This window comes from Vibrio nomapromontoriensis (assembly GCF_050337205.1).
GTDB lineage: Bacteria > Pseudomonadota > Gammaproteobacteria > Enterobacterales > Vibrionaceae > Vibrio > Vibrio nomapromontoriensis.
Genome location: NZ_JAKJSS010000008.1, coordinates 288,357 through 346,027, shown reverse-complemented (window position 1 = coordinate 346,027; position 57,671 = coordinate 288,357). Strand labels below are relative to the sequence as shown.

36 protein-coding genes (2 of these 36 cut by a window edge) are annotated in these 57,671 nt (G+C 44.7%); 21 read left to right on the top strand and 15 right to left on the bottom strand.

All coding sequences use genetic code 11. From position 1 onward, the window contains the following. From L4D05_RS09300 to L4D05_RS09270, 7 genes are all read right to left on the bottom strand, one after another. Positions 1 to 2,590: the 5' portion of an efflux RND transporter permease subunit gene (locus L4D05_RS09300; protein WP_428751384.1), read on the bottom strand. Its footprint begins 536 nt before the window's first position; only the first 2,590 of its 3,126 coding nucleotides appear in the window; it begins with the start codon at positions 2,588 to 2,590; the stop codon falls past the left edge of the window. A 12-nt stretch (positions 2,591 to 2,602) separates the two neighbouring features. Continuing rightward, positions 2,603 to 3,763: an efflux RND transporter periplasmic adaptor subunit gene (locus L4D05_RS09295; protein ID WP_428751383.1), complete on the bottom strand. Its 1,161-nt coding sequence runs from the start codon at positions 3,761 to 3,763 to the stop codon at positions 2,603 to 2,605. A gap of 346 nt (positions 3,764 to 4,109) precedes the next feature. Beyond that, positions 4,110 to 5,069, bottom strand: a complete 960-nt coding sequence (locus tag L4D05_RS09290; protein WP_428793744.1) for a LacI family DNA-binding transcriptional regulator — start codon at positions 5,067 to 5,069, stop codon at positions 4,110 to 4,112. 277 nt (positions 5,070 to 5,346) lie between these two features. After that, positions 5,347 to 5,667, bottom strand: coding sequence for a PTS N,N'-diacetylchitobiose transporter subunit IIA (gene chbA, locus L4D05_RS09285; RefSeq protein ID WP_428793743.1), 321 nt, complete (start codon positions 5,665 to 5,667; stop codon positions 5,347 to 5,349). 92 nt (positions 5,668 to 5,759) lie between these two features. Then, positions 5,760 to 7,139, bottom strand: a complete 1,380-nt coding sequence (locus L4D05_RS09280) for a glycoside hydrolase family 1 protein (RefSeq protein ID WP_428793742.1) — start codon at positions 7,137 to 7,139, stop codon at positions 5,760 to 5,762. A 69-nt stretch (positions 7,140 to 7,208) separates the two neighbouring features. After that, positions 7,209 to 8,537 carry a PTS sugar transporter subunit IIC gene (locus L4D05_RS09275; protein WP_428793741.1) on the bottom strand — a complete coding sequence of 443 codons (1,329 nt, stop codon included), beginning with the start codon at positions 8,535 to 8,537 and terminating at the stop codon, positions 7,209 to 7,211. Between the two features lie 89 nt (positions 8,538 to 8,626). Continuing rightward, positions 8,627 to 8,932: a PTS sugar transporter subunit IIB gene (locus tag L4D05_RS09270; protein ID WP_428751378.1), complete on the bottom strand. Its 306-nt coding sequence runs from the start codon at positions 8,930 to 8,932 to the stop codon at positions 8,627 to 8,629. A gap of 363 nt (positions 8,933 to 9,295) precedes the next feature. Here L4D05_RS09270 and L4D05_RS09265 point away from each other — a divergent pair, with 363 nt between their 5' ends. From L4D05_RS09265 to L4D05_RS09230, 8 genes are all read left to right on the top strand, one after another. After that, positions 9,296 to 10,621, top strand: a complete 1,326-nt coding sequence (locus tag L4D05_RS09265) for a PTS sugar transporter subunit IIC (RefSeq protein ID WP_428793740.1) — start codon at positions 9,296 to 9,298, stop codon at positions 10,619 to 10,621. A 137-nt stretch (positions 10,622 to 10,758) separates the two neighbouring features. Continuing rightward, positions 10,759 to 12,303: an arylsulfatase gene (locus L4D05_RS09260; RefSeq protein WP_428751376.1), complete on the top strand. Its 1,545-nt coding sequence runs from the start codon at positions 10,759 to 10,761 to the stop codon at positions 12,301 to 12,303. Between the two features lie 205 nt (positions 12,304 to 12,508). Then, positions 12,509 to 14,842, top strand: coding sequence for a multiheme c-type cytochrome (locus tag L4D05_RS09255; protein WP_428751375.1), 2,334 nt, complete (start codon positions 12,509 to 12,511; stop codon positions 14,840 to 14,842). Between the two features lie 140 nt (positions 14,843 to 14,982). Continuing rightward, positions 14,983 to 16,251 (top strand): mechanosensitive ion channel family protein, encoded by a 1,269-nt coding sequence (locus tag L4D05_RS09250; protein ID WP_428793997.1) that lies wholly within the window; start codon positions 14,983 to 14,985, stop codon positions 16,249 to 16,251. 533 nt (positions 16,252 to 16,784) lie between these two features. Next, positions 16,785 to 17,318: a TRAP transporter small permease gene (locus L4D05_RS09245; RefSeq protein ID WP_428751374.1), complete on the top strand. Its 534-nt coding sequence runs from the start codon at positions 16,785 to 16,787 to the stop codon at positions 17,316 to 17,318. Then, positions 17,315 to 18,589, top strand: a complete 1,275-nt coding sequence (locus L4D05_RS09240; RefSeq protein ID WP_428751373.1) for a TRAP transporter large permease — start codon at positions 17,315 to 17,317, stop codon at positions 18,587 to 18,589. The genes L4D05_RS09245 and L4D05_RS09240 overlap by 4 nt, the downstream gene beginning before the upstream one ends. A gap of 172 nt (positions 18,590 to 18,761) precedes the next feature. Continuing rightward, a complete protein-coding gene (locus tag L4D05_RS09235) occupies positions 18,762 to 19,814 on the top strand; it encodes a TRAP transporter substrate-binding protein (RefSeq protein WP_428751372.1) in 1,053 nt (350 codons plus the stop codon). Between the two features lie 115 nt (positions 19,815 to 19,929). Then, positions 19,930 to 20,427 carry a YgjV family protein gene (locus L4D05_RS09230; RefSeq protein ID WP_428793739.1) on the top strand — a complete coding sequence of 166 codons (498 nt, stop codon included), beginning with the start codon at positions 19,930 to 19,932 and terminating at the stop codon, positions 20,425 to 20,427. Positions 20,428 to 21,120: 693 nt separating this feature from the next. On the opposite strand, the gene dnaK is transcribed toward L4D05_RS09230, so the two are convergent. Then, positions 21,121 to 23,010 (bottom strand): molecular chaperone DnaK, encoded by a 1,890-nt coding sequence (gene dnaK, locus L4D05_RS09225; protein WP_428793738.1) that lies wholly within the window; start codon positions 23,008 to 23,010, stop codon positions 21,121 to 21,123. A gap of 157 nt (positions 23,011 to 23,167) precedes the next feature. Next, positions 23,168 to 23,587: an Hsp20 family protein gene (locus L4D05_RS09220; protein ID WP_428793737.1), complete on the bottom strand. Its 420-nt coding sequence runs from the start codon at positions 23,585 to 23,587 to the stop codon at positions 23,168 to 23,170. 502 nt (positions 23,588 to 24,089) lie between these two features. Here L4D05_RS09220 and L4D05_RS09215 point away from each other — a divergent pair. Further along, entirely contained in the window at positions 24,090 to 24,491 is a 402-nt protein-coding gene (locus L4D05_RS09215) for a thioesterase family protein (protein ID WP_265674058.1), read from the top strand. A 78-nt stretch (positions 24,492 to 24,569) separates the two neighbouring features. On the opposite strand, the gene L4D05_RS09210 is transcribed toward L4D05_RS09215, so the two are convergent. Further along, the gene (locus L4D05_RS09210; RefSeq protein WP_428793736.1) at positions 24,570 to 24,839 is read right to left on the bottom strand and encodes a hypothetical protein; all 270 of its coding nucleotides are present in this window, start codon (positions 24,837 to 24,839) and stop codon (positions 24,570 to 24,572) included. A 387-nt stretch (positions 24,840 to 25,226) separates the two neighbouring features. After that, complete coding sequence (locus L4D05_RS09205; protein ID WP_428793735.1) at positions 25,227 to 26,075, bottom strand: 4'-phosphopantetheinyl transferase family protein; 849 nt, start codon at positions 26,073 to 26,075, stop codon at positions 25,227 to 25,229. A 680-nt stretch (positions 26,076 to 26,755) separates the two neighbouring features. Between L4D05_RS09205 and L4D05_RS09200 the strand changes: the two genes are divergently transcribed. The 6 genes from L4D05_RS09200 to L4D05_RS09175 all read left to right on the top strand — a co-directional run bounded on the left by L4D05_RS09200 (position 26,756) and on the right by L4D05_RS09175 (position 45,812). Next, complete coding sequence (locus L4D05_RS09200) at positions 26,756 to 34,492, top strand: phosphopantetheine-binding protein (protein ID WP_428793734.1); 7,737 nt, start codon at positions 26,756 to 26,758, stop codon at positions 34,490 to 34,492. Then, positions 34,492 to 36,579 carry a PfaB family protein gene (locus tag L4D05_RS09195; RefSeq protein ID WP_428793733.1) on the top strand — a complete coding sequence of 696 codons (2,088 nt, stop codon included), beginning with the start codon at positions 34,492 to 34,494 and terminating at the stop codon, positions 36,577 to 36,579. The genes L4D05_RS09200 and L4D05_RS09195 overlap by 1 nt, the downstream gene beginning before the upstream one ends. Next, positions 36,576 to 42,482 carry a beta-ketoacyl synthase N-terminal-like domain-containing protein gene (locus L4D05_RS09190; RefSeq protein WP_428793732.1) on the top strand — a complete coding sequence of 1,969 codons (5,907 nt, stop codon included), beginning with the start codon at positions 36,576 to 36,578 and terminating at the stop codon, positions 42,480 to 42,482. Before L4D05_RS09195 ends, L4D05_RS09190 begins: the two co-directional genes overlap by 4 nt. 17 nt (positions 42,483 to 42,499) lie before the next feature. Next, positions 42,500 to 44,137: an eicosapentaenoate synthase subunit PfaD gene (gene pfaD / locus L4D05_RS09185; RefSeq protein WP_428793731.1), complete on the top strand. Its 1,638-nt coding sequence runs from the start codon at positions 42,500 to 42,502 to the stop codon at positions 44,135 to 44,137. A 952-nt stretch (positions 44,138 to 45,089) separates the two neighbouring features. Continuing rightward, positions 45,090 to 45,605, top strand: coding sequence for a DUF3087 domain-containing protein (locus tag L4D05_RS09180; protein WP_428751362.1), 516 nt, complete (start codon positions 45,090 to 45,092; stop codon positions 45,603 to 45,605). 15 nt (positions 45,606 to 45,620) lie between these two features. Beyond that, on the top strand, positions 45,621 to 45,812 hold the full coding sequence (locus L4D05_RS09175) for a YwbE family protein (protein ID WP_428751361.1): 192 nt from the start codon (positions 45,621 to 45,623) through the stop codon (positions 45,810 to 45,812). A 144-nt stretch (positions 45,813 to 45,956) separates the two neighbouring features. Here L4D05_RS09175 and L4D05_RS09170 read toward each other — a convergent pair whose 3' ends face one another. The 4 genes from L4D05_RS09170 to L4D05_RS09155 form a co-directional block, all read right to left on the bottom strand. Next, the gene (locus L4D05_RS09170; protein WP_428751360.1) at positions 45,957 to 46,127 is read right to left on the bottom strand and encodes a hypothetical protein; all 171 of its coding nucleotides are present in this window, start codon (positions 46,125 to 46,127) and stop codon (positions 45,957 to 45,959) included. Between the two features lie 171 nt (positions 46,128 to 46,298). Next, complete coding sequence (gene bcsG, locus L4D05_RS09165; RefSeq protein WP_428793730.1) at positions 46,299 to 47,936, bottom strand: cellulose biosynthesis protein BcsG; 1,638 nt, start codon at positions 47,934 to 47,936, stop codon at positions 46,299 to 46,301. Positions 47,937 to 47,939: 3 nt separating this feature from the next. Continuing rightward, on the bottom strand, positions 47,940 to 48,092 hold the full coding sequence (locus tag L4D05_RS09160) for a hypothetical protein (RefSeq protein WP_428751358.1): 153 nt from the start codon (positions 48,090 to 48,092) through the stop codon (positions 47,940 to 47,942). Beyond that, positions 48,089 to 49,516: a BcsE family c-di-GMP-binding protein gene (locus tag L4D05_RS09155; protein ID WP_428793729.1), complete on the bottom strand. Its 1,428-nt coding sequence runs from the start codon at positions 49,514 to 49,516 to the stop codon at positions 48,089 to 48,091. The genes L4D05_RS09160 and L4D05_RS09155 overlap by 4 nt, the downstream gene beginning before the upstream one ends. 29 nt (positions 49,517 to 49,545) lie before the next feature. On the opposite strand from L4D05_RS09155, the gene L4D05_RS09150 reads away from it, so the two are divergent. The 6 genes in view from L4D05_RS09150 to L4D05_RS09125 are tightly spaced (at most 10 nt apart) and all read left to right on the top strand, a layout consistent with a single transcriptional unit that may run on beyond the window. Next, positions 49,546 to 49,818 carry a hypothetical protein gene (locus L4D05_RS09150; protein ID WP_428751356.1) on the top strand — a complete coding sequence of 91 codons (273 nt, stop codon included), beginning with the start codon at positions 49,546 to 49,548 and terminating at the stop codon, positions 49,816 to 49,818. Positions 49,819 to 49,821: 3 nt separating this feature from the next. Beyond that, positions 49,822 to 50,547: a cellulose synthase operon protein YhjQ/BcsQ gene (locus L4D05_RS09145; protein ID WP_428793728.1), complete on the top strand. Its 726-nt coding sequence runs from the start codon at positions 49,822 to 49,824 to the stop codon at positions 50,545 to 50,547. A gap of 1 nt (position 50,548) precedes the next feature. Continuing rightward, positions 50,549 to 53,095, top strand: a complete 2,547-nt coding sequence (bcsA, locus tag L4D05_RS09140; RefSeq protein WP_428793727.1) for a UDP-forming cellulose synthase catalytic subunit — start codon at positions 50,549 to 50,551, stop codon at positions 53,093 to 53,095. A gap of 10 nt (positions 53,096 to 53,105) precedes the next feature. Further along, on the top strand, positions 53,106 to 55,343 hold the full coding sequence (bcsB, locus tag L4D05_RS09135) for a cellulose biosynthesis cyclic di-GMP-binding regulatory protein BcsB (protein ID WP_428793726.1): 2,238 nt from the start codon (positions 53,106 to 53,108) through the stop codon (positions 55,341 to 55,343). Continuing rightward, complete coding sequence (gene bcsZ, locus L4D05_RS09130) at positions 55,336 to 56,457, top strand: cellulose synthase complex periplasmic endoglucanase BcsZ (protein WP_428793725.1); 1,122 nt, start codon at positions 55,336 to 55,338, stop codon at positions 56,455 to 56,457. Before bcsB ends, bcsZ begins: the two co-directional genes overlap by 8 nt. After that, positions 56,457 to 57,671, top strand: the beginning of a protein-coding gene (locus L4D05_RS09125) for a cellulose synthase subunit BcsC-related outer membrane protein (RefSeq protein ID WP_428793724.1). Its footprint extends 2,367 nt past the window's final position; only the first 1,215 of its 3,582 coding nucleotides appear in the window; the start codon lies at positions 56,457 to 56,459; its stop codon lies beyond the right edge, outside the window. The genes bcsZ and L4D05_RS09125 overlap by 1 nt, the downstream gene beginning before the upstream one ends.

The window sequence follows — 57,671 nt, the reverse complement described above, 5'->3', positions numbered from 1 at the left end:
GTTCTTGGTATGTTTGCCCAGACCATTCATAGGTATAGCCGTTAGGGAAGGTCGTATCGGCAATACGTTTTACTGCTTCAATGGCTTGCCCAGAACTATACCCTGGGGCTGGGAAGGCATTCACTTTTACTGCGCCATAAAGGTTAAATTGGTTTATATACTCGGGTCCAAGTTTGGGTTCAACGGTAACCAGAGTATTGAGTGGCACCATATCCCCATCCTTATTGCGAATATAGAACTGAGCGATATCGAGTTCAGAATTTCTAAATTCGGTTTCAGCTTGCATGTTGACTCTAAATACTTTCCCAAAACGGTTAAAGTCATTGACATACATAGAGCCAAGCATGGTTTGCAATGTGGTAAATATACTGCTTAGTTGGACGCCTTGAACTTTGGCTTTTTGTCGATCCACATCAACAAATAGCTGAGGTACATCCGCTTGATAGGTGCTAAACGCAGCGGTGAGTTCTGGCTCTGTTGTCGCTTCAATAGACGTTGCTCGCATGACGCTTGCTAAGCTTGCAGGTGAACGGCCTAATGTATCTTGAATATAGAACTCAACACCCGACACCGTACCAACACCCGGTAGGGCAGGAAGCGAAAACCCAACTGCCTGAGCTTCACTATAACGAGCAAGGACGCCATTAGCACGCTGAACGATCTGTGACTCAACCAGTGATGGGTCTTGTCGCTCATCCCAGTGAGAGAGGATCACCACCATTAAACCTGCATTCGAAGAGACAGCACCTGAAATGATGGAATAACCACTTGCAGAAATAACGTTCGTTACACCTTCTATTTGGTTAAGGTCATCCACCATTTTGGTCATGACTTCTTTGGTTCGGTTTATGGACGCCCCGTTTGGTAGTTGTACGTCAACGAAAAACGCTTTTTTGTCTTCGGTGGGTACAAAACCTGATGGTAAAGAAGTGGCAAGTAGCCCGGTCGCTCCAATTAGCAGAGCGTATACCACCCCAACTAACATCAGTTTACGAACCATGCCGGATACGAAGCCCGTATACTTATCGGTTGCCTTGTCAAACACCTTGTTAAATTTGGCGTGGAACCCTGACTCATGATTTTTGGGCGGGCGCAATAAAGACGCACACAGCGCAGGGCTGAGCGTCAGTGCGTTGACCGAAGAAATTAATACCGCAATACAAATAGTAATGGAAAATTGTGCATACATTTGTCCGGTAATGCCCGGCATGACCGCTGTCGGAGCAAACACCGCAAGCAAAACTAGTGTTGTGGCGACAACCGGTCCAGTCACTTCTTGCATTGATTTTGTCGTTGCATCGACAGCATTTAACCCTTCATCTTGCATGAGGCGAGTGGTGTTTTCGACCACAACAATAGCATCATCTACCACAATACCGATGGCGAGAATCAGTGCGAAAAGTGACACAGTGTTGATGCTCATACCCGTCGCAAGTAGGAAGGCGAAGGTACCAATGAGCGATACGGGAATCGCAATCGCAGGAACCAAGGTTTGCCGAATATCTTGCAAGAATATATAGACAACAAAGATAACTAACGATACTGCGATGAGCAGAGTCTCGATCATCTCATCAATAGAGGTTTCGACGAACTGGGTTGTGTCATAGAGAACCTTGTAATCCATATCTTCTGGAAACTGTTCTCGCAATCGTGACAATTCTTCATGAACGCCTTTGGCAACTTCTAACGCGTTAGCGCCACTGGCTTGGTAGATGAACAAAAGCGCTGAGGCTTTGTTATCGAGCATGGCTTCGGCATCGTAACTTGCTGCACCGAGCTCAATTCTTGATACGTCTTTTAGGTAGACGGCGCTGCCATCTGGATTGGAGCGAATAATGATTTCTTCAAATTCTTCTGGATGACTCAAGCGTCCTTTGGTTGAAAGGGTGTATTGGAACTGCTGATCCCTTGGTACTGGAGCTGCCCCAATTCGTCCCGCAGCAACTTGTATATTTTGCTCTTGAATGGCAGCAATGGCTTCTTCTACCGTAATATTTAGGCTTGCCATACGAGTAGGGTTGAGCCAAATACGCATCGAATAATCCATACCACCGATAATACTGACTTTTGAAACGCCATTAACACGGGCAAGGTTGTCCTTAATATTGATGCCCATATAGTTATTGAGAAATAGATTGTCGAGTGATTCGTTGGGAGACACTAGGTTTAGCATCATTAGGATGTTCGGGTCTTGTTTCTCAACTTTGACACCGTTTCGTTGAACCTCGGACGGCAGTCGAGGCATGGCTTGCTGCACTCGGTTTTGCACGTTGACCTGAGCCATATCGACATTACTGCCGACTTCAAAGGTTACACTCAAGTTGTAGCTGCCATCGTTAGCGCCTTTGGACTCCATGTAAATCATGTTTTCCACGCCATTCACTTCCGCTTCAATCACTTTTGCGACCGTATCGGCGACGACTTCGGCGCTTGCTCCAGGATAGGAGGTGGTGACTGATACCATCGGAGGAGAAATGTTAGGAAACTCCGCGACCGGTAATACCGGAATAGAGAGCAAACCCGATAAAGTCAAAACGATTGAAATTACAAACGCAAACTTGGGGCGATGTATGAAGAACTTACTGATCATAGTGGTTCCTTCCTACTTGTCTTCAGAGAACGGTTGCACGGTGTCCATTTCGTGCTCGACTTCGGCGCCTATTCTGGCTTTTTGCAAGCCTTCAGTAATGATGAGTTCACCTTTTTCTAGACCTTTTTCTACCTCCCAATCAATACCATAGCGTTTTCCGAGTTCAACATTTTTGCGCTTAACGATACTGTCTTTATCGACGGTAAGAATATATCGCCCTTGCTGATCTTCTTGCACCGCTTTTTGAGGAACCAGCATGACTTCTTCAACGGCAGGTGCTTCGATAATCGCGGTCACATAAAGCCCGGGAACGATGATATGTTCTTTGTTAGCAAGCTCAGCGCGTACAGCTAACGTGCCCGTGCTTGCATCAACACGGTTATCAATAAAGTCAATCATGCCGACTTCATCAAACATGCTGCCATCGGGAAAGCGCAATTTAATGGGGAGGTCTTCGATTTTATAATTTGAAGTAGATGACTTGTGCGCGCGTTGCGCGTTAATTAGCACTTTTTCAGGAAGCTGAAAGTTGACCCAAATTGGCTCCATCTGTACAAGATTCACTAACTCCGTTTGATCGGGGATGATTAAGTCACCAAGAAAGACTTCGGCACGACCAATTCGTCCACTAAACGGCGCGTAGATTTTAGTGTAGCCAAGTTCTAATTTTGCGTTGTCTAATTCGGCGTTAGCGCTTTGCAGTGCCGCGGCAGTTTGTAGTTTTTTCGATAAAAGATTGTCGTAATCGGATTGGCTAATGTATTTATCTTGTATTAACCCTTCACCCCGTTTGAAATTCCTAACCGCCGTGTCGTAAGCGGCACGAGATTGTGCAACCAAGGCTTTCGCCGCTTTCAATGCCGCTTGGTATTGCTCAGGATCAATTTCAAATAACAGTTGGTCTTTTTCAACGTTACTGCCTTCTTCAAAGTTGGTTTTAAGTAAATTACCACGAATTTTTGCCTTAATTTGGATATCTTGCGTGGCTTCTGTACGCCCAACAAACTCTTCGGTTGGCGTAATTTCTTTAACGATGACTTCGAGTACTTTTACGCTCGGTTTAACCGCCTCTGGAGCGGGAGGGGCTGTGTCACAACCAACAAGAATAACAATAGGTATAAAAAGGGCAGAGACTCGAGTAACGAAACGCTTGGCGCTTGGAATGTAAGACATAAACAATCCTTTGTTTGTAATTAGTTAGATAGTTATCAATTAAGTCTATATCACGATGAGAAAAAGGCAGGCTCATTTTGCGCGTAATAACCCATATTTGTTAATAAGTTACGTAATAAAGGAGTGCAACGTGATGCGGATGGTTGGATAGTTAATATTTTTAGTTGTGTTGGGGTTAGGTAAAGAGGAGAGCAATCATGAGTTTAGCTTGATTGGTTGACTTGAGCATCATTAGGATTACCCCCGGAAGGGTAAGGGTGTCGTTGATATAACGGGGCGACTTGCGTGCCATTCAAACTAGGGTGACGAGGTTATTCGCGATATCGAGGACTAACGAGATAGGGGATTAGCTACGATTTGCAACGGAATCACGGGTGATGAGTCTTCCTGTTGTCAGCGGTTTTGTGGCGATAACACGATCATTTAAGCATGCATCCAGTTGATCCATCGCGTCATCGACAATTTGTTGGGAAGGGTAACTAATACACGTCAGCGGAGGATTAAGTTGGCTTGCTAATTGAGAGTCCTCTAAAGAAATGATGGAGACTTCATTCGGTGTCGCAAGATTAAAGTTACGCAATAAATTCATAGCCACGGCCGCTTGGCTGTCACGCATCACAACGATAGCGGTAAAGGGGTGGTAGCTGTTAAGTAGTGACATTATGGCTTGTTCACTATTACCATTTGCACTGACAATTAGTTGGCGATTGATAGGCATTGATGAGTTTTGTAATGAGGTTTTATAACCGTCGAGGACTTGCTGTGATGCACTTCCTTCGTCATCCACAATGATTGCAATACTAGTGTGACCTTTACTGGACAAATAGCGACAAGCGCTTTCTGCCGCGAAGCGGTAATCATAGCCAATTGCGGCTTGGGCGTTAGATACAGCACCATCGATCGCGATGATGTTTTTGTCTTGAAGAGTAGAAAGATCACCGCCGAGAGTAATGATTGCATCGCAATGACGTTGGTTTAGCTCATCAATACAGCGTAACTGTTCTTCTGCCGATTCTGAAAATTGAACCAGCATGTGTTTACCTTTTGCTTTTAGTGCTTTGGCTAGAATAGGGAGGTAAGTTGACACTTGTCCTGCATCATTAGAGGAAAGTATTACTCCGATATAGTCAGAACGCTGATTCGCGAGTGTCTGTGCTGCAGCATTGGGACGATAGTTAAGTTCTTCTGCAGCGCGCAATACCGCTTCTCTACTTTCGGCTTTTACACCACGACTACCACTCATTACCCGCGATACGGTCGCTTTGGAAACGTTGGCTAGTAGAGAAACATCGGTGATTGTCGCCATTAAATTACCCTTTTTTCTATCAAATTTCATAGTTTGGGCAATCGGTTCCCAACAGTTTCGTTATTGTACTCTTTTACCGAGGAGTATCTCAAGTGTTGAAATCGGTAATTGTTTGATTCGAAAAGGCCACTTGTTATGGGTTGAGCAAGGTTACCTTGATCGATTTTGGGTAAAACTTGCAACGCGCCATAACAAGTGGAAAGACACCGTCATGCTGCTGAGCGGTATCGTTGAGCATAAATAGGTTTATGGCAATAAAGGGGGTGGGCGCTACCTGCTATTTAGCTTCGATTTTTTTATGCAAATCAATCATTTCAGTGACAAGCTCTTTTGCTAGCATCGAGGTCATTAAGTGATCTTGGGCATGAACCATAATTAATGTCATTTTGGTTTTGCCTGTCCCCTCATCTGCTTCAATTAATTTTGTTTGCACAAGGTGCGCTTGGTTGGCGAATTCTTGTGCTTCTTTTAACAGGCCATCGGCTTCAGTAAACTCGCCTTTTTTGGCGTGTCGTAGGGCTTCGTAACACAAGCTACGCGATTGCCCTGCGTTGATGATGATGCCCATAACTTGTTCTTCTAGATCCATATTGTCCATGTTGCAAACCTTAATTGTTTTGTTCTTGATAGTGCGGAAGACGGTGCCACCGCACTAGAGTTTATCGGTAAAGAAGTGAAATTTAGCGCTGATTAAAAGCCATTGTTTTGTGAGACTTGCGCATACCATTCACCGCTCTTTTTCACTGAGCGCTTTTGAGTTTTAAGATCAAGTTGGTAGAAACCGTAGCGGTTTTTATAGGCGTTCGCCCAAGACCAGTTGTCGATGAAGGTCCAAAGGTGGTAACCGAAACATGCCGAACCTTCTTCAATACCTTGATGTAACCACTCTAGGTGACCTCGGATAAAGTTAATGCGGTAGTCGTCTTGGATTTGACCATCGACTAGGAATTTCTCTTCGCCCTCAACGCCCATGCCGTTTTCTGATATGTAGCAAGGCAAGTTACCGTAGTTTTCACGTAAGTTAGTAAGGATGTCATAGACGCCTTTTTCGTAAATTTCCCAGCCACGATGAGGGTTCATTTTGCGCCCTGGCATTTCGTAGTAATCAAAGAAGTGCTCTGGCATAAATGGGGCGTCAGGGTGAACAGCATTGTCGCGCGCTTTCACACGTCGTGGCTGGTAATAGTTCACGCCAAGTACATCAATCTTACCTTTTGCAATTAGCTCACAATCACCCGGTTCAACGATTGGCATTTGCTCGTGTTGCGCTAATAACTCAATTAACTCTTGAGGGTATTCACCTTTTACACAAGGGTCTAAGAAACTACGATTGAACAGCAGATCACAAACGTTTGATGCTTTCAGATCGGCGGGGTTTTGCGAGCGTGGGTAAGAAGGCGTTAGGTTTAAAATGATACCTATTTGACCATCACAGTTCATCGTTCGGTATTTATCAACGGCTTTAGCGTGTGCAAGAACGGTGTGATAAGCAACGGTTGCAGCGCGTTTAAAATCAACAACATTAGGGTAGTGGAAGTCGTATAGGTATCCGCCTTCAACGGGTACAATCGGTTCGTTAAAGGTAAACCAACTTTTCACTCTGTCGCCGAATAGCTTAAAGCAGACTTCGGCAAAGTGAGCATAGGCATCCAACACTTCACGGTTTTCAAATCCACCGATGTTTTGCATCGCAAGTGGCATATCAAAGTGATAAAGACAAATGAAAGGTTCGATGTTTTTGGAAATGAGTTCGTTGATGACATTGTTATAAAAGTCGACGGCCTCTTGGTTAACCTCACCTGCTCCATCAGGGATCAGGCGTGACCAAGAAATAGAGGTTCTAAAGCTATTGTGGCCAATATCCTTCATCAACTGAATATCAGCTTTGTAGTTGTTATAAAACGTTGACGCATCCGTCGATGAAACGTCGTTGTGGAATCGATTTGGTTGCTCTTTGTACCAGTGATCCCAAATGCTTTCCCCTTTGCCACCTTCAAATGATGCGCCTTCGGTTTGAGTAGAAGACGCTGCGCTGCCCCAGCGAAAGTTTCTTGGAAATGAATAGTTCATGATGCGTGTCCTTTGAGAAGGGCAAGTGATTTGCCCTTATTTGAGTCGTATTAATTCAAGTCAATCAGGTTATGCTGCAACAGGTTGAGCGTCTGATTCGGGCTGTTTCTCTTGGTCTCTTGCTTCTTGGTCAAGCAATGTTTTTTCATACGCTTTTAAGAAAGGTAGATACATGATTGCGGACATAGCCATACACATGAAGCACAAGATGACAGGACTGAAGGCCCAGTTTGCCGCCCAAGATGCACCGATTGGTCCTGGTGTTGTCCACGGTGTTAGGGATACAACACGCTCTACGAGGCCAAAGTCTAAAGCAAACCATGCAAGCGTAGCGTTAATCATTGGCACCAAAATGAACGGTAGAAAGAACACGGGGTTCATGATGATTGGCGCACCGAATAAGATAGGCTCATTGATGTTAAACATTGAAGGCACACTGCCCAGTTTACCTATTGTTCTTAGGTGGACCGCTTTGCTACGCATTAATAAGAACGCAAGTGGTAAGGTTGAACCTACGCCACCAATTAGGAGGTAGTGATCCCAAAAACCTTGCACAAAAATATGTGGAATCGCTTCGCCAGCGGCCATTGCAGCTTGGTTTACTGATAAATTGGCCATCCAAAATGGATTCATGATGCCAGTGACAATTAGTGCGCCGTGGATGCCTGCAAACCAAAGAATTTGGCAAACCAACACCGCTAATAAAAGTGCGGGTAATGAATCTGATGCCGCAACAAGCGGTTGAATAAGAGACATGATCGCTTCTGGGATAATCATGCCTGTTTGAGCTTCAATAAAGAGGTTCAATGGATGCAGCGTTAAGATGATAGCAAGCACAGGGATCAATATTTCAAATGAGCGCGCCACACCTGTTGGTACCTCAGGAGGAAGCTTGATTGTAATATTGTTTCGCTTCAAAAAGGCATAGAATTCAGTAGCATAGATGGCGGTGATGATTGATGTGAATATGCCTTGGCCAGAGAAGTACTGCATAGAAATCGTGCCGTCTTGGACGGGGGCGGCCACCAGCAAGAACGCCATTAATGCTAATAATCCGGTGGTAACAGGATCCAGGTTGTGGTGTCTTGCCAGACTCGAGCCTATTCCGACGGATATGAATACGGTCATTATTCCCATACTCAGGTTAAACGGAAGAATCAGATGTTCGCGATAAGTATCTGAAAAGCTTAGCCAGGCCTGTGCGAATCCAAAGGTCGTATCCGGCGAAAAAGGAGGAAAGATAAATACCAGCATGAATGAACCAACAATCATGAAGGGTAGGGCGGCGATAAAGCCGTCGCGAATAGAGGTTACGTATTTTTGCTGACCAATTTTACCCGCAACAGGCGTGACCTTTTGCTCTATTATATTGACCATTCTATCGTATATAGCGCTCATTATTTTGTCTCTTCTGTTTGAACGTTAAAGGGATAAGAGGATGTGTTGCGCCCGCACTTCCGGTGTTTCATCGGGCGCATTGGTATCGGCTAGTCGATTAATTCCAAAGCGAAATCAAGAACTTTGTCGCCTTTCTGCATGCCGTAGTCCATCATGTTGATAGGCTCTACCTTGATACCAAATTCATCGGCCACTTTTTGTAAATCACCTTGCATATATTTCACTTGTGGTCCTAGCAGTACGACTTGGTATTGCCCTACATTGGCACTAAATTCACTGGCACCAAATGCCTTAATATCCGCTTCAATACCGCGCTCTTGTGCAGAGGCTTCCATTTTTTTTACTAGCATTGATGTAGACATACCAGCAGAGCAGCAAAGCATAATTTTTTTCATTTTTGTTATTCCTAAGTCTTGAGTTCCTTTTTACTATGCTCCTTTGGAAATGATTTGGAAACCGGTTTCCAAATTATTTCCAAGTGCGTGTGAAAACGATCACTAGAAACGGAAAAGAGGCTTACTATTTCGTGATGAAGTTAACGAAATAGCGCGTAATGTCCGATAAATATTGCGGTAAATGGCGTTAAAGTAAGATCGTGTAGAGGAAAGCTCTGAGATTGTAGGCGTGCGTCAGTTCAGCCATGATTTAATGATGGTTTACATATTTATGTGTCCAATGCATCAAAATTGGACTAACGGTTTCCATGAGGCGTGAATGTTGCGGTATTCTGCTGTCACTCCAAGGGATGGAACTTAACAATGAACTATTCAATCATGAGGGTCTTTGCTTCTCAAGTGGAGGAGATAATGAACCCTATCGCTAAGCTACTTACGCGTAGCCAACACTTGATGGCGCTACGAGATGGGTTTCAGCTTGCGATGCCGTTTATTTTTGTTGGGTGCTTTTTTGTGCCAATCATCTTTCCTCCATTCGCGAATGCGGAGTCGGCAATTTCTGTGTGGTGGCTGGATATTGCTAACATACTCAGGCCAATATTATTGCCAACGTATCAACTGACTCTTGGTGTGGTTGGATTAATCGTCTCTTTTGGCGTCTCTGCGAGCCTGGCAAAACACTATCAGTTACCGGAACGCCTTAGTGGTTTAACCGGGTGTGTTGCATTTTTAATGCTGGTTGGCTTTTATGATTTAGAGGCCGCCGATATTCGCTACCTTGGAGGGGCCGGAATTTTTTCTGCTTTGATTGCAGGCATATATTCCGTTGAAATCGTTCGCTTTTTTATTCTTCGAGGTTGGTATATTAAAATGCCAGAAGACGTACCTATTTTAACGGTACAGAGCTTCAAATTGATGGTGCCCATCTTTGTTGTTGTTATCACTTTATCGATATTCAATGTTTGGATTGAACGCCAATTTGGGGTTCATTTCCCGCAACTTATCGAAGCGGTATTTCGACCACTTGTTTTAGCTTCAGATAGTCTCGCCGCCGTATTGATCTCAATATTAGTCTGTCAGCTATTATGGTTTGTTGGCATTCATGGCGCGCTTATTGTTACTGGTATTATGAATCCTTTCTGGATGTCTAATTTACTTGAAAACCAGCAAGCCATTCAGTCTGGAGCCGACGTTATTCCACATATTTACCTTCCAGCATTTTGGGACTTCTTTGTTTTAATTGGAGGGGTAGGCTCAACACTTCCTTTGGTTTACTTAGCGATAAAAAGTCGTTCGAATCAGTTAAAGTCTGTCGGAAAAGTGGGGCTAATTCCGTCGATATTTAATATCAATGAACCTATCTTATTTGGCTTCCCTATTATTCTTAACCCGCTGTTTTTAATCCCCTTTATTATGGTGCCTATGATTAATGCCACGATTGCTTGGTTTTTAACTTCAGCCGGAATCTTGGATCGCATCGTTATCATGTTTCCTTGGTCGGTTCCCGCGCCGATCGGCGCGGCATGGGCGGCAAATGGCAGTATTATTAATGCTTGTATGGTGGGCTTTGCCATGATTAATGCTTACTTTTTATACCTGCCGTTTTTTAGAGCCCATGAAAATATATTGATGGAGCAAGAGGCAGAGCGAGCAGAACAGTTACGTCGCTATCAAGATAGCGTAACGTAATGAGCGTAGGGACGTGATTTTAGCCGTCGCTTTCGCTGAGAGATGATATTTTTACTAATAAGGTAGACAATTCGCGGTTGTATAAGAAATGAACTATACGTTGTATGCAGGATGCATAATAACGGATAGGGGTTTCTATGATAGAGAAGTATGGCATTAAGCGTCACTTGGCGATTGTTACTGTTGCTTTAATGGGAGCGACGAGTGCGATAGCTGCTGACAAACCAAATATTCTAGTGATATGGGGCGATGATATTGGGCAATCGAATGTTAGCGCCTACACGTTTGGTTTGATGGGTTACAAAACGCCCAATATTGATAGCATAGCCAAAGAAGGGATGATGTTTACCGATTACTACGCCGAGCAGTCATGTACCGCGGGTCGTTCAACGTTTATCACAGGGCAAAGCGTATTAAGGACGGGGTTAAGTAAAGTAGGGCTTCCTGGGGCGGACATCGGCCTTCAGGCAGAAGATGCCACCATCGCAGAACTACTAAAACCGATGGGATACATGACGGGGCAATTTGGTAAAAACCACTTGGGTGACAAAGATGAGTTTTTGCCTACAGCGCATGGCTTTGATGAGTTTTTTGGCAATCTTTATCATTTAAACGCTGAGGAAGAGCCAGAGAACATTGATTACCCGAAAGATCCTGAATTTCGTAAAAAATTTGGACCTCGTGGGGTTATTAAATCATCCGCTGATGGCAAGATTGAAGATACCGGTCCTTTAACCCGCAAACGTATGGAAACCGTTGACGAAGAAACGCTAGAGGTAGCTTTGGACTTTATGGCGCGTGCCGTGAAAGCGGATAAACCGTTCTTTGTCTGGTGGAATGCGACGCGAATGCATTTTAGAACTCACGTTAAAGAAGACAATTTAGGTAAAACTGGTATCAGCTATTATGCGGATGCGATGGTTGAACACGATAGCCAAGTAGGCGAACTACTTAAGCAAGTAGATGACCTTGGGATTAAAGATAACACCATTGTTTTCTATTCAACCGATAATGGCCCCCATATGAATTCTTGGCCGGATGCTGGTGCGACTCCGTTCCGTGGTGAAAAGAATACCAACTGGGAAGGGGCGTATCGGGTGCCAGCGATGGTTCGTTGGCCGGGTAAAATTGAAGCGGGTACGGTCTCCAATGAAATCATGCATCATATGGATTGGATGCCGACATTCCTTGCCGCGGCAGGTGATGACCAAATCAAAGAGAAATTGCTGAAGGGTCACCAAGCGGGCAATAAAACCTTTAAAGTCCACTTGGATGGTTATAACTTTTTACCTTATTTAACCGGAGAAGAGGAGAAAGGCCGCCGTTCTGAAATCTTCTATTTCACTGATGATGGCGATCTCGCGGCGCTGCGTTATAACCATTGGAAAGCGGTGTTCATGGAGCAGCGAGCTACAGGTACCATGAAAATATGGGCAGAACCGTTTGTGACACTGCGTTTACCCAAGTTGTTTAACTTACGTATGGACCCATATGAGACGGCAGATATTACCTCAAACACTTATTATGACTGGTTGCTTGACCATGCATATATGTTCGTCCCAGCTCAGGCGTATGTAGGTGAGTTTTTACAAACCTTCAAAGAGTTTCCTCCTCGCCAAAAGGCGGCAAGCTTTAGCTTGGATCAGGTAATGGACAAGCTACAAGAATCGCCCAATAAATAACGGGTAGATGGGGGTTAAGAATAGAAAGAGCTCAATAGAGCTCTTTTTTTGATTCAGTCATTCATTTCAATCAAAAGTTGTTTAATTAAAAGTTGTTTAATTACTTGTCTAGTAAAGAAAAAGTGTCCTATCTTTCAGCGTAGGAGTGAAAGAAACTTACGTTTGTTCCTTCTGTGAAGCGTCGCGATAGATAACAAGGAAGGTTATGAAGAAGTGCGGTTGTAAAGTTTTGGTGGGCCTTTTTATAGTCAGAACGCTTGGGCTTATGTTGCTATTGATGTCGCTATTGATGTCGCCCAATGTTCTGGCACAGCAGGGTGTCCCATTGGCGCTTCAAGCGGAGTTTGTAGGGAGTGAGGCGTGTGCTGATTGCCACCAACAAGCGACGCAAGCATGGCAGGGCTCTCATCATGATATGGCAATGAAGCATGCTGATAACGAGAGTGTGCTTGGAGACTTTGACGATCAGACGATTCAGCATCAAGGAAAGAGCAACCGTTTTTTTCGTAAAGGCGATGAGTTTTGGGTCAACATTGAGGGTCCTGATGGCCAGTTCCATGACTATCAAATTCACTATACCTTTGCCTTTGAGCCGTTACAGCAATATATGGTGCGGTTTGACGATGGTCGTGTACAGCTTATCCCCTTTGCTTGGGATTCGAGAGCGAAAACAGAAGGGGGACAACGCTGGTTCCACTTATATCCAGATATGACACCCACAGACGAATTCTACTGGATGAACGCCGGACAGAATTGGAACTTTATGTGTGCCGATTGCCATTCCACCAATCTACAAAAGAACTATGAACCTGCGACAAATACCTATAATACGAGTTGGTCGGAGATTAATGTAGGATGCGAAGCCTGCCATGGAGCGGCGAGTAAACATATAACGTTGGCGAACACCGCAAGAAAAACACCAGAAACGTTAATTCCGAAGCATTTTGGGTTTGATCGTGATCTGTCCAAACCGGTAAAAGAATGGGTCTACCAGCAAGGCAGCAAAACGTTACAGCCAAAAGAGATGGTGGCGACAAATCAGCTTCAAACGTGCGCGCAATGCCACAGTCGTCGTACACAATTGAATGAAAGCGGTGACCATGTCAATGGGTCGTTTTTTGATCGCTATCGTCTCAGCTTAATCTCTGCTGAGCTCTATCACTCAGATGGGCAGATATACGATGAAGATTACGTCTATGGTTCATTTTTGCAGTCTGCGATGGCGAAAAAAGGCGTCACTTGTACCAATTGCCACGATCCACATAGTGCCAAATTAACGATTCCGGAAGAAGCGGTGTGCAGCCAGTGTCACAGTGCGGTTGAATACACTCCAGAAAAACACACCTTTCATGTGGCAAACAGTGAAGCATCCAAGTGCACCACCTGCCATATGCCGGAAACCACATACATGCAGGTTGACCCGCGTCGAGATCATTCCTGGCATGTCCCAAGAGCTGATTTAAGTCAGCATACCAAGACACCAAACGTGTGCACACAATGCCATGATGATAAAACGGATCAATGGGCTGATGAGAAGATCGGGGAATGGTTCCCTAATTCGCGCTATCGGAATCAGCAGCATTTTTCTGTTGCTTTTTATGCCGATACGATAGGGCATCAAGCCGCACCAGATGCATTGGCATACGTTGCCCAAGATGGGACGTTAAGTGACATTATTCGAGCCTCGTCTTTGGAGCGAATGAGCGGCAACAGCGGTAAGAACACACTTATCGCACTGGGTCGCGCCGTCAAACATGACAATGAGATGATTCGCCTTGGCGCGATTGCGGGCTCATCTGGGTACAGTGGCGTAGACCGATGGCAAATTTTAAGTCCTTTGTTAGTTGATCCCGTGTTATCTGTACGCGCAGAGGCGGCGAGTGCGTTAGTGCGCTATTGGCGAGAGCTTAATCCAATGCAAAAACAGGCATTGAGACAACCACTGAATGATTACATTGCAATCCAAGAGTTCAATGCTGACAGAGGGTTTGGCCGCACGAATCTAGGCAACGTATATCGAGATATTGGAGAGATAGATAAAGCCATTAACTACTATTTAGCAGCCATGGAAATAGAGCCATATTTTGAAAATAGTTATGTTAATTTGGCAGACTTGTATAGAGCGCAAGGCGATGAAAGAACCGCGTTAATAACGTTAAAGCAGGGGATAGCAGCGCAACCTCAATCAAGTGTTTTGCCATATAGTGCAGGGCTAGCTCTGTTGAGACAAAAAGACTATGTCGAAGCAAGACAGTATTTACACAAAGCCGCCAAGCAAGCCAGTAGCAATTCGCAATATTGGTATGTCTATGGGTTGTCTCTCGAATCTGTAGATGTACTGGCTTCGGGGCAGGCACTTAATAAAGCGTATCGATTAAGTGGCAACCCTCAACATCTGTATGCGCAGTGCGAGGTATTAGCGAGGAACAACCAACAAGGTGCACTAGCCGAAGCGATCGAGCAATGCTTCAATGAACTCAGTGCCGTTGTTCCTTCTGCTGTTGTTGAGCAATTGAAAGCGAAGTCGCAGAGTAAGTGAGGAGCTTCCACAAGAGGGAAGATGGCAAACTTCCTCTATAATTTCCTAATGATTTCAGGTGAAACTATTGGTATCTGGTATAGTCTCCTGGTTTTTTAGAATGAAATGATGTAGTTATGCGCATTGTTGAGGGTGAGTTCGTGTTAGACAACCATATTCGGAATTATATTTCACAAAAGTTATCGGCGGTGGGTATTCATAGCGACCCATATGGTATTGAGTTGACCTCAGTATTTATATTGGCGAGCCTTGCCGTATCGGCCATCTTTTATCTGGTGATACATCATTTAATAGTACGGTCGGTAAAAAACGTGCTGCAAAAAACCAACCCCTCATTGAATGACAGTTTAACCAAATACGACTTACTGGGAAAAATTACCTTGCTGATACCCATTATGGTATTGGACGTATTGATTCCCATCGCGGTGGGTCATTACGACGTGCTCGCGAGTGTATTTGATCGCATTTTGGGTATTTTGGTTTTATTTATGATTGTCTGGATTGTTTTTTCTATTCTAGACGTCCTCAATGACATTGCGACGTTTAAAGGCATGACTCGTCGAATGCCAATAAAGAGTTTCGTTCAGCTGACTAAGTTGTTTACGTTTTTTGTCGGAATTGTCGTTTCAATGTCGATGTTAGCGAACGAGTCACCAGTAATATTCTTATCGGGGCTAGGCGTCGCGACGGGTTTCGTTATGCTGGTTTTCAAAGATACGATTCTAGGATTTGTTGCCGGTATCCAGCTGTCAGCAAACCGTATGATCAGCTTGAATGATTGGATTCAAATGAACGCCTATGGCGCTAACGGCACAGTGGAAGAGATTTCGTTGACCACTGTAAAGGTTCGCAACTTTGATAACACGGTTACGATGCTCCCGGCGTATGCGTTGGTGCAAAATGCGTTTATCAACTGGCAAGGAATGTCGGATACGGGTGGGCGACGTATAGAGCGTTCTTTGAATATTGATGTCACTTCGATTCGCTTTATGTCTGACAGTGAGATAGAGGAAATGAAAAATATTCGTATTTTGCGTCAGTATATTTATGAAAAATCACGTGATATTGCCGATTACAATGATGGGCTAGGTGAAGTAGAGGGCGTGGGCAACATACGTAAAATGACGAATTTGGGTCTATTTCGCGCTTACATTAATGCCTATTTACGAGCAAACAAAGATATTCATCAGTACATGTTGATTATGGTTCGCCAGTTGCAACCCACACCACAAGGAATTCCACTTCAGGTATATGCATTTTGTAATAATACCGACTGGGCTGTTTATGAAGGTGTTCAGGCTGATTTGTTTGACCACATCTATTCAATGATGCCTCATTTTGGGCTACGTCCGTATCAAGCTTTTACTAGTAATGATGCTGGTAAGATTGGACTTAATCAAACTAAGTAAGTGCTTATTATTCAATTTAATGAATATACTTGGCGATAAACAGTGGGGAACATATTCTGCGCTGTCTATCGCATAATTAAAAATTAACATACGTCGTGGTAATACTATTCATAATCCACGATGAACACTTCAAAATCCTCACGTTGTTGACGTTGCCAAAACATGCTTCACATCAAATTTCCGTAATTGAATCTTACAAAACAACCCGTGTTACTTTTTATCACTGTTGATGTTATGGGTTTGTAACCCATTGATTTTTCTTTCGATTATCCCATGTTATTTTCTAACATAATGTAAGCTTGTCAACTAGTAGTGGTTATATTGATTCTTGATTAATCTCATATTATTCAAATAGTTACATTTAAGTTCGCCTTCTTTATGTTTGAAACTATCATGCTTTTATTCTTTTGTGACCGCTGTCATTTTTACTGACAAAATTAATAGGTAGAGTGCAATGACCTGCTGAGGAAGCGCATTATTTCGATGATTTATCTTTCTATAGGTTTGTATTCAACGGGAAGGAATTAGACCTTATGACACTACCAAATAATATTATTACCACCACAAAGCTTAGGCTGAATAAAGCCAATCAATTGTGTGTTGGGATATTAACGACATTACTAATCCTAGATGTATGGCTAGGGGTTCTTGACCGTTATATCTTGAAACTCCAGCTAGTATGGGTGGAAGAAATGGCACGTTATATCATGATATGGGCTATTTTGATGGCCGTTCCATGTTGTACCGCAGGTCGAGAGCATATGGGGTTGGAGTTTGTTACTAAACGCTTTCCTGAATTAGTACAACGCGTCATTAAAATCATTGTCGGAGCGATTACTTGTGCTTTCTTTTGCTATGTCGCCTATTTGGGGTATGCATTTGCAGAAAAAGGGGCGAGCCAATTATCGACGGTATTTTCAATGCCTATGTCCTATGCCTACGCTGCGGTTCCGGTGACATTTGCGCTATCGGGATTCCAAGCTTTTCTTGTTTGGTTAGAAGATTTATACGCATTTAAATTGAGCTTATCTCAAAATATCGTTGCCATTGAAGGAGAGCAGTCATGATTGGATTCATATTTGCAGGTCTTATGTTAATAGGTGCACCCATTGCAATAGCGCTCGGTATTGCAGGTTTGGCCGGAATGTATGATGTTGGTGGCGCACATTTTACTTCTTTGGCACCAAGTAAAATATTTAATGGTCTGAACATATTCCCATTTTTGGCGATGCCGTTTTTCATCCTAGCGGGTGAAATAATGAATCACACGGGTATTACTAATCGCTTGGTTTATTTAGCTGAGGCGCTGGTAGGACACTTCCGAGGTGGGTTGGCCCATTCAAATATGGTCGCATCGGTGTTCTTTTCGGGTATTACTGGTTCGGCAACGGCAGATGCTGCAGCCTTTGGGCGCACATTGGTGCCAGCCATGGTCAAACAAGGCTATAGCAAAGACTACGCTTGTGCTGTTACCGCAGCAGGTTCCATTATTGGTCCTACGATTCCGCCGTCTGGTTTAATGGTGGTATACGGTTCACTAATGGGTGTGTCGATAGGAGGACTATTTGCGACGGGTATTTTACCGGGAATACTTGTCTGCTTGGTGTGTATGGCGATCATTGGCGCGATGGGTAAGCGTAAAAACTTACCAAAAATGAGCCAGAGAGCAACGCTTAAGGAAGTTCTTGACCACTTTAAAAATTCTGCTTTAGCTCTGTTGATGCCACTCATCATTCTTGGCGGCATTGTATTTGGCATTGTCACCCCAACAGAAGCGGCGTCAATAGCGGTTGCGTATGCACTGGTTATTGGTACGTTTATATATCGCAATCTTACCGTTAATGCTTTGTTTAATATGATTGTCCGTACGTCGCAAATATCGGCTGTGATTTATTTGATTATTGGCTCGGCATCAATTCTTGGCTGGTGGTTGAGCTTCAACCAAATTCCTCAAATGATTGCGGATATGTTTATCGCCTTATCGGATAACCCAAATGTTATTTTGGCATTGATCATCGTGTTACTACTGACAGTTGGCATGATTATGGATATCAACGTCATGCTGGTTATTTTAGCGCCTATTTTGGTGCCATTAACCGCAGAAATCGGTATGGATCCTTTGCATGCGGGCATTGTGTTCATCCTAGCTCTGAATATCTCGCTGATGACACCGCCAATAGGTGCTTGCTTATTTGTGCTTTCATCGGTCACTGGCGCCAAAATAGAAGGTATTTCCAAGGAGTTGATGCCGTTCTTAATTGGTCAATTAATACTGTTGTTTGCCATCGCGTTCTTCCCTGACATTGTGTTATTTATTCCAAGACTACTCGGGTATTAACGTTCTGAATATGAATCTAGCGGGTGTGTAACGGACTTGTGATGTACCCGCTAAATTAGTGAAAGTTATGAAAGTTATGAACGCTGAGGCCCTAAAAATGTCGTATTCGCGTTTATAAAAAATGAATTAGATACACCCCTACATAAAAACCAGTTCATAAAATGGAGTCATTATGAAAACACTAACTAAAACGCTCGTCGCTGCTGCTCTTGCTGCAAGTTTTGTTACCGCCCCTTTTGCTATGGCAGAGAAAGTCCTTCGTATTGGTCATGATAATAAAGCGGACATTATGGAAAATCCGGCTCATGCTTTTACTGGCGTATTCAAAAATATCGTAGAGACGGCAACAAACGGTGAGATAAAGGTGCAGGTTTTCCCAAGTAACCAACTTGGTAACGCCAAAGAACATATTCAAATGGTTCGTGATGGGCAGCTACAAGGTACGCTGTCACCAGTCGGCCCTTTAGCGGGATATTACCCAAGAATAGGGGTGTTGGATGTACCTTTTGCGTTTGATAACAACGCTTCCACCTATCAAGTTCTTGACGGTCCGTTTGGACAAACCCTAGCGCGTGATATTGAAGCTGAAATGAAAGATGTGAAGATCCTAGGCTTCCCTGATACAGGCGGTTTCTTTTCTGTGACTAACTCAAAGCGCCCAATTGAAACGCTGGAAGACTTTAAAGGGTTGCGCATTCGTACAATGACTCTACCGACGCACCAAAAAATCATTCAGTCACTGGGGGCGGAAGCGTACCCATTATCATGGGGAGAGGTATATTCATCGTTGCAGACAGGTGTTATCGATGGTCAGATGAACCCTGTACCAACGGTCTCATTCGCTAAGTTTAATGAAGTACAACAATACTTAACGTTAACGAATCACCTTTTTGCCCCATATACCTTCATGGTGAATAAAGACTTCTATGATGGTCTAACAGCGGACGAACAAAAAATTGTTGCAGATGCTGTAGAGATTGCATTAAGTGCAAACCGTGGTTTATCGCGTTTGATCGAAGCATCTGATGATCGCGGCTTAGCTGGCCTTAAGAAAAAAATGAAGATTAATTCTTTAACGAACGAGCAGCGTGAAGCGATGCGCCAAGCAACTCAACCAGGTGTGAAGAAGTATGTGCGCGAAACACATGGTGAGAAAGGATCTGAACTACTCGATCTATTCCTGAGTGAAGTCGATAAAGCGAACAACTCAACTTACCTACAGTAATAGAAGTCATTAGTTCGCAGTAAAATTTGGTGAGCCTGAATTATCTACTAATAGGCTTACATAATTAACACCTTATGCCTCAACGACTGTTGAGGCTTCTTTTTTGGGTAGGAAAATGGAACTTGCGCAGTGGGTTGGCTTTTGTAGTTTTGGTCTAGGGTTGTTATCTTTCTGGCAGAAAGACGATCGGCGACTAAAGTTATGCATGCTTGGTTTCTATAGTGTCCATGCACTGCACTTTGTCTTGCTTGGTAGTATGACGTCAGCGTTTGCATCAGGGCTGTCATTTCTGCGTACACTTTTGGCGATCCGATACTCTGGAAAATATTTGTGCTGGGTGACGATCATCATTCTCGCGGCGTGTGGTAGCGTGTTAGCGACGAGTTGGGTCCAGTTTTTTTCTATTATAGGCACTTCAATTGGGACCTATGCAGTGTTTCAGCTCACTGGTATAAAACTGAGATTAGCGCTGAGTGTTGGTGCGTCTTGTTGGCTAGTAAATAATATCTTGATGGGATCTATGGGTGGGGTAATGTTGGAATCTTGTTTGATCGTACTAAATTTGGTCACCGCTTACCGCATTCAGCAGTCGGCACGCTCATTAACCACGTAAAAGATAATGTTTATGTAAAAGACTGGTTTATGTAAAGGATAGTGTTCACGTAAATGATTACGTTAAGTGTGGCTTTGAGAGCAGTTCGAACATGATTTGGCATGCTTCATTACTTCTTTAAATTTTGAATCATTAAAGGTCGAAATTGTATTTTGTTGTTTAGCGCGATCTATATCGGATACGTCGCGTTCTTTGCTCGTTAAGTTGAATACAGCATAGGCAGTAAGTGTTACATATATAATCAGTAATATTTTAATCGTCTTTGCCATTGAGCTCGATCGCTGTAGAGGTGATAAAAAAGGCTAGTGGACTTGTCCACTAGCACCCTAAGTAGGGTTCGGGATACATAGTATTTTGCGATACATAGTATTTTACGAAAAATAGTATAAGGTTGTTTTGTGTTCACCAATTACCTAACTGAGCAACAGTACACACAAAACAACAACATAATTGCTTTGTGTTTTATTGTGAATGATAGCGTTAGTAGAAATGGGGAGAAAACGGAGTACGGGAAGGAATGTCAGTAAGGTTCTTCAATCTCACTTCTCGCGGTTAATCACTTTGCGTAGTGCGTCACTTTAGAGAGCAAGCCGCTTAGCGACGAAAATGAAAAAAGGCGTATGAGTTACCTCATACGCCCAAACGGTAGGGGATTGGTGCTAACCCCAATCGATTTAATGCAGTACTAAATCGTTACTTTACTTCTTCAAACTCGGCTTCGACGACATCGTCATCTGCTTTCGTCTTTGATTCAGAACCCGTGTCATTTGATTTAGGTTGAGTCATTTCCATCAGCTTTTGAGCCGCCGTAATTAACGCTTGAGTCTTCGTATCGATCTCGTCTTTATTGTCCCCTTTACGAGCGGTTTCTAGCTCGGAGATGACAACCTCAATGTGACCTTTTTCGTCAGCAGGAAGGGAGTCACCAGCTTCTTCTAGCTGTTTACGAGTACTGTGGATCAATTGGTCTGCTTGGTTACGAGCCGCAACCAATTCTTCGAACTTTTTGTCCGCTTCCTTGTTTGCTTCCGCTTCTTGTACCATTTTTTCTATGTCTTCGTTACTTAGACCACCTGATGCTTGGATGGTGATTTTCTGTTCTTTGCCAGTCGATTTGTCTTTCGCCGATACATTCAATATACCGTTCGCATCGATATCAAAAGTCACTTCGATTTGTGGCATTCCACGTGGTGCCGCTTGAATGCCTTCTAGGTTAAATTGCCCTAGCGATTTGTTGTACATTGCTTGTTTACGTTCACCTTGAACCACATGGATTGTAACCGCATTTTGATTGTCTTCTGCGGTAGAAAACACTTGGTTTGCCTTGGTTGGGATCGTCGTGTTTTTCTCAACAAGCTTGGTCATTACGCCACCCATGGTTTCGATACCAAGAGAAAGTGGTGTCACATCCAATAGCAGTACATCTTTCACATCTCCAGCAAGAACGCCACCTTGAACCGCTGCGCCCATTGCCACCGCTTCATCGGGATTGACGTCTTTGCGTGGTGCTTTACCAAAGAACTCTGTTACTTTAGCTTGCACCATCGGCATACGTGTTTGACCACCGACTAAGATAATATCGTTGACGTCACTGACGGTTAGGTCGGCGTCTGATAGCGCAGTTTTAAGTGGTTCTATAGAGCGCACTACTAAATCTTCTACAAGCGATTCTAGTTTCGCACGCGTCACTTTCACATTCATGTGTTTAGGGCCTGTCGCATCTGCCGTAACGTAAGGCAGGTTAACGTCGGTTTGAGAAGTGGAAGACAGTTCAATCTTCGCCTTTTCTGCGGCCTCTTTTACACGTTGCATCGCGAGTGGATCGTTCTTTAGATTAATACCTTGGTCTTTTTTGAATTCGTCAACAAGGTAATTGATCAGACGATTGTCGAAGTCCTCGCCACCAAGGTGGGTATCCCCGTTGGTCGCTAATACTTCAAATGTTTTTTCTCCGTCTACTTCGTCAATTTCAATAATCGAAATATCAAAAGTACCACCACCAAGGTCGTAAACTGCGATTGTGCGGTTACCGCCTTTCTGGTCTAGCCCGTAAGCGAGTGCAGCTGCAGTTGGCTCGTTAATAATTCGCTTAACGTCTAAGCCTGCTATACGACCTGCGTCTTTTGTTGCTTGACGTTGTGCATCATTAAAGTAGGCAGGAACGGTAATCACTGCGCCAGTTACGGCTTCACCTAGATAGTCTTCCGCCGTTTTTTTCATTTTCTTTAGGATCTCAGCCGACACTTGAGGTGCAGCCATTGGCTGTCCTTTCGCTTCTACCCATGCATCGCCATTGTCTGCCTTAACAATTTTATAAGGCATGATTTCAATGTCACGTTGAACCTCTTCGTCTTCGAAGCGGCGGCCTATCAGGCGCTTAATCGCGAATAGCGTATTTTCTGGGTTAGTGACGGCTTGGCGTTTTGCTGGTTGACCGACAAGTGTTTCACCATCGGTATAAGCAATGACGGATGCTGTCGTGCGTTCGCCTTCGGCGTTTTCAATGATACGTGGTTTGTTGCCGTCTAATACAGCAACGCATGAATTGGTTGTACCTAAGTCGATACCAATAATTTTACCCATAATGATGTTCCTCTTAACGATAAAGATTAATTAATCTAATGCTTATCGTTGAATTTTTGATGTAATAACCCCTGTGCAGTCACTGTTATAATGATGACTGCACATAGCTAAACGAAATCTATAATTGATGGTGCCTGCTCTTTGAGCTGAGGCGCTGTTACTTGCTGATTGAAATTTGGCGTGGCTGCATGACCTCAGGGACTTCTCGTACCAAATCAATATGCAGTAGACCATTCTTTAGGTTCGCGGTTTCAACCGTGACATAGTCGGCAAGTTGGAACTTTCGCTCGAAGTTTCTTTCGGCGATACCTTGATAGATATAGGTCGGCTTCGTGTCATTTGATTTGACTTCACCAGTCACAAGTAACATGTTTTCGTTTTGTGTGAGGGTAAGTTCATCTTCAGAAAAGCCCGCAACCGCCATCGTGATGCGATAGTGGTTCTCGTCTTTCTGTTCGATGTTATAAGGAGGATAACCATTTTGAGATGGTTTTTTTGCACTGTTCTCTACAAGATCAAACAAGCGATCAAAACCAATGGCATGGCGGTATAGGGGAGAAAAATCTATGTTACGCATAATACTATCCTTTATTAAAGCAATAGTTCTCTTAGCACCGAGCTAAGAGAAAGAACTCATACTCCGAAGCGTTAACTCGCTAATGTGGACGTAGGGTTCTGCTGTTAAAAATGCGCAAGAAACAGTCTGATTGAAAGAGCGCTTCTTACGATTACAACGACCAATTGTTCCCTATATGAGGCGAACTTGGTCCTTAATGAACTCCATATGGCAGTTTGTGTAATCAATATATGCTTCCGAATTGCCACTGTCAATACTTGCATTAGTAAAAATAATGATTTATTTGTAAAGCAGGTGAGGTGTTCCTTTGATTGTGTAGTCAGTGCAGGTATGTGGTCTATTGAGGTCTGACCAAGGCAACAATGCCTGATGCAGGATTGAAGTGATTGAGATAGTTAAGGTACAGTGCCGCATAGCCTTATGTTGGTGACTTTCATGGTTTACACGGCCCGTGGCATGAAATCTTCCAAGTTATCCGTTTTAAAAAAGAGACCCCTCGATCATGAGCAAGATCTATCATCACCCCGTTCAAATTTATTACGAAGACACTGATCATTCGGGAGTGGTTTATCACCCCAACTTTTTAAAATACTTTGAGCGAGCCCGTGAACATGTGCTTGGCAGCGATAAATTAGCCCAGTTATGGAATGACCATGGGCTAGGCTTTGCCGTCTATAAGGCGAACATGACATTTCAAGATGGTGTTGAATTTGCTGAAATTTGCGATATTCGTACCTCATTCGAATTGGATGGGAAATACAAAACGCTATGGCGTCAGGAAGTGTGGCGTGAAGGGGCGACTAAACCTGCAGTCATTGGCGACATTGAAATGGTGTGCTTGGATAAAGATAAACGCTTGCAACCGGTTCCTGAAGAGGTGCTTACGGCGATGTTAGCTGGCTAGCTTGCTTAATTCTGACTGTGAGAAAAACACCTCATCCATGGTGTTTTCCTCCTTGGTTCACGTTATTACTTACTTTTATTATAACGCAGACTCTCCCCGTTTATGGTGCGTTTCCTTATGAGCTTTGAGAAAGTGGGCTAGGGGGGAGCTGGTTGCGATTGTTTGTCTGATATTCTTATGCTGGCAGTTTTCGCTGTCCTGAGGGAGCGCTTTAGGATTGGTAAAAATTCGATGAGTTTGGCCAAAGCTATTGATTTCTTTCATGGATAACCATTCGTGGTGGCTAAATGCGGCAATGACCGTACCGTTGAGGTAAAAATTGAGGAAACCATTGGGGTAGATTTTCATTTCATCTCCTCTAATTTGGTTAATGATAAATTCCTTTCCCTTTTTCTGCGTCGACTTTATTTTCCAATGCATGATATTTACCCTAATACAATCTCGCTATAGTTTGCTAGCAGGCTGTTTAATTTCAAAATGAGTGGCTCTATGAGCGACTCAGGCATGCTAACGGTCATTAATTTCTGGTGCAAGATTGAGGTTGTAGGTAAAAATTAAACAGCCGTTAAGTGACTCTAAACATTCACATACTTCGACGTTTATTTACTGAGGACAAGCGTAATCACCCTAACCCACAGGGCATGATAATCGGAATATAAATCCATACTGACAGTGACCTAGCGCTGTGTGTCACGTAAGCCTGAAATCGCTACTCGATTTTTAAGGTAATAAAGATTATGCCAGCAAATTAAGCTGAGAAAACGTATGCAATTTCAACTCAATGGGCTTAATGCTACCTCCTAGCGTGATAGCAAAACGATAATCTGAATCTAGATGCCCCAAAACGCTTTGCCAGCGTATACGGTTATTTTTGGTCGGAGTAACAGCAATGCAGGTTGGGATGTTGTTAGTGAAGTGAATGTTAATGTCTTGCAATATGTCGATCTCATTTGCAGACATTGTTGCGTGAACGGAAGGGAACTCAAGTGTGTTTGCTACGCAAGAAGAGAAATCAAAAGCAAACTCTTTAAGCGAGGTGGCTAAACCTTCCCCGGTCGCTTTTATATACGACTCTTTTAATGCCCACAGGTCAAAGAAGCGACCTCGTTGCTTCTCTTGAGGTAATGCATTGAGGTCATTGATTTCTGGTGCGGCGAAGTAATGGCTAATAATGGCGTGAATATCCGTGCTATCTCTCGAATGTTCAATATCCGCACCTAGCATTAATGATTCATCGTCGGATTTGAGGATTGCGATGAGCAAGTAATCTTTGCTATGGCTGAGGTTAAAATTAAGGCCCGTTTGTTCGCGTTGTAAGGCGCTTAGGCGAGGCTTACCTTTTTTTCCATACTCGAATGCCCACTGCTGGGGTTGAATAGGTGAATAGCGAGATAAAATTGCTCGCAAGATACAGCGTACATAGAGTGCAGTAAGTTGTGCTTGCGGCTGACGATAACGAGCGACCTTACTTAATTCATCATCACTTAGCCAAGATTTTAGTTCGTTAAGTCGATTTGTTTTCTGGTTGAGATCGACGAGTGGGCAAACCCATAAATCAACTTGCTGAACTGCCTTCAATGCCATACTCCTAGCGATTCAAAAATAGTGTTAGATCATACCTTTTCTACCTTGCTGAATCCATTGTAAAACAAGCCTGAAACAGGTCGAAATTATGTCTTTCTCGCCGATTTGGCTGTAGATGATATTTACCTATTGCTAGTTCATTCCCCTTGATGTGTCGACGTTTGATCTGCAAAACTGCTAAAAATGATAACTAGATCGCATTTTGTCACAAAGTAGAGTAAAAGCACTAAGTAATTACTCTAAACCCTTACTAATCAAGTTGTTATTGGCTTGGATCGTTAGTTTTTGCTTAGTGTGTGGGATTTTAACTGGTCTGAAGAGATGATAGTGGCCAGTATGAGCATTGTATCGAATTGCCCTGTCCGGTAGCCTGCTCATCCATTAGACAAAATAACTCGTTTTCTTGGCGAAGTTAGCTGTGTTTTTCGTCATCATTTGAACAGGATTTTAATGGACACCACCCTACGAATTGAGCGCTTATATCGCGCATGAAGCATCACTTCTACCAATGCAAGTTATTGCACTTTGCAAATCAAATCTCTATCTGGTTGCTAGAATTCAGCAACCTAACTTTTCGGCTGTGCTTTTCCAAATCTGTCTCAGATTTTTCTTTCATATACCCAAAAGCGCAGCCCCAAAACCAGACATCACCCTCTGTGATTTCCAGTGGAGACTCATAAATGAGCCAACCAGAAACAACGACACCCGAATCCGTAGACGATACTCGTCTGAATAAACGTCTTAAAGATATGCCTATCGCGATAGTTGGTATGGCAAGCATGTTTGCTAACTCGCGTTACCTGAATAAATTTTGGGATCTGATCAGCGAGAAAATCGATGCGATTACCGAGGTGCCGGACACGCACTGGCGTCCAGAGGATTACTACGATTCAGATAGAACGACACCTGATAAGTCTTACTGTAAGCGCGGTGGTTTTATTCCAGAGGTAGACTTCAACCCAATGGAGTTTGGTCTTCCGCCAAACATTTTAGAATTGACTGACACGTCTCAGCTGCTTTCACTGATTGTCGCGAAGGAAGTGTTGGAGGACGCAAAACTACCAGATGGCTACGACCGTGACAAAATCGGTATCACATTAGGTGTGGGCGGTGGTCAGAAGATCGCACAGAGCCTTAATGCTCGTTTGCAATATCCAGTCCTAAAGAAAGTCTTCAAGAGCAGTGGTATAAGCGACGAAGACAGTGAAATGATGATTAAGAAATTCCAAGACCAGTATATTCACTGGGAAGAGAATTCATTTCCAGGCTCTTTAGGTAACGTGATCTCTGGTCGTATTGCTAACCGTTTTGATTTAGGTGGCATCAACTGTGTGGTTGATGCGGCATGCGCAGGCTCGCTTGCTGCAATGCGTATGGCGTTGAGCGAATTGGTTGAAGGCCGCAGTGAAATGATGATCACTGGTGGTGTTTGTACCGATAACTCACCTACGATGTACATGAGTTTCTCTAAAACACCAGCATTCACTACGAATGAAACCATTCAACCTTTTGATATTGACTCGAAAGGGATGATGATTGGCGAAGGTATTGGCATGGTTGCGCTAAAGCGTCTTGAAGATGCGGAACGTGACGGTGATAGAATCTACTCTGTGATCAAAGGGGTAGGTTCCTCTTCTGATGGTAAATTTAAGAGTATTTATGCGCCGCGCCCAGAAGGCCAAGCTAAAGCACTAAAACGTGCATACGATGACGCTGGTTTTGCACCTCATACGTTGGGTTTGTTAGAAGCGCATGGCACTGGAACGGCTGCGGGTGACGTGGCTGAATTTGGTGGTTTAAACTCGGTATTTAGTGAAGACAACGAGCAAAAACAACACATCGCGCTTGGCTCGGTAAAATCGCAAATCGGTCATACCAAATCAACTGCGGGTACAGCAGGCTTAATTAAAGCCGCGCTGGCACTGCACCATAAAGTATTGCCACCAACGATCAATGTTTCTGCTCCGAATCCAAAGCTAGATATTGAAAATTCACCGTTTTATCTCAATACACAAACGCGTCCTTGGATGCAGCGTGTTGATGGTACGCCACGTCGTGCGGGTATTAGCTCGTTTGGCTTTGGCGGCACAAACTTCCACGTGGTACTTGAGGAGTACACGCAAGAACATGCCCGTGGTGATAAATACCGTCAGCGCCAAGTACCGCAAAGTCTATTGTTTAGCGCGGAATCAAAAACGGCGCTAGTCGCGACGTTAAAGCAGCTTTCTACTAATCTTGCCGATAATTCTGTTGATCTGACTGAATTAGCGCAGCAACACGGATTGCGTGAGCTTAATGCTTCCCATGCACGTTTAGGTTTAGTGGCGACCGATGTTGCCGATCTACAAGCTCAATTGACTCAAGCCATTTCTATGATCGAGAGTCAAGCTAAAGCGACTTGGCAGCTTCCAAATGGTACCAGTTACCGTGAATCTGCATTAGTCGCAGAGAAGGGCGCAAACAAGGTTGCCGCATTGTTTGCAGGTCAAGGTTCGCAATATCTCAATATGGGTCGTGAGCTTGCCTGTCACTATCCAGAGATGCGTCAGCAGCTTGCAAAAGCGGATCAGGTCTTTGGGCATAATAAAAAGACGGCACTGTCGCAAGTGCTTTTCCCAATCCCAACCTTTACCGCTGATGCAACTAAAGCACAAGAAGCGCAATTGACGAATACGGCTAACGCACAAAGTGCGATCGGTACCGTGTCTATGGGGCAGTTTGATATTTTGACTCAAGCTGGATTCCAAGCCGATATGGTGGCGGGACATAGCTTTGGAGAGTTAAGCGCCTTGTGTGCATCTGGCGTAATCTCACAAGACGATTACTACCAGTTGGCATTTGCACGTGGTGATGCGATGGCAGCTACGCCAGCAGAAGGTGATAGCGGCACGATGTACGCCGTTATTTTGGATGCGGATAAGCTGTCTGTCGTTGAAAGCTGTATTAGTGCGTTTGAAGGTGTCAGCATCGCAAATTATAACGCGCCAACGCAACTGGTTATTGCCGGTCCAACAACTGCAGCACAACAAGCCGCGCAAGCGCTAACTGAGCAGGGTTTCAAAGCCATTGCGTTGCCTGTTTCTGGTGCGTTCCACACGCCGTTAGTAGCCCATGCTCAAAAACCATTTGCTTCCGCTATCGACAAAGTGACGTTTAGTTCACCTGCCGTACCACTTTACTCGAATGCAACGGGTAAGTTGCACAGCAAAGACAGCAAAGCGATTAAGAAAGCGTTTAAGCAACATATGTTGCAGTCAGTACGATTCAGTGAGCAACTTGAAGCGATGTACGAGGCGGGTGCTCGTGTGTTTGTTGAGTTTGGTCCAAAGAACATTTTGCAAAAACTGGTAGAGAAGACCCTCGCTGATAAGAGTGAAGAGCTGTGCACGATCAGTCTTAACCCAAGCCCTAAAGGCGATAGCGATCAGCAGCTACGTTTAGCGGCGATGCAGCTGTGTGTTGCAGGTGTCACGCTAGACAGCATTGACCCGTATCAAGCTGAGATTGCTGCGCCAGCCGCGACATCTCCAATGAACATTAAGTTGAACGCAACCAACTACATCAGTGCAGCGACACGCAAAAAGATGGATGCATCTTTGGCTACGGGCACCGTGACAGAGAAAACTGAGATTGTAGAAGTCAAAGTTGAAGTTGAAAAAATTGTGGAAAAAGAAGTGATTAAAACTGAAATTGTAGAAGTGCCGGTAGAAGTTCCAGTTGCCGCAGCAGGGCAGTCGATAGCGCCGACCAATACGTCAGTCGCGTTAACTCAAGACGCATCAACTCAAGACACTCAGGTTAGCCCAACAGTAACCGCTGCGATTTCCGTTGACGAGTCATCATTACAAGCATTTTTTAATGCACAACAACAAGCCGCTGAAGTGCATCAGCAGTTCTTGGCTATTCCTCAACAATACGGTGATACTTTTAACACCTTAATGTCTGAGCAAGCAAAAATGGCAACGGCGGGTGTGGCAATTCCAGAGAGCTTGCAACGCTCTATGGATATGTTCCATCAACATCAAACTGAAACCCTTAAAGCCCATGCTAACTACCTTGCGCAACAAGCGGCGAGCAATACCTCTGCGCTTAACATGGTGACGTCGCAAGGTGTTTCTCATACTCAACGTTCAGTTGCTCAACCACAAACGCCAGTGGCTGCACAGGTTAACCCTGTCGCTCCAACGCCAGCAGCGGCTCAAGAACGTCAAGTTAAGCCTTCGGTTGCACCAGTGCCAGCGACTCCAGCGTCTGCGAACACAGCATTACAGGCAGCGAAACCTGCACCAAAAGCGCCGGTTTTGGTACCTAGTCCTGCAGTACAGAGCGTATCGGCACCCGTAGCGGTAGAGTCTGCGAACGCTGAGAAAGTGATGCTAGAAGTAGTAGCAGAAAAGACAGGTTATCCAACAGAGATGCTGGACCTAGATATGGACATGGAGGCAGATCTTGGTATCGACTCAATCAAACGTGTTGAAATCTTAGGGACGGTTCAAGACGAAATGCCGAATCTTCCAGAGCTCAATCCAGAAGATTTAGCAGAGTGTCGCACGCTAGGTGAGATTGTTGTTTACATGAACAGCAAGATGCCAGCGGCTTCTGAATCGTCAGTGACTGTTACGGCAGCGTCGGCAGCCGTAGTAAGCACCACAGCTGCGACTAGCGGTCTTGATGCTGCAGCGGTTCAAAAAACTATGTTAGAAGTGGTCGCAGAGAAAACGGGCTACCCAACAGAAATGCTTGATCTAGAAATGGATATGGAAGCGGATCTTGGTATTGACTCGATTAAGCGTGTTGAAATTCTTGGTACAGTGCAAGATGAGCTGCCAACATTACCAGAGCTTAATCCAGAAGATCTTGCGGAGTGTCGTACACTGGGCGAAATTGTTGACTATATGAACAGCAAGCTTCCTGCAATAACGAATCAAGTGGTCACTGCCGGGACTGATCCAGTAGCGGGTGGCTTAGACGCAAATGTTGTCCAAAGCACCATGTTAGACGTTGTGGCAGAGAAGACGGGTTATCCAACCGAGATGCTAGACCTTGCGATGGACATGGAAGCCGACCTAGGTATTGATTCAATCAAGCGTGTCGAAATCCTAGGTACAGTACAAGATGAACTGCCAACGTTGCCAGAACTCAACCCTGAAGATCTAGCGGAATGCCGCACATTGGGTGAAATCGTTGATTACATGAACAGTAAGCTCAGCGTTGTTGTTGCTCAACCTGTTGTAGCTTCTGCTGCGCCAGCAGCTGCTAGCGGCCTTAATGCAGCGCAAGTTCAGTCAACAATGCTAAATGTCGTGGCAGAGAAAACAGGCTATCCGACAGAAATGCTGGATCTCGCCATGGACATGGAAGCGGATCTTGGCATTGATTCCATCAAGCGTGTTGAAATCTTAGGTACGGTACAAGATGAGTTACCGACACTGCCTGAGTTGAACCCTGAAGATCTTGCAGAGTGTCGCACATTAGGCGAAATCGTTGATTACATGAATAGCAAACTGACCACAGACACGGTTCAAGCCGTGGAATCTGCGCCAGTTGCCGCTGAAAATGGATTAAACGCTGAGCATGTTCAAGCAACAATGCTTGAAGTCGTCGCCGACAAAACGGGTTATCCGGCAGAAATGCTTGATTTAGCCATGGATATGGAAGCTGACTTAGGTATCGACTCGATTAAACGCGTTGAGATCTTAGGAACCGTTCAAGATCAACTACCAAATCTACCTGAGTTAAACCCAGAAGATTTAGCAGAGTGTCGTACATTAGGTGAAATTGTCACTTACATGCAAAGCAAACTTGCGACTACAGCTAATGTAGCAGCGGTTGCCCAAACGGGAGCTGTCGAAGCGAAGATTGTTGAAACACCAGTAACTGAACTTCCTCCTCACAGCGAGGTGGCGCTAAAAAAGCTACCAGCGGCCGATAAACTGGTCGATTGCTTCTCAAAAGATACCTGTGTTGTTATTACCGACGATGGTCATAACGCGGGTGTGTTAGCGGAAAAACTGACGGCGAATGGTATTGAGGTTGCGGTTGTACGCTGCCCACAGTCTGCAGCATCACCTTTAAATTCAGAAGTGGCGAGCTATACACTGGCCAGCGTTGATGATTCAGGTGTGAGCGCAGTGATCGGTGATATCGAAGCGGATCTGAAACAATCAAATAAAGTCATTGCGGGCTTTGTTCATTTACAAGCGACTGCCAGCGAAGGTGAGGCATCGGCTATTAATCTTAGCGTTGATGCTAAGGCATCTTTGACTGTGGCATTTTTGTTCGCTAAACACCTTAAAACACAATTGAACGCAGCAACGGGTCGTAGCGTGTTCTTTACATTAAGTCGTATTGATGGTGGTTTTGGATATTTAGACAACGAACAATTAAAAGGCGCTGAGTTAAACCAAGCGGCATTATCGGGTTTAACGAAAACGTTGAGTCATGAATGGCCTAGCGTGTTTTGTCGTGCACTGGATGCTTCAGCATCGCTAGACGCTCGTCATCTCGGTGATGCTATTACTGCAGAGTTGTTTGATATCGAGACGAATACGGTAGAAATTGGTCTGAGTGAAGCAACAAAAAATGAGTCGGGACGTGCAACATTAATCGCGACGACGCCAGGCTCTGCACTGACTAAAAACACCGCAGCCCAGTTAACCAAAAGCGACAAAGTACTGGTAACTGGTGGTGCAAAAGGTGTGACATTTGAATGTGCACTAACACTAGCGAAGCAGTGTCAATCACACTTTATTCTTGCTGGTCGTAGCAAGCACATCACGTCTGATGAGCTTCCACAGTGGGCAAAAGGTAAGCAACCGAACGAACTAAAACCTGCAGCGATTGCTCATTTACAAGCCTCTGGTGATAAGCCAACACCAAAGAAAGTGGATGCGTTATTGAAGCCAGTGCTAAGTAGCCTAGAAATTAACGCCTCGCTTGCTGCGTTTAGCCAAGTCGGTGCGAGCGCAGAGTATTTAAGCCTTGATGTATCTAACCGCGAATCGGTTGGCAAGACTTTAGCCGCTCATAGCGATATTACAGGCCTTATTCACGGCGCAGGTGTTCTTGCTGATAAACACATTCAAGATAAAACGCTTGATGAATTGAATATGGTTTACGGTACAAAGGTTGGTGGACTTGAGGCGGTATTAGCTGGTCTTGATAGCAGCAAGCTTAAGTTGATTGCGATGTTCTCTTCTGCGGCTGGTTTCTATGGCAATACGGGCCAAAGTGACTATGCAATGTCGAATGAAATCTTAAACAAAGCGGCACTACAGTTGTCTGCACGTCACCCAGAAGCGAAAGTGATGAGCTTTAACTGGGGACCGTGGGATGGCGGTATGGTCAACGCTGCTCTGAAGAAAATGTTTACAGAGCGCGGTGTGTACGTGATTCCTCTTCAAGCGGGAGCCGAGCTATTTAGTTCTCAACTGCTGGGCGAAACGGGTATCCAATTGCTTGTGGGCACGAGCATGCAAGGTTCTGACAATAAGGAAGCTGCTGTAAAAAAGCTTAGTGCGGAGTCTGTGCATCTTGCAAAGAGTCCGCTAAACACAACGATCACTGTGACACGTAGCCTTGACCCAAAAGCATTGCCTTTTATTCAAGACCACTGCATTGCCGGTAACCCTGTGTTACCGACAGTGTGTGCCATTCAATGGATGCGTGAAACAGCGCAGCAACAGTTAGGCGTGAGCGTGAGCGTTCATAACTATAAATTGTTGAAAGGTGTGATTTTTGACACTGATGAAGTTCAGGAGTTAACGGTGACGTTGTCACCTTTAACTAAGTCTTCAGGACGAATGAAAGCAATGATTCATTGCCAAGGTCGCCCTCAGTATCAAGCGGAATTACAAATTGCTGAAGCACAAGCTTTATCGGATATTCCTAGCGCTGCAACGAAGCAGTTTGAGATGTCCGACTCGGGAAGTGTGGCGACGAAAGAATCGCTGTATAGCGATGGAACCTTGTTCCATGGACCGAGATTGCAAGGTATCACGACGATAGAGCGTTTTGATGACATGAGTTTGCTGGCTCAGTGTCAGTTACCGGCGATTGCTGATAGCGACTGCGGTGTATTTGTGGCGAAAAACGGTTTTGCAGATAGCCAACCATTTGCGGAAGATTACTTGTTGCAAGCTATGTTGGTTTGGGCTCGTATGAAATATGGTGCGGCAAGCCTGCCATCAACGATTGGTGAGTTTGTTTGTTATCAACCGTTGCAGGCTGGTGACAAAGGCTGGATAGAGTTAGAAGTGATTAAAAGCACGGCTCGCTCATTGCAAGCCAATGTATCGCTGTATCATCAAGACGGCCGTTTGAGCGCGACAATGATGGGCGCTAAGGTGACCATCAGTAAGAGTTTGAATGATGCATTCTTAGTGAAATCAACAGTAGAAAAGGAGCTGACGTCATAGTGAGCTTATCTTCTCAACAAGCGATGCCATTGCGCATCGCTCTTTTAGCTCAGTCGGCAAACGCCACTGAGCTTTCTGCCGACTTATTATCACTACTGCCAGCGGTTCAAAAAATCGTTATAGGGTCAGACTTTCACCACGCACTCCAAACTGCCATTGAGGCAGTGGCTAATGGAGAGTGCGTGGAATTGATTTCTGACGCTAACGAAGGTTACCGAGTAGAGCGCTTGTTGATGCTGAGTGCGTTAACGGCCGCGAAGAATAAAATTCACCCAGATGCCTATTTTTCGGGTTATAGCACAAACCTTGAGCAAGCCTTGCTGCAAGCTAAGCGCAGTGTATCTGACGTGAGCTTTGAACGGTCGTTTGACGCGCTATCATCAGCCCAGCAATTTTCAGAGCTGACTAAAACCGTTGAGGCTATTTCAGAGCGAACTTTGTCTGGCCATTACTGGTTTACACAACCGCATCGCGCGCGCGTCGCTTTATTAACTTTCAGCACGCGACCAGGCGGCAATCAAACCCCTACCAGTCTGACTACCAATAGCTTAGTACTCACTCAGGCAACAGGGCTGGCACAGGCTAAATCATTACTGTCAGAAGAGAGGGTCATGTTTGTTCTTTCAGGACAAACAGAAGCGAGCCTTGAGGCTAGTTTAACTCAATTGGCTGGTGACATTCGTGCCGCAGACAATAGAAATCCAATTGGTTTGCTTGAGCTTATGCGCAGCAATCTGATGAATTTTCAGCAAAAGACAGGTAGTGACAATGATGTCACTCAGGCAACTGTCGTCATTCAAGCGACGAGCGCTGATGGCGCACTGAAAGAAATTTCGGCTATGTCGAAGTCGTTAGCGTCGGTATTTGCTGATGGTGGTCATTATAAGACCCCATCGGGTAGCTGCTTCTCTGCGGCTCCTGAAAGTAAAGATGGCGTAACGTTTGTCTATCCGGGCGTCGGTACTGTCTATCCGGGGATGCTAGCGGATTTCCATCGCTACTTTCCAGCGCTTTTTGCTCGATTAGAGCGAGAAGGAAATTTGGAAGAAATGCTGCAAGCGCGCAAGACGTACGCCGACGAAGCGCAACACATGTCGTTGAGTGAGCTCGCCATTGCAGGTGTGGGCAGCAGTTACCTGCTGACACAACTATTGTGTGATGAGTTTGAAGTGACGCCAGATTTCGCCTTAGGCTATTCCAAGGGGGAGGCCTCGATGTGGGCAAGTCTTGGAGTGTGGCGTAATCCACACGCACTTATCGAGATGACGCAGACGAGCCCGATTTTCACTACAGCAATATCAGGTAAGCTCACTGCCGTTCGGCAAGATTGGCAACTAGATAGCGATGAAGACATTCAATGGAATAGCTTTGTGGTTCGCAGCGATGCTCCAGCTATCGAGGCATTGTTACCTGAGTATCCTCGTGCGTATCTTGCGATTATACAAGGGGACACCTGTGTTCTTGCTGGGTGTGAAGCAAGTTGTCGTGCATTGCTCAAAAAACTGGGTAAGCGCGGCATTGCAGCAAACCGAGTGACGGCGATGCATACGACACCGGCCTTGAGTCAACACGATCAAGTTCGTGAATTTTATACGCAACCCTTGTTTGACAACTTGCCAGAGCACATCCGTTTTATTAGTGCTGCTGGACTTCCTGCTCACGGGCAAGATTCAGCAACGCCGGACAATCATCCTATTCGGATTGATAGTGCCAGTATTGCCAAGTCTATCGCGGATACGTTCTGTTCAACGCTTGATTTTACTTCGTTAATTCGTAGCGCTCGTAAGCAAGGCGCTCGTTTATTTATTGAAGTGGGCGCAGACCGTCAAACGAGCACACTGATTGATAAGATTAACCGCAGTGACGATGTCTCGAGTGACTATTGTACGATTGCGGTGAATGCGAAAGGCGGGGACGATGTCGTCACGTTACTTAAATGCATCGGTCAGCTTATTACCCATCAAATTCCTCTTTCTGTAACACCGCTTTTAACAGGCTTAGAGCGTGAGATAAATCATGCGTCTGTTAAGTGTGGTTTATCGCCAGCAGAAATAGTAGCGAATCATCACCAAGGAGAGCCAGTGTGAGTTCTCAACATAACAACAAAATCGCCATTGTAGGTATTGCCAATCAATATCCATCGGCTGATACGCCACAAGATTTTTGGCAAAACTTATTAGATAAAAAAGATGCACGTTCAACATTAAGTGCTGAAAAGCTGGGAGCGAATCCAAAGGATTATCAGGGATCTCAAGGACAGTCTGATCGCTTTTATTGCGACAAGGGCGGCTATATCGAAAACTTTACGTTTGACGGTCATGGTTACCGTGTAGCGCAGGAGTATTTCAACGGCGTCGACCAGAGCTTTTTGTGGGCACTTGATACTAGCCGAAAGGCGCTAATCGATGCCGGGGTTGACTTGAGTGCGGAGGTGCTTGAGCGTACTGGCGTCATTATGGGCGCGCTATCATTCCCAACGACACGTTCAAACGACCTATTTTTGCCCATCTACCATTCCGTGGTAGAAAAAGCGTTAAAGAGTAAGTTAAGTAATGAGCAGTTTTCTCTGTTGCCTACCAATGAACAGGCGGGTGATCTTCACCCAATCAACGGGGCAGCCGCGCACAATGCATCCAAACTCGTCGCTGACGCTCTAGGGCTTGGAAACGTACAGCTAAGTCTTGATGCTGCTTGTGCAAGTTCCGTCTATTCATTGAAGCTGGCCTGTGACTATCTCAATACCGGTAAGGCTGACATGATGCTGGCGGGTGCGGTTTCTGGTGCTGATCCGTTCTTTATCAACATGGGTTTCTCCATTTTCCATGCTTATCCCGATCACGGTGTGTCTGTTCCTTTTGATAGCAATAGTAAAGGCTTATTTGCTGGTGAAGGCGCCGGGGTATTAGTACTCAAACGTTTAGGAGATGCGCAGCGTGATGGTGACAATATTTATGCCGTCGTGAGCGGCATTGGTTTATCTAATGATGGACGCGGCCAGTTTGTTTTGAGTCCTAACAGCAAAGGCCAAATCCAAGCGTTTGAGCGTGCATACCAAGCCTCAGAGCTAACGCCAGATAGCATTGAAGTGATTGAGTGTCACGCCACCGGCACACCACTGGGTGACAAAGTCGAATTGACTTCGATGGAGCGCTTCTTTGCTGACAAGCTTAATGGGACTAACGTGCCATTAATTGGTTCGGCTAAATCGAACCTAGGACATTTGCTTACCGCAGCGGGAATGCCGGGGATCATGAAAATGATCTTTGCCATGAAAGAGGGCGTGCTGCCGCCGAGTATTAACCTTGAAAATCCACTGTCGTCACCGCAAGGGCTGTTTGGTTCCCAGACATTGCCTAGACAGGTTCAGCCGTGGCCGGTTAAAACGGGTAATACTGAACGCTGTGCTGGCGTATCGGTATTTGGGTTTGGTGGCTGTAACGCGCACTTATTGTTGGAAGCCTATTCTGCTTCTAATGTCGCGACGTTGGCAAATACTGAGCGAGCACCGAGCACTTCGAAACTAAACATAACGGGGTTAGCGTCTCATTTTGGTTCCTTGCAAAGTATTAATGCGTTTGATCATGCCATTAAGACGGATAGTAACGCCTTTATTGAGCTGCCTAACAAGCGCTGGAAGGGACTTGATAAGCACCCTGAATTACTGAGCCAATTTGGCCTTAATGCTGTGCCTCATGGCGCGTATATTGATCAGTTTGAGTTGGATTTTCTGCGTTTTAAGATCCCACCAAATGAAGATGACCGTTTGATTTCTCAGCAGTTACTGTTGATGAAAGTCGCTGACGAAGCGATTCGGGATGCAAAATTAGTGTCGGGGCAGAAAGTCGCGGTATTGGTGGCGATGGAAACAGAACTTGAAATGCATCAGTTCCGTGGCCGCGTAAACTTGCACAGTCAGTTAGCCGATAGTTTTGCCAACATGGGCATCGAGCTCACGACAGATGAATATCAAGCGCTCGAAAAAATTGCTATGGACAGTGTGATGGATGCAGCAAAGCTGAATCAATACACCAGTTTTATTGGCAATATCATGGCGTCTCGTATTTCTTCGCTGTGGGACTTTAACGGTCCAGCCTTCACTATCTCAGCGGCCGAACAGTCTGTGGCTCGTTGTATCGACGTAGCGCAAAATCTGATGTCGCAAGAGTCAATCGATGCAGTGGTTATCGCCGCGGTCGATCTCAGTGGCAGTGCGGAACATGTCATTTTGCAAAACAGTGTCACACCGGTTGCGATGAACGCTCAAGATTCAGGTTGGAATGTGGGTGAAGGAGCGGGGGCGATGGTTCTTGTTGATGAGAGTCATGCCAACGCTAGCCAAGTTCCGGCGACCAGCTATGGTCAAGTCACTGCGCTTGCTTTTGGCTCTAGTAGAAGCAGTCAAGCCGTTACGGATGCATTGCTAACACAAACGGCGACCACTCCAGGCCAGATAGATGTGCTTGAACTTAATCAGGTACCAGCGAGTTTCGGTGAGACTAACCATGATTCAATTTTACCAACAGTGAATGCCAAACGTACTCAAGCTAGTCAAGTGGTGGGGCATTGTGCCTCTGCTTCTGGAATGGCGAGCGTGTTAAATGGCTTATTGAATCTTGAGAGCGTGCCAAATGGTGCGAGTAAACATGCGCTTGTCGCCAGTATTAGTGAAGGACAATGTTCTCAACTGCTGATTCGTCAGTCGAGTACAGAGTCTCAAGCGTTGGCGGTTCGGTTACAAACTGAATTAGCGACGGATGCCAAGCGTCAATTGATTAGGTCAGTGAGCTTAGGCGGCCGCGATATCTTCCAGCATATTACTGAGTCTCCGCTTAGCCAATTAGCTACGATTCAACAAAAATCAGCCGGAAAGCAGCCCGAGCGACGCGCTGCTGTACCAACAGTGGCACAAATGACACAGATACCAGCAATGCCTGCAGTATCGCCAGCAGTGGAACCTGTGTCTGAGAAATTAGCGAATGCGCCACTTCATGTGTCAGCGTCTTCCACTATGTCTGCTTCTGCTCCTTCAACTTCGACTGTTGCAGCCCAGCCTGCGGCAAGTCAAAATCTGTTAATAGGTAATCACAGTACGATGACTGATGTTTTATCCAAGAAAAATGGCGCACTAACTGCGCAAAATACACCGGTAGCGACCGCTTCACATACTGCATTTCTACAAAATCAGCAGTTGACGCAAAAGGTTCACCAAGAATTCTTGAACACACGAGCGCAAGGTATGCAAATTGCAGATGCCTTACTTAAAGCGCAACTGAATGATATTACCAAAGGACTAGAGGCTGGTTCGGTAAGCGGAATTCGTCAGGTGAGCACGGCACCAAACGTCGTAGAAGCTGAATCAGCGCAACCAGCCGTTCAAGCGGCACCCGTTAATGTTTATGCGGCGCCACCAAGGCCAGAACGCAAGCCATGTATTTGGGATTACGACGATCTTGTTGAATACGCAGAAGGGGATATAGCTAAGGTATTCGGCCCAGATTACGCCATTATCGATAGTTATAAGCGCCGTGTAAGGCTACCAACTACCGATTATCTATTGGTGTCACGTGTGACCAAGCTTGATGCAACGATGTTGGAATACAAGCCAAGCACTATGACAACCGAGTATGATATTCCAGTCGATGCACCTTATCTTGTAGACGGTCAAATCCCATGGGCTGTTGCGGTTGAATCTGGCCAGTGTGATTTGATGCTAATCAGTTACTTAGGCATTGATTTTGAGAACAAAGGCGAGCGTGTTTACCGTCTTCTTGACTGTACGTTAACCTTCCTCGGTGACTTACCACGTGGTGGTGATACGCTACGCTACGATATTTCGATTAATAATTATGCTCGAAATGGCGATACGCTGTTGTTCTTCTTCTCGTACGAGTGTTTTATCGGCGACAAGATGATTCTAAAAATGGACAACGGTTGTGCTGGTTTCTTTACTGATGAAGAACTGGCTGACGGCAAAGGCGTGATTCATACCGAAAGTGAAATCAAAGCTCGTCAACTGGCGACTAAGCAGCGTTTTGAACCACTCTTACATTGCCCGAAATCACAGTTTGATCATACGGCATTGCGTCACCTTCTCACGGCGAATATCGCCGAGTGTTTTGGTGCGACGCATCAGTCTAATCGCCATCAACCGTCCCTGTGCTTTAGCTCAGAGAAGTTTATGATGATCGAGCAAGTGAGCCGAGTTGAACCGCAAGGTGGTACTTGGGGCTTAGGGCTTATTGAAGGTCACAAGCAACTAGAGAAAGAGCACTGGTATTTCCCTTGTCACTTTAAAGATGACAACGTGATGGCTGGTTCATTGATGGCAGAAGGCTGTGGTCAATTATTGCAGTTTTACATGATGCATCTTGGCATGCATACGCTTGTTGAAAATGGTCGTTTCCAGCCGCTAGCGAACGCGCCGCAGCAAGTGCGTTGCCGTGGTCAAGTATTACCACAGTCGGCACAGCTAACGTACCGCATGGAAGTGACGGAAATTGGTGTAAGCCCACGTCCGTATGCCAAAGCGAATATTGATATTTTGCTTAACGGTAAAGTGATTGTTGATTTCCAAAATCTTGGCGTGATGATTAAGGAAGAAGCAGAATGTACGCTTTATCCTGAGCTGGCGAGTCAATTGAATACGACTCAACTAACCACGACGACAGAAACGTTCGCTAGTCCAGTACAGACAGGGTCTAAGCCTAAGACTCAAGCGTCTGTAAACGCACCTTTGATGGCGCAAATTCCAGACTTAGCGACGGCACCGAATAAAGGCGTGATTCCGTTGCAACACGTAGAGGCACCCGTTACACCTGACTACCCAAATCGAACACCAGATACGGTTCCGTTCACGCCGTATCATATGTTTGAATTTGCGACTGGTGACATTGAGAAATGTTTCGGACCAGACTTCGCTATCTACCGTGGCATGATCCCACCACGTACCCCATGTGGCGATCTTCAGTTAACGACACGCGTTGTTGAAATTAATGGCAAACGTGGCGATTTTAAAAAGCCATCATCGTGTATTGCAGAGTACGAAGTTCCAGAAAATGCCTGGTATTTTGACGAGAATAGTCATCAGACATTAATGCCATATTCAGTGCTTATGGAAATTTCCCTGCAACCAAATGGTTTCATTTCAGGTTATATGGGTACCACGCTTGGCTTCCCTGGCGAAGAACTGTTTTTCCGTAACTTAGATGGCAGCGGCAAGATGCTGCGCAATGTCGATTTACGCGGTAAAACCATCACCAATGATTCACGCTTGCTTTCAACTGTGATGATGGGCACAAATATTGTGCAAAGCTTTAGTTTTGAGTTAAGTACGGATGGCGTGCCTTTCTATGAAGGAACCGCGGTCTTTGGTTACTTCAAAGGCGCAGCGCTTAAAGACCAGCTTGGTCTGGATAACGGTAAAGTGACGCAACCATGGCATATCGATAATAATCGCACGCCGGATGTCACCATCGATTTACTCGACAAATCGAGCCGTTACTTTAACGCGCCGGTATTAACGAGTGGCGCAACTCAACCGCACTACCAGTTAGCTGGTGGACGTTTGAACTTCATCGACAAGGTGCAAATTACCAGCGATGGTGGTAAGTCAGGGCTAGGTTACTTGTATGCCGAGCGTACTATCGACCCAAGTGATTGGTTCTTCCAGTTCCACTTCCATCAAGATCCTGTTATGCCGGGCTCATTGGGTGTCGAAGCGATTATTGAATTAATGCAAACCTATGCGCTTAACAAAGACCTGGGCGCGGGTTTCCGTTCACCGAAATTTGGTCAGATTCAATCTGAAGTGAAGTGGAAATACCGTGGACAAATCAACCCGTTGAACAAACAAATGTCGCTTGATGTGCATATTACCGCTATTAAAGATGAAGATGGTAAAAAAATCATTGTTGGTGATGCCAACTTGAGCAAAGACGGTCTTCGTATCTATGAAGTAAAAGACATCGCAATTTGCATTGAAGAAGCTTAAGTGAGAAAGGACAAATAATGACAACACAACTAACGATGAACAATGAAAAGCTTTCTCCGTGGCCGTGGCAAATTGAAGACAGCACGACGCACTTTGACCACGCAACTATGGCGACCATTCTTAAAGATCTTAGTCTTGGTTGCTATGTGGTGAACCACCCCGAAAAAGGGCTAGGGCTTAGCCAACAAGCAGAAGTCACCTCAGGTGACTCAGCAAGTGCAGCTAACAGCCAACCAGTGAGTGCATACGCGCCAGCATTAGGTACTCAAAGCCTTGGTGATGAAGAATTTCGTCGCTGCCACGGGGTAAAATATGCCTACTACGCAGGAGCGATGGCAAATGGTATCTCTTCAGAGGAGCTTGTCATAGCCCTTGGTCAGGCGGGTATCCTGTGTTCATTTGGCGCAGCAGGTCTTATTCCATCACGCGTTGAACAAGCAATTAACCGCATTCAAGCGGCGCTGCCAAATGGCCCATATGCATTTAATCTGATTCATAGCCCAAGTGAACCAGCACTTGAACGCGGTAGTGTCGAACTGTTTTTGAAGCACAACGTTAAGACGGTTGAAGCATCTGCATTCTTAGGTTTGACACCACAAATCGTTTATTACCGAGCGGCAGGCTTGAGCCGTGATGCTAAGGGCGAAATTGTCATTGGCAATAAGGTCATTGCGAAGGTCAGCCGTACCGAAGTGGCAAGCAAGTTCATGGCGCCTGCACCAGCCAAAATGTTGCAAGCCTTAGTGGATGAAGGGCGTATTAGCGCCGAGCAAATGGAGCTGGCTCAGTTGGTGCCAATGGCAGACGATATTACCGCGGAAGCAGATTCTGGCGGCCATACTGATAACCGTCCATTAGTGACATTGTTGCCAACGATTTTAGCATTGAAAGATAAAATCCAAGCTCAGTATCAATTTAAAACACCAATTCGTGTGGGCTGTGGTGGGGGCGTTGGTACACCTGATGCAGCATTAGCGACATTCAACATGGGTGCGGCTTACATTGTCACTGGCTCTATCAACCAAGCGTGTGTTGAAGCGGGTGCCAGTGAGCATACTCGTAAGTTACTGGCAACGACAGAAATGGCCGATGTGACGATGGCGCCTGCAGCAGACATGTTTGAAATGGGTGTAAAATTACAAGTCGTCAAGCGTGGTACATTATTCCCGATGCGTGCTAACAAGTTATACGAGATCTACACTCGCTATGACTCCATCGAAGCGATTCCCGCTGATGAACGCCATAAGCTTGAGACGCAAGTCTTCCGCTCAACACTCGACGATATCTGGGCAGGCACCGTGGCGCACTTTAACGAGCGCGATCCTAAGCAGATTGAACGAGCAGAAGGCAACCCTAAGCGTAAAATGGCCCTTATCTTCCGCTGGTATCTAGGGCTTTCTAGTCGTTGGTCAAATACCGGTGAAAAAGGTCGTGAGATGGACTACCAAGTTTGGGCGGGTCCCGCACTAGGTGCGTTTAATGCGTGGGCAAAAGATAGTTATCTTGATGATTATCAGCAGCGTAATGCCGTTGACCTTGCCAAGCACTTAATGCATGGTGCCGCTTATTTAGCTCGTGTTAATCTACTGACTTCACAAGGCATCAAACTTATCCCTTCGTTAGCGCGCTGGACCCCGAGTCAGAGAATGGCGTAGTGGTTTGAGCGTTTGTTGAGTCATATGCTACGTTGAGTCATATGCTAATAACGGCCTCCTAGTGAGGTCGTTTTTTTATCTTTAGTTTGCGGTTATGCCAGCTAAGGAGCGAGTGATAGTTTAATACTGGTGTATTGGTTATTTCTATGCTCATCAACGTATCTTTAACGCTATCAAGAGGGATTGACTATATCATCGCTTCTCTGTGTGCGAGATCGCTTACACCATTGTGAGTGATGGCAGAAATTGTCATGAAGCTTTTGGATGGTGATGTTATTAAGTCATTGTATTTAATGGTGTATGTTTGTTTTTGTCCAGCGGGTTAGCGAAATTTACACAAATGTAACACGTCAAATTAGTCAGACTCAATTATTATGTCTCTTGTCGACGGGATGGCGACATGGGATAGGAAACGCTCAAGGAAAGGGCATCGTTAGGAAGACGAATCGATGGTTTAGGATGAACGGTCGGCATGGAAAGCAAATAGGACATTGAAAGGATGCAATCGTTGCTAGGATAGCTAACGAACTAAGGAAGGCAGTGGATACTTCTGGATGAAGCATGGAACAGACATCAGGATGATGTTAGGACACCACTTAAGGAATGAGTGATGAAGGCTAGCGAGGATGTGTTAGCCGGTTAGGATAACCACATTAGGACACCGCTAGGATGGCGATGGATGGATTAAACTGACGGAGTTCAGTATTACTGTCACGGATTGATGCATGGAGCACCTTTAGTCGCTGGATTGCGGCGAGTAAGAGATATAACCCCGAAGCCGAAAGGTCTCGGGGTTTTTCTTTTTTACCGCGGTGACCGTTTACATTCCGCGTGAGATAGCTGCTGTTTTTGAAGAGAGCCCACTTTATTAGTAAATGGATGGATAGGAAGTAGTCTGAGACTAGTCCATTGAGTTATCATGCTATTACTTTCCGTTAAATAGTGTAGATTCATGCAGTTAATTCATATAGATAAATCGACGTATAAGCAGCGCCTCAATGTCATAACCATTGCGATTGTTGCCACATTAGCCGCGCTTTCTATCAGTTTTGGCAGTTTGTTGATTGCTTTTTTTGGCTCGCAACAGCCTACCGCAGAATCAACGGGTAATTTTCATTTGAACGTCTTGGGTGTAATCGCAGCGGTTATTGTTTGTGCCGTCATACTTTCCAACCTCAAAAAGACCGCTTATTTTGTTGAGGTTTACTATGTATGGCGGTTGAAAGCGTTGCAAAATCGCATCTATCGCAAAATGAAACAGTTAAAGCAGCGTGTTAGTGAAAACGACAGAGATGCGATTATCGTACTCTATTTCTATTATCATAGTTTAAAGCAGGTTTACATCCTTGATAACAATACGTTAACGCTCGCTGAACTAGAGAAGAATATCCAACAGTTGCAACAGAAGATAGATTCGTTAGCGTTGTCGATTGATGTGCAAGATTTTGATGTTAGTCTTATAAAATAATAGAAAGGTATAATTATGACTGGAACCAAGCGCGCCGATATCCAACCCGGTATCGAAGTGAAAATAGTCCTCAAACAAGACCAGCGCAGTGGAGTATTGACGTCAGGTATTGTCAAAGATCTACTCACGAACTCTCCGACTCATCCTCACGGTATTAAGGTGCGATTGGAAAGTGGCGAAGTGGGTAGGGTTAAAGTTATTGTTTAGCAGTAAAACAAGCGGATAAAGCACCGTACTTGCAAATATAGATATTTAATGAACGACACTAGGCATGATAACGATAGCTACCTAGTGTCGATTTATTAGAACGGTAATAGTAATGAACGAGAGAGTTGTTGTATTGCTTTCTTGTTAATCTTTCTTTTCAATCGTCACTTCGATGGTTTTGCTGCTGCCTGCAAACCACTTTTGTATATACAGCGATCCCACTATAGGTGGCGCGCCTTCATCTGGAACCTCTTTATAGCGAACACTGTTTTTGGTTTCTTTTTCATATTCAAATTGAATGACTTTTTTTGACATGAATGCTCCGTTAAGTCGAGTAGGGATGAAGCGAATGCGGTGATTTCGCCCACTTATACATTTAGGACTAAGTTTCACTTATCGTGAGGAAATATATCAAAATTGAGGAAGGGGAGCGACGCCTAATAGTATCATTAGGCGTCTATGTATCGGTTTAAACATCGAAGGCGGTTACTGTTTATATTCCGTCCACGACGTTTCATCAAAGCTATAAAACTGTTTGCCATTGACCTCTAGCATCGTTGTTCCTTGATTTTGAGAAACAACAGGGGTTTGCGGTAAGTCTGCAACGAGTGAACTAAGTGATACGTCTTCTCCGTTATAGATACCACTGGAAGCAATATTGGCTATTAAGTCACTTACCGCCAGGAAGCTTACAGGGGTATCGACGGTCACTTGCTGATGTTCAGTCATTGAAGCGTCGCCAAAAAATTTCACACCGACAGGAACTGAGGTGATCGCATTGGTTGGTATTTCGCGCATACCAGATATCTGCATACGGTCACCACGTACAGCTGCACCGTGTTCTGGTAAAACAACCACGACAACATTGCGTCCACTTGTTTTTAAATTTTGGAAAAATTCGTAAAGGTCATCTAGGAGTTGAGTTTGTTGCCGTTTATAGGTGACAAGTCGTGACCCAGATTGACCGATAACACGATTACCGTCGTGAATACTAATGGTGTTGTATAAGCTTACCGTTGGCTTAGCGTGGTTGATCTCACTCCATTTCGACAGGATGTCTCGGTCGCTATAAATTTTTGTCCCGTCAAAGGCGTACTGGGAGGGTTGCATTGTATCTACATCGATCGCTGCAGTAAAAGGACCGATGTTACTGGCAATATGCTTGTTGAACCCGTCGAATTTACCGTCATGATTCATTAATACCTCTTTTTCAAACCCAAGGCGATGGAGCTGATCGAATAAAGAGCACTGCTTGGTTAGCTTATTATTAAATAGGTCGGCGTGGCTTTGTTGACCACAGTTTGCTCGAAGAATGCGAAGCACCGCAGGGCCACTATAGGAAGTAGCGGAGTTGAAATGATTAAACACGATATCCAGCTCTTTAAAGAGTGGGTGATCGATGTTGCCACTAAATTCTAAGTCATCCCAGCCTAACGAACAGATATTAACAAATAGAATGTCATAGTTAGGTGTGATGCTTTCAACCGACGATAACGACGAGGTGAGGGTTGACTGAAGCGAAAAAAAGTCGGTGAGGTAACGATTCAACCCAGCTGATGAGGTGTCTATCTCCGTGATATTGCTATTTGCTGGATTGATATTCGCTTGATTTGCTATTCCATTAGGCGATGAGAGGGTTCCTGCGCTCGCTTGTACTAGGTTAGCCGTCGCGGAAGGTTGCCACACCGATGGGGGGATGGAGCAGGTAATCATTCCGATGATCACAAAGGTGGATAGTCGGAAAATTTGATTTAAATAGAGGTAACCAATACTGGCGAGTAATACTAAAAGGACAAAGTCGAGAGAAACAAAATCAACCGCAAGAGAAAGTAAGTAACTTGAGTCAAATTGGCTGATGAGCCCCCATTGGCTGGTTAATCGATCTAGTGGTGGCAGAAATGAATCATGATGCAATAGCAGTAGCGCAGCGCCTGCAGCAATACAATGACGGAGTCTGTTGAACCAGCCACTAGGAAGCGGAAGGGCAATCAAAGCGAGCAACGCAAAGTTATATAGGGGGTCAAACTTTAGGGTATCACTCCAAAACAAAATAACTTTTAATGCGAAGTAGACTGTCCACCAGCCTAGATACCAAGAGTAAGTGCGAGAAGTTGTCGTATTCATAGTTTAAAACTTAGTTTTCTTCAGATGTTTAGGGTGCTTAAAGGCAAATAAATAGAGTACTTTCATTAAGCGAAACCCTATTGGTGCTAACAAACAAATAGCAATGCCAAGCCCAGTAAAGAAAAAGGCGACGATAAGGAACTCATTGATGTTCATACCACCTCCCAGTCGACTTTTATTGCTTTACTACTCGATAACACGGCTTTTTTGACCGCTGTGTTATGTGAAGCTTCCTCAATTCCCGAGCTATATTGATTTAGGGTGTGCAATTTCGCCACTATTTCATTGTGTTTGGTTAATGTGTTGGTTTGAGAAAAGATTTCGCTTGTCGCTACCGTAAATACATTTGAGAGCGCTTGAGAAACTTCATACAGTCTCAGCGAGCTGAAAAAGAGTACTAAGCGGCCGTTTACGCAGGTGGCAATGTCGCCTTTACGTTTTAATTTGCAATAGCTAGTGGCTTCGCTCATCGGCACCGATGAAAATGGGATAAGCTCAACAAGAGCAAACTCCAGTTGAGAATGCTGTATCTTACCGATGACATCATTTGTTATTTTGAAAAACGCGTCAAATGGTTGAATGCCGCTATGGGTTAATGGGCTTTGAAAGTAGCGTTGTAGTGTAGGTAAGTCTATGTCATGACAATCCATCTTAGTCAGTGAGGCAAGGCGTATTTGGTCAAATAGCACGGAATCTGAGCGGTGGTGTTCAATGATGCTTTGCGCCCCTGCATTGATCAGCATATGAAAATCATTATAGCGAATGCAGGGCTTACTTTCTTTTACTAGAACCCTAAGAGACGCGCCAAATTTCTGTTTAAACATAAAAACTTGTTGAGTCACACGTTCGATATCATGAAAGCCTTGGCAGTTAAAGACAATAACCGCGTCTTGCATACGAGAAACACTGGATTCGATCTCACTGCTACAGCTAAATACGTGGTAGCCATGTGCGGTAACAAAATGGTGTGATGCTGCACCACTATCGACAAAAACCGGCAATGACTCAGTCAGTACGTGGCTGGTGGGCGAGTTATCCAGTTTAAATATTTTGTTGCTAATATTACGATCGCCAGAAACGTACTTTATGGCATTAGAATAGAGACTTCCTTGAATCGTGGTTATTTCACCAAGGTAATAGCTGCGTGTTGGTGTTATTTTTTTTGTGACTTCTGTAATGTAAGAATATTCTGAGTTAACCACAATTATTGTAAGGGTGCTGAATATTTCAACACATCGCTGAATGATGACTTCAACATCAAATTGTTTCAAATTGTTTCTATCTAAAATGACAACGTAATGTGCCCCTTTGGCATGGTTGATTTGTGTTAAATCATCCAGAAAGTCCGCAGCCGGCAATGTATTATCGGGTAAATAAATCGCTGAGAACATAATGTTGAAGGCACTCTTTAGGTCATATAACACTGATATGTCGGCAATTTGATCTTGTAATATACCCTTCTTATTCATATTTGAAAGTAATACGGTAAAGTTGTTGTTTATTAATGGGATGTTAAAGTTGTTAATTGCGAGCGAGTGCATGTTTTCCCATGAATCGATGCCGATAACTTGTTGAATCATTGAAGAAAGGTACCTTAGGGGCTGCCGTTTTGTTAAAAGTAGTGTACTATGCTGCCTGGTTATTAACAATTACATTCAGGGTGCAAATGTCAAAGGGTGCGTCGGATATTTCGCAAATTTACCAGTCGTATGGTTTGGATTGTGGCTCTTATAAAAATTTAGAAAGAGAACAAGAATTAAAGTCGACTTATGATAAATGGCAGTTTTTAGGTAAAACGTTAGAAAGTGATAAAAATATAAGCAACTTGGTGCAATGCGCAGAGGGTAAAGCAAGTAATAAGCTTGTTAGTGCGAGAGAGTAATAAATGTCAGTAATTTCGGTTCAAGCGATTAATAATGGTGCTGGTGCAAGCACTATTGCTGCAAATATGGCAGCGGCCTATTCTGAACGTGGCCACAAAGTCCTTCTTATTGAACTCGATACTCGTAATCTAATAGGTTGTTGGTTTGGTCAGAATGCATTAGACAGTGACGGTTGGACGCGCGCTTACATTAGCGGAGAGTCGTGGAATCAAGGTCTATTTAAAAGCCCCGCTGGAACGTACTTTCTTCCTTATGGGGATGCAGCGCTTGATATTGAAATCGCAACTAATGTTTTAAAAGAAATGCTCCAAGCCGCGTCACTTAAGTTTGAGCACATCATCGTTCTACTTCCTAGCGATCTTAACATCGAGGACTACGGAGTAGTGTGTGATTTAGCGATCAAGGTCGTTAACCCCACTCCCGTGTCTGTCATGATGTTGTCTAGGTGGCTGCAAAATAACGAGTCGAAGAGCAATGTTCGCTTTGTGATGAACTTGTGTCGGCATGATGTTCGATTGTGCCTCGATTTAACGCTAGTACTGGAAGAAATGCTCGGCGATAGATTGTTTTCTTCCTACGTTTATTTTGATATTGCGATTCAGGAGGCGTTTGCAGAGTTATCAAACGTCATGGTATCGGCGCTTTATGCGCAGAGTCATACAGAATTCAAACAACTTGCCACAGTCACACTGTCATATCTGGAACAGGTTCAACGTCAGGAAAAATGAGATGATTGTAGCTAAGACATTTGTTTCCCCTGAAGTTTATCGAGCGTTTTCTGAATCGTTACAGATCCCCGAATACTCGCTGCGTACCCGACACTTATTTCTTTTCTTGTTGTATTTGTGCTCAGTAGCATTTTTACGACGACCTTTAACTCGGAAAACTTGGGCTAAGACATTCCCTCAGGTGAACTTTGATCGCTTTAAAGTTTCAGATAACTTCCGTGTATGCATTCAATTACTGTGGCTGTTATGTGTTAAACAAAATTTTGTCTTTGGGCAATGGCATTTTGTTACTCATCTACGAGTTATTGGAACAGGGATGCATCAGTGTGTTTCGGGGTTGCGATATCTCACTCAGGCCATTATTTCATTGCTTGATAGTAAACTAGAGTCTATGGGTTCAGAAAAGAGAGCGAACCGAGTACTGCCAAATCCTCTGTTATATGGCATCCTTTCTCTACTCACGCTATTGTGCTTAACCGTCCCATTTTCTATCTCTGCTCAAGTTGTGTTTGTGGGTACGTTAGCGGTTATTGCTTTCTCTATCCGAGGCTTGAAGGGGCGTCTTCCGAACTTACTTCTTATTATTCTTTCGCTGATCGCTTCCTGCCGTTACATATGGTGGCGATATACATCGACAATTAATTGGGATAAAGACTTAGACATGATCCTCGGTTTGGTGTTGCTCATAGCCGAAACGTATTCATGGATAGTATTGCTACTTAGTTATTTTCAGTCAATTTGGCCACTGAATCGCAAACCTATTTTGCTTCCGTCCTCTACGAAAACATGGCCCACTATTGATCTGTTCATCCCAACCTACAATGAAGAACTTGAAGTCGTAAGAGCAACCGTATTGGCGGCGAAAACGATAGACTGGCCTAAGAGTAAGCTAAATATTGTGATTCTCGATGATGGTAAGCGAGATGATTTCCAAGCGTTTTCTGAACAAGTTGGGGTGGGGTATATTCGCCGGCCAAAAAACGAGCATGCCAAGGCGGGCAATCTGAACTACGCGTTAGCACAGACGTCGGGAGAGTTTGTGGCAATATTTGATTGTGACCATATTCCTACCCGTGCGTTTTTTCAAGTGACGATGGGCGCCTTTCTTAAAGATGAACAGCTTGCATTGGTGCAAACACCTCATCACTTTTTCTCACCTGACCCGTTTGAACGTAATCTATCAAACTTTAGAAAACTGCCTAATGAAGGCAACTTGTTTTATGGCTTGATACAAGACGGCAATGACATGTGGGATGCAACCTTCTTTTGTGGTTCATGTGCCATATTGCGACGAAAACCATTAGAAGAGGTTGGAGGTGTAGCAGTTGAAACTGTGACAGAGGATGCTCATACCGCTTTAAAAATGCATCGCCTTGGCTATCGAAGTGCTTACTTGAAAGAGCCTATCTCGGCAGGTTTAGCAACGGATAGCTTATCCGCTCATATTGGGCAAAGAATTCGCTGGGCCAGAGGTATGGCGCAAATTTTCCGGGTTGATAACCCATTACTTGGCCGTGGGCTGAAGTGGCAGCAACGGCTTTGTTATTTAAACGGCATGATGCATTTTTTAAGTGGTATTCCGCGCCTTGTATTTATGGTCGCACCGCTGGCGTTTTTGCTCCTTGATGCTTATATCATCTATGCACCAGCCATCGCGATTGTGTTGTTTGTTCTGCCGCATATCTTTCACGCTAATGTGGCAAATTCGCGCATTCAGGGTAAATATCGTCATTCGTTTTGGGGTGAAGTATACGAAACGGTACTTGCGTGGTATATCGCTATCCCCACTACAGTGGCACTCATTGCGCCAAATAAAGGCTCATTTAACGTAACGGCGAAGGGCGGACTAATCAAATCGAGCTTCTTTGACTGGAACATTAGTAAGCCGATCATCGCACTTTTACTGTTGAATCTACTGGGTATGAGCGTAGGGGTTTATCGCCTATTTGATCATCAATTTACTGAAACGACCACGGTGCTGGTTAACTTGTTCTGGACGACTTATAACTTGTTTGTTTTAGGAGTTGCGTTAGCGGTAGCCGCAGAAGAGAAGCAAGTTCGTCAAACGCATCGAATTGATGTGGATTACCCCATCTCTTTTACCACGGCAGATGGCCATCATTACCCTGCTCAGCTAAAAGACTTTTCTTTTGGCGGACTCGGCTTTGAAACACACCCAGAGATTAAGCTTATGGTGGGCGACAAAGTTCATGTGGCACTGCAGCGTTATGGCATTACAGAATCGTTTTTATGTGAGATTAAATTTTGTCGAAACGGCACGGTAGGTACCCAACTTATGCCGATGACATTGGAAAAAGAGAAACACTTTATCCAGTGCACGTTTGCTCGTTCAGACACGTGGTCACAATGGCAGAAATCATACGATGAAGATAAGCCATTGGAAAGTTTGAAAGGCATGGCTTTTGTGAGTGTTATTGGATTTAGAAAAATAGTGGACTATAGCCCAAAGGTGGTTCAACGGGCATATTTCGCAATGGAAAAGTGTATTTTGATTTTGGTGTCGTTTAGACCGAAATGGACGTCTTAGGAAAGTAATAATGAAAATAATGCGAGCTCTCTCTATTTTATCATTGAGCATGATTTCATCGGTACTGTCGGCTGCAGCGACAAGCGCCGATCTAACGAGTCAGTCTAATGGTAAGGTGGAATATACTTTTGCGGACATTTCTGGAGACTCATCTATTGCGATGAGGGGCAACCAAAGTACCGCTTTTCTTGGTTTTGGTTCTCGACTCGATCAAGTCATCACTGGCGGAACGCTACATTTGGAGTTTTTGCCTTCACCCGCTCTCAAGGCCTCCGTATCTCATGTTCGAGTCTTCCTAAATAATGAACTGATGGACGTGGTTCAAATCAGTAATAACGATTCGGTTCAGAAGCAGAGTCAAACCATTGCACTCGACGGTCGCTTTTTTAAGAATTACAACCAACTAAAGTTTGAACTGAGCGGTCAAATCGACGCGATGTGCAGTGACGGAAGCGATCCTGCGCTTTGGTGGGAGCTTAGTTCAGCAAGCTCAATTGAGCTTAATGTGCGTAGTTTGGCGATAGCCAATGAATTAAGTCTATTACCAGCGCCGTTTTTTGACGCGCGTGATTTTCATGACGTGACTATTCCATTTGTCGTGCCAGAAGGTTTAACGTTGACGGACGTTCATTCCGTGTCGACGGTGGCCAGCTATTTTGCCAGTCACGTAAAATGGCGAGACATTGAGTTTCCTGTTTATAGCGATCGATTGCCAACTCGACACGCCGTCGTGTTTGCCACCAATAATGCCAGACCCGCATTTCTAAAAGATTTACCCGACATTACACAGCCGACGATTCAGATGGTAAGTCATCCAGAAAACCCAAATATTAAACTGTTATTGCTACTAGGAGCAGATGAGCAACAACTGTCATTGGCAGTGAAAGGGTTGGCCTCAAGTAATCAATTAATGTCTGGTGAAGTTGCCTATGTGAACAAGGTGGAAAGTTTACAGCAACGCAAACCTTACGATGCACCCAATTGGCTGCCAACTGATAGGGCGGTTAGATTTTCAGAGTTGATTGAGGGCGACTATCAACTTGAAACTCAAGGCGTTAATTTGGCGCCAATCAATGTGAGCTTCACCTTACCTCCAGATCTATTTACCTGGAACGCCAATTCTATACCGATGAAGTTGAACTTCCGTAATTCACCTCCTCAAGAGGGGACGGCCAGCTCAAAAATGAGTGTTACTGTGAACAATCGTTTTGTCCGAGCCTTCTCACTTGATCGTGATGAAGCCGGCCAGCAACAGGTTTGGCGTCTTCCAGTGCTAGGAAGTGAGTCTTTTGCCGAATCTAAAAACGTAAATATTCCGGGCTTTAAGGCTGCGACGAGTAATACCATCGGGTTTAATTTTGAATTAGCGAAAAGCGTTGCAGGGGAGTGTCAGGGGAGTTCGTCTTCAATACAGTATGCGGCCATAGACGGTAACTCAACGCTCGATTTTTCAGGGTTTCCTCACTATATACGTATGCCAAACAGTCAAGTGTTTGCTAGCTCGGCTTTTCCATATTCTAGAATGGCCGATCTATCTGAAACTGCGATTGTGATTACGCCTCAACCAAGTAACAAGGAAATAGAGTTGCTGTTAGAAACCGTTGGCTTTATTTCAAAGAAGACGGGTTTACCGGCATACCGCTATACGCTGTTAGATACATGGGATGAGGCTAAGTTAGCAGATAAGGATATTCTGGTATTGGGTGTCCAGTCTGCCTCTCAATTTGGACTAGCCTCTGAGTCACTGGCCTACGTCAATTCATCGGAAGATGGTCAATTTATGACGGCAACAGTGAAAGCGGAAGTAACCAAACCGCGCGGGTTTGCGAAATTAAGCGGGCAATCTGCAACGGTTGCAACGCATTTATCGACCCGCGGTGAGTTCGCGTCAATGGCCAGCTTTGAATCACCATTGACGGCTAGCCGAACGGTAACGGTATTATCGGCTCGTAATGAACATTCAATTCCGTTGTTGCAAAAGGCTCTGGCGGAGAACAGCGCCAAGTTGTCAGGTTCGGCAGTCGCCATTACCAAATATGATATTAACGGTTATCAGATAGGGGATAACTATTTTGTTGGTTCACTCCCTTTATATGACCTAGTGTGGTATCACTTCTCCGATAGACCCATGTTGATGGTTATCGTCGCGTTACTGCTGGTCATGGGTTTCACCTTAGTGATATGGCGAGTACTTAGAGCTTATGCGTCGCGTCGTTTAAATGAATCTACGGGGCAGCACAATGAATAAGCTACTTATTACTTTTATTCTTTTGGTGTCTTTTTCTAACGTTTGGGCGAAAGACCTATCAGCGTGGCAGGAATTTAAAAGGGTCTACATCATCGATAATGGACGAGTGATTGATGGCTCGGATCCAAGACGGATCACCACCTCTGAAGGACAGTCTTATGCGTTGTTCTTTGCATTAGTGGAAAACGATCGACAAACCTTTGATCGCTTATATGAGTGGACTCGTATTCACCTTGCCGAAGGTGATTTGACTGCTCGTTTGCCTGCTTGGTTATGGGGAAGTGAAAATAAGCGTCAAGGTGTGCTGGACGATAATTCAGCATCAGATTCTGATCTATGGATTGCTTATACGTTAATAGAGGCTGGGCGGCTGTGGCAAAGTGACTACTACCAAAATGTAGGTTATTTATTAGCGTTGCGCATTTTAGCTGAAGAAACAGTCAGTTTAACGGCAGGAACTCGTCAGTTACTTCCGGGCAAAAAGGGCTTCATGAGCGAGTCTGTCGCAAAGCTCAATCCTAGCTATGTACCCTTACCGCTACTGGCGAAGTTTGCTTATTCATCCGACGATAAACGCTGGCAGGAACTATGGGCAGGGTCAGTCGAGCTACTACTGCAAACTCAGTCACACGGTGTCAGCCCTGATTGGGTCCTTTATGATGGGAAACAGTATTTTTACGATAGCAATACGACGTCGGTAGGAAGCTATAACGCCATTCGTACGTATTTGTGGGCTGGTATGATGCCTTCAGACATGGAAGGGCAGGTGGAACAGCTTCATTCTTTACAGCCCTTGGCGAAGTCGATTAGCAAAAATAAGCAAGTTCCATTGACGACGTACGCAGATAGTGGCTTGACTCAAGGTGCGTCTCCCGTTGGTTTTACAGCTGCAATGCTGCCCTTTTTGGTCGCGAGTGGTGAGACAGAACTCGCTGCTACCTTTAACTTAGAGGTGAAAACACAACTCATTACCGATAGAGATAACGAATACTACAACAATGTTTTGGCGATGTTCGGCACCGCTTGGTATACCGAAAAATTTCGATTTAATGCCAAGGGGGAATTGATTGTACCTTGGGCCAGTAACGCACAATCTACGGGTCAGGCTGAATAATGGTCAAAGTGCCTCATCTTGCGGTTGGTTTATGTACACTCGCTTTATCGAGTGTCATCTCTGTAAGTGCCACACCCGTTGCGCCAGTGATTTATTATCAATCTGCGCCAACTTGGCTAGAAAATCAGATTGTTATCGGTGAGCTTAAAAAAGACGAAGAGTTAGTACTCTCTGCGGTAGAGCGTTGGCTTGCCATCGATCCGGAAAACCCTGAGGCCTTGTTTGCAAAAGGTCGTTGGTTGGTGAGAAATGATCAGCCTGATGTAGCTTCATCGCTGCTGATGAAGGTGAAAAAGCAAAGCAACAAAGACGTTATTCGTGCATTCGAGTCTTACCTGTTAGTCAATGCTGAGCGCAAAAGTGATTTTAACCAAATTATCCTGCTGCAAAAAGGTGGACAGAACGAAGCAGCATTAGCACGTTTTAATGATTTGTTTGGCGACCAACGCCCCGATATTACCTATGAGCTTGAGTATCTAGATTTATTATCCACCTTTCCCGAGCGTGCCGATGAAGCCCTGCAAGGCTATCAAGCACTTGATAGCGCTTTTCCACATGTGGGAGAGATCCGAATTCGGCTGGCACGTCATTTAGCTCGTTATTACGATGAAAAACAAGCTATCGCCATCTATCAAGACTTAGCGAATGACGCTCAGCTTGGCGTTTTTGCAAGCAGTTTATGGCTAAATGAACTCGATTCACAGCCACTTTCTCAACAATGGTTTGACACCTATTCACGGGTTGCCAGTTATCACCCTACTGATTTAGCGATCCAGCAAAAATATGAAACGGCGGTCAATCGTTGGTCGCAGGAAAAGACGTTGCGAAAAGATCCCCGCTATCGTGCAAAGCTACGTGCGTTAAAAGAGGTGGATAACAGTCTTTATTCACAGTCGGGATTGAACGCGTTGCTAGCTGCCAATAAGAAGTGGCCGAATTCACCTGATATTCTGATAGCACTGAGCCGACATGAGTTTCAACATGGTAATTACAAAGCGTCATTAGCCTATCTGCATCGAGCAGAGACTAATGATGACAATCCAGATTTAGCGGCTTTCTATTCGTCTCAGAAGCGTTCAATCGAGTATTGGCAAGCGATTGATTTAGCGCGCCAATCTATTGTTGCACAGAATTTTACTCAGGCGGAGGCCTATATTAATAGAGCGCTAAAAACGGATGAAAGCATTGCACTGGGTTATGTGCTCAAAGGGCAA

Bases quoted from the DNA above. Each gene is read 5' to 3' on its own strand.
- L4D05_RS09295 (WP_428751383.1), bottom strand. From the start codon at position 3,763: ATGTCTTACATTCCAAGCGCCAAGCGTTTCGTTACTCGAGTCTCTGCC.
- L4D05_RS09160 (WP_428751358.1), bottom strand. From the start codon at position 48,092: ATGAACATCAATGAGTTCCTTATCGTCGCCTTTTTCTTTACTGGGCTT.
- pfaD (WP_428793731.1), top strand. From the start codon at position 42,500: ATGACAACACAACTAACGATGAACAATGAAAAGCTTTCTCCGTGGCCG.
- L4D05_RS09200 (WP_428793734.1), top strand. From the start codon at position 26,756: ATGAGCCAACCAGAAACAACGACACCCGAATCCGTAGACGATACTCGT.
- L4D05_RS09215 (WP_265674058.1), top strand. From the start codon at position 24,090: ATGAGCAAGATCTATCATCACCCCGTTCAAATTTATTACGAAGACACT.
- L4D05_RS09275 (WP_428793741.1), bottom strand. From the start codon at position 8,537: ATGAGCGCTATATACGATAGAATGGTCAATATAATAGAGCAAAAGGTC.
- L4D05_RS09290 (WP_428793744.1), bottom strand. From the start codon at position 5,069: ATGGCGACAATCACCGATGTTTCTCTACTAGCCAACGTTTCCAAAGCG.
- L4D05_RS09180 (WP_428751362.1), top strand. From the start codon at position 45,090: ATGCAGTTAATTCATATAGATAAATCGACGTATAAGCAGCGCCTCAAT.
- bcsB (WP_428793726.1), top strand. From the start codon at position 53,106: ATGAAAATAATGCGAGCTCTCTCTATTTTATCATTGAGCATGATTTCA.
- bcsA (WP_428793727.1), top strand. From the start codon at position 50,549: ATGATTGTAGCTAAGACATTTGTTTCCCCTGAAGTTTATCGAGCGTTT.
- L4D05_RS09260 (WP_428751376.1), top strand. From the start codon at position 10,759: ATGATAGAGAAGTATGGCATTAAGCGTCACTTGGCGATTGTTACTGTT.
- L4D05_RS09170 (WP_428751360.1), bottom strand. From the start codon at position 46,127: ATGTCAAAAAAAGTCATTCAATTTGAATATGAAAAAGAAACCAAAAAC.
- L4D05_RS09230 (WP_428793739.1), top strand. From the start codon at position 19,930: ATGGAACTTGCGCAGTGGGTTGGCTTTTGTAGTTTTGGTCTAGGGTTG.
- L4D05_RS09245 (WP_428751374.1), top strand. From the start codon at position 16,785: ATGACACTACCAAATAATATTATTACCACCACAAAGCTTAGGCTGAAT.
- L4D05_RS09265 (WP_428793740.1), top strand. From the start codon at position 9,296: ATGAACTATTCAATCATGAGGGTCTTTGCTTCTCAAGTGGAGGAGATA.
- L4D05_RS09280 (WP_428793742.1), bottom strand. From the start codon at position 7,139: ATGAACTATTCATTTCCAAGAAACTTTCGCTGGGGCAGCGCAGCGTCT.
- L4D05_RS09205 (WP_428793735.1), bottom strand. From the start codon at position 26,075: ATGGCATTGAAGGCAGTTCAGCAAGTTGATTTATGGGTTTGCCCACTC.
- L4D05_RS09270 (WP_428751378.1), bottom strand. From the start codon at position 8,932: ATGAAAAAAATTATGCTTTGCTGCTCTGCTGGTATGTCTACATCAATG.
- L4D05_RS09210 (WP_428793736.1), bottom strand. From the start codon at position 24,839: ATGAAAATCTACCCCAATGGTTTCCTCAATTTTTACCTCAACGGTACG.
- dnaK (WP_428793738.1), bottom strand. From the start codon at position 23,010: ATGGGTAAAATTATTGGTATCGACTTAGGTACAACCAATTCATGCGTT.
- L4D05_RS09240 (WP_428751373.1), top strand. From the start codon at position 17,315: ATGATTGGATTCATATTTGCAGGTCTTATGTTAATAGGTGCACCCATT.
- L4D05_RS09155 (WP_428793729.1), bottom strand. From the start codon at position 49,516: ATGATTCAACAAGTTATCGGCATCGATTCATGGGAAAACATGCACTCG.
- chbA (WP_428793743.1), bottom strand. From the start codon at position 5,667: ATGGACAATATGGATCTAGAAGAACAAGTTATGGGCATCATCATCAAC.
- bcsG (WP_428793730.1), bottom strand. From the start codon at position 47,936: ATGAATACGACAACTTCTCGCACTTACTCTTGGTATCTAGGCTGGTGG.
- L4D05_RS09255 (WP_428751375.1), top strand. From the start codon at position 12,509: ATGAAGAAGTGCGGTTGTAAAGTTTTGGTGGGCCTTTTTATAGTCAGA.
- L4D05_RS09220 (WP_428793737.1), bottom strand. From the start codon at position 23,587: ATGCGTAACATAGATTTTTCTCCCCTATACCGCCATGCCATTGGTTTT.
- L4D05_RS09145 (WP_428793728.1), top strand. From the start codon at position 49,822: ATGTCAGTAATTTCGGTTCAAGCGATTAATAATGGTGCTGGTGCAAGC.
- L4D05_RS09175 (WP_428751361.1), top strand. From the start codon at position 45,621: ATGACTGGAACCAAGCGCGCCGATATCCAACCCGGTATCGAAGTGAAA.
- L4D05_RS09235 (WP_428751372.1), top strand. From the start codon at position 18,762: ATGAAAACACTAACTAAAACGCTCGTCGCTGCTGCTCTTGCTGCAAGT.
- bcsZ (WP_428793725.1), top strand. From the start codon at position 55,336: ATGAATAAGCTACTTATTACTTTTATTCTTTTGGTGTCTTTTTCTAAC.